Origin of the sequence: Amycolatopsis acidiphila, from assembly GCF_021391495.1 — a bacterium.
In the GTDB taxonomy this organism is placed as follows: Bacteria; Actinomycetota; Actinomycetes; order Mycobacteriales; family Pseudonocardiaceae; genus Amycolatopsis_E; species Amycolatopsis_E acidiphila.
On the sequence record NZ_CP090063.1, the window covers coordinates 2203182 to 2257737 of the forward strand.

Genomic DNA, 54556 nt, shown 5'->3' on the forward strand with positions numbered 1-54556 from the left:
TCTGGGGCCGGGGCTTTCCCCGGTGCCTCCCGGGACGGTGGGGGAGCTATATGTGGCGGGTGAGATCGCGCAGGGGTATTTGCACCAGCCCGGTCTCACGGCAACACGGTTTACCGCCGATCCGTTTGGTCCTGCGGGTTCGCGGATGTATCGCACCGGCGACCTCGCCCGCTGGAACGAAGCGGGAGAGTTGGAGTATGCGGGCCGCGTCGATGCGCAGGTGAAGATCCGCGGGTTCCGGATCGAACCGGCCGAAGTCGAAGCCGCACTACTCGCGCACCCGGCCGTCGCTCAGGCCGTGGTACTGGCCAAGGACACCGACGGTGTGCCGAGGCTGATCGCTCACGTCGTCGCCGACGACGAGACCGGCCCGCGTGACCTGCGTGAGTTCGTCGCGGGCCTGCTGCCGGAGTTCATGGTCCCCTCCGCGATCGCCGTCCTCGACCGCTTCCCGCTGACCCCCAACAGAAAGCTCGACCGCCACGCCCTGCCGGATCCGGCGGCCGCCACCACCCGCCGCGCACCGCGCACGGCGGTGGAGCAGGCGCTGGCCGCGCTCTTCGCCGAGGTGCTCGGCGTCGACCAGGCCGGGATCGACGACGACTTCTTCGAGATCGGCGGCCATTCACTGCTCGCCGCCCGGCTGACCAGCCGCATCCGCGCCAGGCTGGGCGTGGACGTGCCACTGCACCTGGTCTTCCAGCACCCCACCGTGGCCGCGTTGGCCGGCCGGCTCGGCGAGCCCGGACGCCGGTACGACCGGGCCGACCCGTTCGCCGTCGTGCTCCCGCTGAGCGAGGACGGCCCGGGCGAGTGCGTCTGGTGGATCCACCCCGGGCTCGGCCTGGGCTGGCCGTACATGAACTTCACCCGCCACCTGCGTGATCGCCCCATGTTCGCCATCCAGGCCAAGGCGCACAGCGAACCGGGATACCGGTGCCCGTCGGTCGGGCAGATGGTCGCCGAGTACGTGGCGGAGATCCTGCGCGTGCAGCCGGAAGGTCCCTACCACCTGGCCGGTTACTCCTTCGGTGGCACGGTCGCCCACGCCGTCGCAGCCGGGTTGCAGGCGCGGGGCAAACGGGTCGGGGTGCTCGCGCTGCTCGACTGTGCCCCCGGGTCCTACTTCACCGAGGCCATGGAGAAACCGCTCGGCGAGGTGGAAACCGCGCTGGCCGGGTTCGTCGGCGCGATGTCGGGCGAGGAGGACGCGGAGGAGCTGGTCACCCGGTGCGCTCAGATCCTGATCGACTGCACCGACCTGCTGCCGGAGTTCGAGTCGCCCACGTTCGACGGGAACGCGCTGTTCTTCCACGCCATCCGCGACGAAGGCACGAGCAGCCGGCTGTGGGAACCGTTCGTCACCGGGCACGTGCGCAGCTGCCCCGTCGACGTGACCCACGCCGACATGGTCCTGGAATGGGCGGTCGCGGCCATCGCACCGGAGATTGCGCGCGAACTCGAAGGAAACGACCATGACTGACGACACCTGCCTGAGCCGGTTCACCCGCCAGGCGGAACAGCGGGGTGCCGCGCCCGCCGTGTGCGAGGGTGAGAGGACGGTCAGCTTCGCCGAGCTGGACGAACGGGCCGCCCGCGTCGCCGGGACGCTGATCGCCGGAGGCGTGCGGCCGGGGGAGCTCGTCGGGCTGCTGCTGCCCAGCTCGGCCGGATTCCTGGCGGGGCTGCTGGGAACCTGGCGGGCGGGTGCCGCCTTCGTGCCGCTCGACCCCGGCCAGCCGGACGCCCGGCTCGGCCGCATCCTGGCCGACACCGGCGCACGCGTGGTGGTCACCGACCACGAGCTCGCGGCCGGGCGAGCCGAACTGCTCGCCGGACGCCGGACCGTCGATGTCGCCGGAACCGGCGAGTACCGCGAACACCGTAAGCCTTCCCCCGGCGACCTCGCCTACGTGCTCTGCACGTCGGGTTCTACGGGGCGTCCCAAGGGAGTCATGGTTCCGCACGCGGCGGTGACCCGTTACGTCGACTGGCTCCGGGCGGTGCTGCCGGTCGCCGCGCCGGTTTCCAGCCTCTGCCACACCTCGACCGGCTTCGACTTCACCTACTCCGGCCTGCTGCTCTCGCTCAGCACGGGCGGGTGCGTGGTGGTGGCGCCGCCGCGGTCGCGGCTCGAAGACCTCGGTGAGCTCATCGCGACCGCCGGGGTCGACCTGGTCCGGCTCACTCCGTCGCATGTGGACGTACTGGCCGCGGCCCCACCCGGCACGCCACCCCGTGGTCCCCGCGTCTTCCTCGTCGGCGGTGAACAGCTGCTGGCCCGGCACGTGCGAACGCTGCGGGCGCTGTTCCCGGGCACTGTGGTCAACAACCACTACGGGCCGACCGAAGCGGTGATCGGCCGGAGCACATTTCCGGCGCGGGAACCGGATTCCCCCGATGAGGCCCCGGTCCCGATCGGGATCCTGCCCGCCTGACCGACCCGAACACCAGCGACGAGAAGGAGGTAGCCCCGTGTCGGATAGAACCCGGCGCCGGTATCTCATGTGTGAGCCGGCCTATTTCGACGTCGTCTACGCCATCAACCCGTGGATGGACACGGCGGTGCGGCCCGACCCCAGGGCCGCCCTCGCCGAGTGGAAGTACCTGCACGACGTGTTCGTCGACCTCGGCCACCAGGTGGAGCTGATCGAACCCCGGCCAGGGCTGCTGGACATGGTGTTCGCCGCCAACGCGGCGGTGGTCCGCGACGGCGCGGTCCTGGTTGCCAACTTCCGCGTGGGACAGCGGCGCGCCGAGGCAGCCGCCTACCACGACTGGTTCGCCGCCCGCGGCTGGACGAAGCTGAGCCAGGCGAAGTGCGTCAACGAGGGCCAGGGCGACTTCCTCTCCGTCGGCGGCCGGGTCGTGGCCGGCAGCGGGTTCCGTTCCGAGCCCGCCGGCGGCGACGAGGTGGCGGACTACTTCGGCTGCCCGGTCGTCAAGGTTTCGCTGACCGACCCGCGTTTCTACCACCTCGACACCGCGTTCGCCGTGCTCGACGAGACCACCGTCATGTACTACCCCGGGGCCTTCACCCCCCAGAGCCGGGAACTGCTGCGCGAGCAGTTTCCGGACGCCATCATCGCGACCGAGCCGGACGCCGTCGACTTCGGGCTCAACGCCGTGTCCGACGGCCGGCACGTCGTGCTCAGCGCCCGCGCCGGGCGGTTGCGGGCGGTGCTGCGCGAGGCCGGGTACGAGCCGATCGGCGTGGACGTCACCGAGCTGCTCAAGGGTGGCGGCGGAGTCCGCTGCTGCACCCTCGACCTCGGCGACCCGGTCGCGGGCTGACGCACCACTTTTCACCAGCGGAAGGAAATGACCTCGATGACCGGAACGATGATCTGGGAACACAACGAAAAGCACTTCTGGCTGCGCGGGGAACGGCCGGAGCGGATGGTGAGCTTCGACGAGTCGCTGGGGTACTGGAACGTCTACGGCTATCCCGAAGCCCTGCGCACGATGACCGAACCCGCGACGTTCTCGAACAACACCGCGCGCATGACGCCCACACCGCCCGAACTGCTCGCGGGCAACCTCGTCCAGATGGACGCGCCGGAGCACCTGAAGCTGCGAAACCTGGTGACGCATGCGTTCACGCAGAAGACGGTGATGGACCTGGCGCCGCGGATCCGGGGACTGGCAACGGAACTGATCGACGCGATCGAGGACCCCACCAGGATCGAGCTGGTCGACGACCTCGCCTACCCGCTGCCGGTGATCGTGATCTGCGAGCTGCTCGGCATCCCCGCCGCCGACCGCGACCTGTTCCGCGGCTGGGTCGAGGCCATGCTGGAGAAGACGAAGGCCTTCACCCTCACCAAACCCGAGGAGGAGCTTGCCCAGGACATCCAGGAGTACATGGAGCGGTTCCAGCCGTTCCGCGACTACCTGCACGCCTGCGCGGAGGAGCGACGCCGCAGGCCGCGCGAGGACCTGCTGAGCGGGCTCGTCGCGGCGGAACTCGACGGAAACCGCCTCAGCGACAACGAGATCGTGAACTTCGTCCGGTTCCTGCTGCTGGCCGGGCACATCACCACCAGCCTGCTGCTCGGGAACACCGTCCTCGCGCTGGACGCATTCCCCGAACAGGCCCGGCTGGTACGGGAAAACCCGGACGCCATCTCCGGTGCGATCGAGGAGTCACTGCGGTTCCTCAGCCCATTCGCGTCGATGGGCCGGGTCACCACCAGTGAGGTGGAGCTGGGCGGGGAGAAGATCGGGAAGGACCAGCTCCTGATCGTGTGGATCGCGGCGGCCAACCGGGACGCGCGGCAGTTCACCGACCCGGACACCTTCGACCTCACGCGCTCGCCGAACCCGCACATCGCCTTCGGCAGGGGCGCGCACTTCTGCCTCGGCGCGCCACTGGCGAAACTGGAGAGCAGGATCGCGCTGAGCGTGCTGTACAAACGGTTCCCGAAACTGCGCACCGATCCCGGCCGGCCACCGGTCGTGATGGAGAGCCCCAACATGACCGGGGTGGGAAAGCTGCCCTTGATCGCGTGAGCCGAAAACAGGGGAGTCCCATTCAGTGCTGACCGCGTTTCCACCGGCCGACGGCCACGAACGCGACCAGCACCACCAGGGCGACCGTGACCGCGGCTGCTCCCGGCTTGTGCTGCTGCCCCGCGCTGTTTCCCAGCAGCAGCACCAGGACGAGCATCGACATGCTGGTGGTCACGATGGTTCTCCGCCGTGCCATTACGGGATCTCCCTTAGGCCGCAAGCCGTTTCCGGGCTGAATTCGTTCCGTGCCCGTCCACGGTAGGAGTTTCACCCCGGGTCAGGGTCAAGCGTCGTTTTCCCTGGTTTCGCCGAAGGGGGTGTGGTGTGATGAGCGAGCGCGACACGGGAGGGGTTTTCCCGCCGAAACGTTCCTTTTCCCACAACCGGTTCCGCCGGACAGGCGGAAGCACCGGGGCACCAGTTCGCGCCGGTTCGGCACCTGTCGTGCAGGAGGTTCGATGACCACATCCGCAACGCGTTCGATGTACCCGCAGGACGTCGCGTTCGCCGCGCTCGAGGAGATCCGGGACTCGGCGGCCCGCACGCTGCCCCGGGACGTGCTGGACTTCCTCGAGGGCGGCGCCGGCCGGGAGACCACGTTGCGCGCGAACCTCGCGGCGTTCGAGCGCCGGGTCATCCGGCCGCGGCCGATGAGCGGGGTGAGCACCCCGGACACCACGACCACGTTCCTCGGTGTTCCGCTGGCGGTGCCGCTGCTGACCGCCCCGTTCGGCGGCGACGCGCTGTTCCACCCGGACGGCCACCTCGCCGTGGCGCGCGCGAACGAACTGTGCGGAACCGCCTCGATAGTGCCGGAGGCGGGCACCTATTCCTACGAACAGCTGGCGAAGACGGCACCGGCCGCGGCGCGGTTCGCGCAGCTGCACCCGTTCGACCACTTCGAACAGGGCGCCGAGCGGGTGCGGGCGGCGGGGTACACCGCGTTGTGCGTCACCGTCGACTGCCCGACCGCCGGATTCCGCGTCCGCAACCGGGTCAACCGGTTCAACCCGGACCTCACCTTCTTCGGCGGCAACCTGCTCGACGTCGGCACCCCAGACGTGGCCGAGATGTTCGAACGGCTGTTCCGGCACGACGCACCGACGTGGGACTGGGCCCGGCTGGCCGAGGCGACCCGGCGCTGCGGAATGCCGTGGATCGCCAAGGGCGTGCTGACCGCGGAGGCCGCCGGGCGCGCGGTCGAGGCGGGCGCGTCCGCGGTCGTCGTGTCGAACCACGGCGGGCGCCAGCTCGACCCGGCGCCGGCCAGTCTCGACGCGCTGCCCGAGGTCGTCCGTGCGGTCGCCGGGCGCGTGCCCGTCGCACTCGACAGCGGAGTGCGCTCCGGCAGCGACGTGTTCCTGGCCCTGGCCCTCGGCGCCGACGTCGTGGTGATCGGCAGGCTCGCCGCTTACGGTCTCGCCGCGGGCGGTGAGGAGGGCGTGCGCCGCACGATCGAACTGCTCACCGAAGAACTGCGCACGCTGATGGTCCTCGCGGGCGTGGCCGACCTCCGCGGGTTCGACCCGTCACTGGTTGCCGTGCGCTGAAACCCGTTGGCTCGCAACGATTCTCCGGCCACGCGTCCGGCGTGGCCGGCCAACCACCCCACAACGGAAGGAAATCACCCGTCATGACGAGCACCGTTCCACGCCAGCCCGTCAAACTCGGCGACCTGATCGAAGGGCAGACCGCGGCGCACCTGGCCGTCGCGGCGGATGACCTCGGCTGGTGGCAGCAGCAGCTCTACCGCGGCGAGGACATCGTGCCCACCACCGGCCTGCAGCGCGCACTGAGCAAGGCGCTGGAGCGGCTCGGCTGGCTGGAGCCCGGCACGGAGGGCTACCGGCTGACCGGCGAGGGCTACGAGATCGCCTACAACCGCGGGTTCGTCCGGGTCGCCACCCGGGGCTGGACGCCGACCTTCCAGCAGGTCGGCGTCGCCGCCACCACCGGCGACATGATTCCGGCACGGACCGACCCCCACGCCGTGGCCCGGGGCTGCACCGACATCGCCCGGCGCCACCCGGAGACGCTGCAGGCGATCGCCGTCCGCATCGCCGGGGACGTCCACCCGGGCAGCACTGTCGACCTGGGCTGCGCCGACGGCGGCAGGCTGCAGATCATCGGCGAGTTCGGGCTCAGCGAAAAGCTCGTGGGCATCGACATCGAGGCGGGCGTGATCGAGGCCGCTCAGCAGCGGCTGGCAGGCCTCGGTTTCGCCGACCGGGTGCGGCTGCGCGTCGGCTCCGTCCAGCCGGGCGAGGGCCTGCCCGCCTGGCTGGACGACGGGATCCGCCGTGACGTCACCACCGCGACGTCGTTCAACCTCATGCACCAGCTGGCGACCGAAAGCGGTGGTATCGACAAGGTCCTCGGCGCGTGGCAGGAGTGGTTTCCCAGCCTGCGCCGGTTGGTCATCGGCGACGTGGTGCTTTCCGACGGCGCGCGCTGGCATGACCAGCCGTGGTTCGCCCCGACCTTCGAGATCTACCACGAGCTGACGGGCGTGCGGGTGTGGCGGCACGAGGAGTACCTCGACGCCTTCGCCTCGCTGGGGTACAAGGTCGTCCAGTGCTTCGACAAGGACCACGAGATCATGGTGACCTGGATCGCGGAAAGGGCAGCCTGATGGCTGTCGAAGCGAAGTCCGGGCTCGATCTCGGTGCGGCGCGCCGGGAGATCGACGCACTCGACAGCGAGATCGTGCGCCTGATCCTGCGCCGCACCGAGGTGTCCCGCCGCGTCGGCCGCGCCCGGCGCGAAGCGGGCGGGCCGCGGGTCGTCCACAAGCGAGAGCTGGAGATTTTCGCGCGCTACAGCCAGTCCCTCGGGAAGGAGGGCAACGAGCTCGCGGACATACTGCTGCGGCTCGGTCGCGGGCACCTCGGCCGTCCCTGACCGTTCCCCGGGTCAGTCCGCCAGCAGGACGGGCAGCTTCCGCACGGCGTTGGTGGACCACGGGTTGTGGAACTCGATCGCCGAACCCCGGTCGATGGTGATCGAGCGGTAGCGTTCGAACAGCATGCGCAGCACCAGGTGGGCTTCCAGGCGCGCCAGCCGCGAGCCGACGCAGAAGTGGATGCCGTAGCCGAAGGAGACGTGCCCGTTGGCGTCGCGGTGGATGTCGAACCGGCCGGGGTCGTCGAACCGGTCCGGATCGTGGTTGGCGGCCGCCAGCCACGGGATCAGCAGCCTGTCCGCCGGGATCGTGGTGCCCGCGACCTCGGTGTCGGTGGTGGTCATCCTGATCACCCGGATGAACGGGGGCCGGAACCGCAGCACCTCCTCGATCGCGTTCGGCAGCAGGCCGATGTCCTCGCGGATCTGCTGCGCCGCCTCGGGAACCCGGTCGAAGCAGCACAACGCGTTGCCCAGCGCGGCGGTGGTGGTGATGTGCCCGGCGATGAGCAGGCTGCCGGCGAAACCGGTGATCTCGTCGTCGCTGAGGCGCCTGCCCCGCACGTCGGCGCCCACCAGCTTGCCGATCAGGTCGTCGGTCTCGCGCCCGCGCCTGCGGCGCACGTGCTCGCGCAGGTACTCGCCCATCTCGTGCAACGGGTTCGCCAGCGACTCGATCGCCTCCTCCTCCGGCACGACGGTGGCGTCGGTGTTCCGGTTGCCCAGCAGGGCGTCCGCCCACCGCCGGAACAACCCCCGGTCCGAGACCGGGATGCCGAGCAGCTCCGCGATCACCATCACCGGCAGCGGGTACGTCAGCGCGTCGACCAGGTCCGTGGGTTCGCCGCGCGGAATCCGGTCGAGCAGCTCCCCAGTGATCTCGGTGATCCGCGGTGCGAGCCCCTCGATCAGGCGCGGGGTGAACGCCTCCACGATCAGCCCGCGCAGCTCGCTGTGCTTCGGGTTGTCCATGTTCAGGATGTTGCCGGTGGAGAAGCGCTCGAACTCCGGATTGCTCGGCACGAACCGGTTGGTGTCGGAGGCGAAGGTCTTCCGGTCGAACAGGGCCGCGCGCACGTCGTCGTAGCGGAACAGGTGCCACACGTCCTGGTCGTCGACGTGGACGGGCTCGTTCACCCGCATCTTCGCCAGCCAGTCGAGGACATCCTCGGCAGTGGCATTCTCGTCACCCGGCTGGAATCCGCTCATGGGTCCGCTCCTCATCTCGTCGTCCGCCGCTGGTTGTGTGCCCACGTTCCACGGGTTTCGAAACCTGTGAGTTCCTTGTGCCACAACGGTTTGTGGGCAGATTGGGGCGACTCGGGGTTCCCGTCGCGTCAGGGAGTCTTCCCGCCAAGACGATGGTCAAGGGTTGACGCGGGTAAAGGTCAAATCGCGGATCCGCCGGCTTGACCCCGACGCGCGTCAACCTTTGACCATGGAGTGGGGCGAAGGTGACTGGAGTGGGATGGTGAACGATTTCGGGTCGTCCGGTCTCCGGGTCGGGGACGCTGACCGGGAGGCCGCGATGACGGCGCTCGGGGAGCACCTGAGCGCGGGTCGCGTGGACATCGACGAGTACGGCGACCGCACCGCGCGGGTGTCGTCGGCGAAGACCCGGCGGGAGCTGCTCGCCGTGTTCGACGACCTGCCGGAACCGAGGCCGAAGCTGGCCGGCGAGGAAGAGCCTCCGGCGCAGGCCGCGCCACCCCGGCGGGCGGGCGGCGGCCTCCGGCGTTCCCTGGCCGCGCTGGTGCCACTGAGCTGGCTCGCGGCGACCGTAGTCGGTGTCTTCGGCCAGTACTGGATGTGGCTGGTTTTCGTTGTTCCGGTTGCTCTCACCGCGCTGTGGGGCGGCGGTGCGGGCTGGGTGAGGAGGTCGGCGAGTATGGAGAACTGGATGGACTTCCCGGGGCAGGACCCGCGGGACTGGGGCGACCCCGCCCAGTGGGGCATGGGGTACTTCTACAGCGGCTCGGACCGCGGCCGCCATGACCGCGATGCGCAACGCCATGACCGCGATGCCGCCCGGCGGGATCGAGCGGCCGCGCGGCGAGACCGCGACGCCGCCCGGAGGAACCGTCGCGTGGGCTGGTGATCGACATCGGGCCCGCAACCGACGGCTGGCCGACGTGGTCACCGTGTCTGCGCCGCCGAGAAAGCAGCCGTCCGGCTGCCGAACCGTCGAGCCCGGCGCAGCAGCATGCTCGCGGCAAGAAGGAGAGCGCCATCCCGAAATGAACCTCTCGCTTTCTGGTTCAGCCGGCCGTGGTCTTGCGGATTACGTTGCAGGCCTGAAGGTAGTTGTTCCCCTGCGCGTCGAGCGTGGATTTGGCCGGGAAAGATGTCGGCCAGCAGGGCCGGCCAGCCGTCCCCTGCGCACCCGGTTGACTTGGCGATCCGCTCGCCCTGGATCGCGGCGATGCCGGCCGCGATGTCGGCGACACAATCCGGGGTGACCTTGAAGATGTGCCTGAGCGTCGCGAAGTACACGTTGCCCTGTCGTCGCCTGGTCTTGGCTGCGGTATCGCTTGCTGGGGCAGCACGTTGGGCAACCAGCCGGGCATCACGTGCTCCCTCCTCAGACCAAAGGGCCCGCAGAACAGGCATTGTCGGGCCGTAGGGAACAGTGAACCGTCATGGGTAAGGGACCGGCTTCGGTGTCAGACCAGCGCCGGCCGGCGTGGCTGGTGTTGAGCGTAGTAGGCGCTTTCGTACTCGACTGGCGTCAGGTAGTCCAGCCGGGAATGCAGACGGGCGTTGTTGTACCAGTCGACCCATTCCATCAGGGCATATTCGACGTCGGCGAGAGTCTTGAACGGTCCGTGCCGGTTGACGACCTCGGTTTTGAACAGTCCGATGATGGACTCGGCCAGGGCGTTGTCGTAGGCGTCGCCCACCGACCCGATGGATGCCGAGAGTCCTTGCAGTGCCAGGGATTCGGTGAAAGCCACCGATGTGTATTGCCTGGGTTCAACTGGTCGTTGCAACACTGGGTTGTTGGAGTGAGCGTAGTTGTTCGTCGAACACTTCGGCTGGGGTCTTCCAGTCGAGGTTCTTGCGGGGCCGGTTGTTGAGCGCGAGAGCGACTGCTTCGAGGTCCTCGGCGGACCATCGCGAGAGGTCTGTGCCTTTGGGGAAGTACTGGCGCAGCAGCCCATTGGTGTTCTCGTTCGTCGGGCGTTGCCAGGGCGAGTGGGGATCCGCGAAGAACACCTTCGTGCCCGTCTCGAGCGTGAACTGGGCGTGGCCGGAGAGCTCTTTGCCGCGGTCCCAGGTGAGCGTCTTGCGGAGCTGCTCGGGAAGCTTGGTCATTGAGGACGTCAGTGCGGCGTTCATCGCGGCCGCGCCGTATCCGCCGAGTGCCGGGCCGTTCTTGACCGGTGGTATTTCGCCGTAGCCTTTCAGGCGCGGCAGATGCACCAGCAGGGTCGAGCGACTCTTGCGTTCGACCACCACCTACACCTACGATCTGGCCGGGCAACTAACCAGCTCCACCGACGCCCGTGGTCAGACGCTGGCCTACACCTACGACAACCTCGGCCGCAAAACCGCCGAATACTCCGGCTCCACCACCGGCACCAAGCTCGCCTCCTGGGTCTATGACACGGTCCAAAAAGGCAAACTCACCTCGTCCACCCGCTACACCCCCCAAGGCAACTACCTCGTCGGCTACGGCGGCTACGACGGGCAGGGCAACCCCACCAACTACACCGTCCAACTCCCCGGCCTCGGAAACCGGGCTGTCCGGCAACCACGCGACCAACTACGAATGGAGCGACACCGGACGGCTGGTCGACACCCTGCCCGCTCCCGGCGGCGGTCTGCCCGGGGAATGGGTCTCCACCCTCTACGACGACCTCGGCAACCCCGACCAGCTTGAGGGCTACAACCAGATCGTCGGCAATGCCACCTACACCCCCTTCAACGAACCGGCCCAGTACAACCTCGGCGACGTGGGTCTGGGCTCGTCGCTGACCTACGACCACGACCCGCAAACCCGCCGGCTGACCAACGTCAACTACTCCGCCGCCGTCGGCACCCCTCAAGTCGACAACACCAGCTACACCTACGACGCCTTCGGCAACACCACCCGCAGCACCGACATCCAAGGCGCTACCGGTGGCCCCACCCAAACCCAGTGCTACAACTACGACGCCCTCGACCGGCTCGCCCAGGCCTGGAGCGCCACCGACAACTGCGCCGCGGCCCCCACGACCGACACCATCGGCGGCACGACACCGTTCTGGGAATCCTGGACCTACGACGCCAGGGGACTGCGCCAAACTCAAACTGAGCTTGTCCCCGTTCGCCGGACACGTTGGGTGTGGCGTCAGCGATCGTGGTGTGGTGACGGTTACTCGGGGTTAGTGGCCTCAAACTCGGCCGGGCTGAGCATTCCGATGCGGGAGTGTCGCCGTTCCGGGTTGTACCAGCATTCTATCCATTCGAAGATCGCGTTGGCAAGCTCGTCACGAGTTTCCCACGTTTTCGTGTCGAGCACTTCGAGTTGGAGTGTGCCCCAGAAGGATTCCATCATGGAGTTGTCGTAGCAATCGCCCGCGCTGCCCATGGAGGGCAGGATTCCGGCGGCACGGAGTCGTTGCCCGAATGCCCAGGCCGTGAATTGCGATCCATGGTCGGAATGCAGGATAGTGTTGCCGGATTCGGGTTTACGGCGGAGGGTGGCCATGCCGAGTGCGTCGATCACCAGTTCAGTGCGCATGTGATTGTGGATGGACCAGCCGATGATGCGCCGTGAATAGGCGTCCATGACGGCGGCGCAGTACAGTTTCCCTTCCTTCGTGGGATGTTCGGTAATGTCGGTGAGCCATAGGCGGTTCGGGCCCTCGGCGGTGAACTTGCGGTTGACCAGGTCTTCGGCGGGCTCCTCCGCGGGGTTGCGGATGGTGCAGCCCCGGTTCCGGCGCCGGTAGAGGCCCTGGATGCCGGCCTCGCGCATGAGTCGCGCCACCCGCTTGTGGTTGACGTTCACGCCCATGCCGAGCACGAGTTCCGCGTGCACGCGGGGCCACCCGTAGGTGCCACGGGATTCGACGTGAATGGCTTGGATGTGTTTGAGTAGCAATTCGTTATCCTGCTCCCTGGGTGAGGGCGGCCGGTCGTGCCAGTCGTAATAGCCCGACCGTGACACCTTCAGTACCCGGCAGGCCACCGCGACGTCGACACCGTCAGCGGCGAGCTCACGGACCAGCGGGTAGATTACTTTGGGAGAACGTTCTCCCGCGAGAAATAGGCGGCCGCGCGCTTGAGGATCTCATTTTCCATCTCAAGCTGACGGGTTTTCTTCCGCAGCTCGGCCAGTTCTTTCTTCTCCGCGCTCGTCAAACGACTCGCTGAGCCGTTCGCATCAGTATCGGCCTGGGCCATCCAATTCCTCAGGCACGATTCGCTGATCCCCAGCTCTGTGGCCAGCTCAGCGACCGGTTTGGAGCCCTGACGGGCCAACTCGACGGCACGACGACGAAACTCAGGCGGGTGTGGTGCAGGCACCGGGACATCCTTCCTGGTGACCCAAGGTCACCTCAAGGCCGGTGTCCGAGCTGCGGGGACAAGCTCAGTCATGAGCTTTTCGGCGCGCTTCCTCGCGGCGCGGTCGGTGCCCTTGACGGTCTCTGCAAGATAGCTCGGCTTGCCGGTCACAGGGTCGACCCCGGCATACGCGCGCACCTGCAACGAGTTGCCGCGCTGGCGGATGTTCCCGCGCTTGCGGCCCTCGGTGTCGCTCGTCGACTGGCTCATGATCCGAGCTTGAGCTGCGCGTTTGGAAGCTGTCAATGGACAGAGCCATGGACAACAGGCGCAGAGCTGATCTTGAAAGTCACCGAAAAGCCTGGTCACAGCAGGTGGGCCGGGCGGGGCTCGAACCCGCGGCCAAGGGATTATGAGTCCCCTGCTCTAACCAACTGAGCTACCGGCCCCAGGGCACAGGGCGGTGCCACCCCGGCCGTTTCAAGTTGTCCGACAACATACCCCACCGACGACGGCAGCATGAACGACGGGCACGCCAACCAACCGACAAGCGTCCGGCGGGCCCGGTGGGAACCAGGCCCGAACGCGGGCAGGCACCGCCCGGCCGGGACGTGGGCAGCGACGGCCAGGCCGCGACGTGGGGCAGCCACCGCCGGCCGGGGGTGGCGCCGCCGTCAGGGCTGCCCGACCGACAACGAACCGGCGGGAGGACTACCCGTACTCGAACCGCGCACCATCAGCGCCGGCGGCAGGTGCTCGGACGGGACCTCCTCGCCCGCGATGCGGCGCACCAGCAGCGACAGGCCCCGATAGCCCATCTCGCGCATGGGGGAGCGGATTGTGGTCACCGGGATCGGCCGCCAGCGGTGTGTCGTTGAAGCCGACCACCGCGAGGTCGTGCCCGATTCGCAGGCCGTGGTCGCGCGGCGCCGATCGCGGCGAAGATCGCCGACGGGAGCGGGGTCTCGGCGAGCAGCTTCTCCGCCCCGAGCCGGCCGCCGGGGGCCTCGAAGGGGGTGGCTGACCAGCACGAACGGCACCGCGCGGCGATGCCGGACAGGAACCCCGCGTCGCCGAAGATCAGGTCGTCCACGCGCCTGCCGAGCATCATCTCGGTCCGCGCCCGCTGCACCTCCGGCACGTCACGGGTGTTCGTGACGAACGTGGACAGGCCGTGCTCGGGCGCCGCCTCCTCGATCCCTTCGTAGATCGTCGCCAGGAAGCCGAGCTCGTCGGCCAGCTTGCGGATCCGTTCGACCGTCGCCCCCGACGCGGCACCCGGTGTGCAGGGACCTTCCCGGTCGTAACAGCGCGTTACGCTACCCAAAACGTTTTACCCAAACGTTTGGCCAGCCGACAGTGACCGCACCGGTCACTCAGAGGAGGTAGTTTGGTGGGCAGGGTCGTGGTGTTGTCGACGGGCGGAACGATCGCTTCGCGTCAGAACGGGCGGGGCGCGAGCGTCGCCAATGACGGGGTGAACACGCTGGTCGGGCGACTGCCGTTCGACGTCGCGGTGCCGGTCGAGGGGCGCGACGTCTTGCGCGTCGGCAGTTATCTGCTCACCCCTGCGGACATGGCCGACATCGCCGGCGCGATCCGCGAAACGCTTGCCGACGACGAGGTGCTCGGCGTGGTCGTCACGCACGGCACCGACACGATGGAAGAAACCGCCTTCCTGGCCGACCTCGTGCACCAGGACCCGCGCCCGGTGGTCTTCACCGGCGCGCAACGACCCGCCGACGCGGCGGACACCGATGGCCCGCGCAACCTCGCGGACGCCATCACCGTCGCCGCCGACGAACGCGCGCGCAACCGTGGCGTGCTCATCACCTTCGACGGCGCGGTGTTCCCCGCCCGTGGCACGCGCAAGACGCAAACCCTTGCCACGGCGGCGTTCTCCAGCCCGGACGGCGGCCCCATCGGGCAGGTCCGGGAGGGGGCGCTCATCTTCACCGCCGCGCCTGCCCCGCTCCCGCATGTGGAGCTGACCGATCTCGACGTGCGCGTCGACATCGTGGCGCTGTACCCGGGCGTGGACACCGTCGCGCTCGACGCCGTCGTCGCGGCCGGTGCCGCCGGTGTCGTGCTCGAAGCCACCGGCGCCGGCAACGGCAACCCCGAGATCCGTGACGCGGTCGCCCGGCTCACCGCGGCCGGCGTCGTCGTCGCCCTGTCCACCCGTGTGCACGCCGGGCCCGTCGCGGGTCTCTACGGCAACGGCGGCGGCGTGGACCTCATCGAGGCGGGTGCGATCCCCACCGGGCTGCTCCGCCCGTCCCAAGCCCGGATCCTGCTGACCGCCCTGCTGGCCCGCCACCACGACCCGGTGCGCGCCGCCCAGGAGCTGGCCCGGCACGCCGAAAACCCGTTCGGCGCCCGGATGCCCGTGTCTCTCGCAAGGGAGAACTGACGGGCCCGAACCGTCGAGTCGTCAAGGCGTCACGTCGCGCGGGAGTGCGCCTCCAGGTAGCGCGAGAAGCGGTCGTCGACCTGGTCGGCGGTCAACCCGAAGTCCTCCAGAACGTACCGGTGCCCGGGCCTGGAAGCGCTCCCACGGTGGAGCGCCGACATCGCCGAACGGGCCTCGTCGGACAGCGGCAGCCCGAAGTGCTGGTAAATCGCTTCAACCGTGGCGAGCGGGTCGCCGACGAAGTCCTCGTAGTAGACGTCGTAGAACTGGCTCGCGTCATGGCGGGGCCGTGCGTCGAGGAACGTCTCCGCGCCGCGGGCCCACAACTCCAGCTGATCCTGTCCGACGGTCGCGCCGCGGAACGCCGTCGACCACTCGCCCGCCGCCTGCTCGTTGAGGCTGCACACCGAAGCGATGATGGTCCGCGGCGCCCGGTGCGTCTGGATCACCAGCGCGTCCGGGTAGACCGCCAGCAACGCGTCCAGCGCGAACAGGTGGCTCGGGTTCTTGAGCACCCACCGACGGTCCTTGTCCGGCAAGCCGATCAGCTGCAGGTTGCGCCGGTGCCGCGTGTAGGCGTCCGTCCAGTCCTGGCGGCTCAACCACACCGAGTACATCGGCAGGTGGGCGAGGCACTCGTAGGACACCGACTTCGCCGACTGCCGCAGCAGCTGCCAGCACTCCTCGACCTGGTCGGCCGACGACTCGTGCGCCCCAAGGAACTCCGGATGCTCGACATGGTGCTGCTCGTAGCCCGCCTGGATCCGCTGGAAAACCGGGTTCTCCGGCCAGGTCGAGCGCGGCGGCCGCGGCTGCGGCACCTCGGTGAGCCACACCTCGAGACCCTGGTGCGCGGGATCCGCGGTCAGCAACCGGTGCAATGCCGTGGTGCCCGTGCGGGGGAGTCCCGTCACGAAGACCGGGCGCTCGATCGGTACGTCCGCGTGCTCCGGATGCTGCTTCCACGACGCCTCGCTCAGCAGCCGGGCGATCAGCGCGCCGCGCAGGAAGGCGCGCTTGACCCGGTGGCCGAACGGCGTCAGTCGCGCGTCGCGTTCGTAGGACTCCAGCAGCACCGCGAGCCCTTCGCGGTAGTCGTCCGTGCCGAAGTCGTCCAGGCCGGTGAACCGCGTCGCCGACTCGTGCAGATCCTCGACGGTGCCGACGTTCTCCCGCGTCATGAGTGGTACTCCCCGCCGTTGACGTCCAGGCAGTGTCCGGTGATCGCGCGCGCCAGGTCCGAGACCAGGAACACCACGGCGTCGGCGATCTCGGCCGGCTCGGGCAGCTTGCGCAGGTCGACGGTCGCTGCGGTTTCTTCGTACACCTGCTCCGCCGCGATGCCGCGCTGCTGGGCGAGGTAGGCGAAGTAGAACTTCAGGTTGTCGCCCCAGATGTAGCCGGGGGCGACCGAGTTGACCCGGATCCCGCGCGGTCCCAGCTCGGTGGCCAGCGACTGCGCGACCGCCAGCAGGCTCGCCTTGGTCATCTTGTACGGCCCGAAACCACGCCGCGAATGCCGCAGCACCGCAGAGTTGATCATCACCGCCGAACCGCGGGTCTGCTCCAGCCCCGGCGCGAACAACCTGGTCAACCGGAGCGCCGCGTACACGTTGGTCTCGAACGACGCGCGGACCGCGTCGAGGTCCACTTCGGCCAGGTCGGTGATCGGCGGCATCGCGAACGCGTTGTTCACCAAGGCGTCCACCCGGCCGAAAGAGTCCATTGTGGAGGAAACCAGCGCGGCGGCGGCCTCCTCGTCGGTCACGTCGGTGGGGACGGCGACGGCCCGGCGGCCCAGCTCCGCGATCTCCTTGGCGACCTCGGTGAGCCGGGTCTCGGTACGCGCGGCCAGCACGACGTCCGCACCCGCGCGGGCACACTGCACGGCGATGGCCCGGCCGAGGCCGGAGCCGATCCCGGACACCACGACGACCTTGTCCCGCAACAGCATCAGCCGGGCATCCTCGTCGCGACGGCGGCCTGGCGGGCCGCGATCCGGGCGGCGAATTCGTCGGGTGAGATCTTCGCGTTGTCGTAGCAGGGAAGCCGGCTGGGGAGATCGTCCACTTTGATCACCTCGACCTCGGGACCGTCGGCCGGGGTGAGGTCGCGGGAGAGCCGTTGCCAGCGGATCTGGACGTACCCGCGGCGGTGCCCGGTGCGTTCGAGCCAGTTCGCGACGCCGGGGTCGCGTTCGCTGATCACGAACCGGATCCTGCCGTCGGGGTCCACGCGTGCCTGGTCCGCGGTGAGGCTCGTCTGATGGTTGAGGTAGTCGAGGGAGATGTACCACATGCTGCCCAGCTGGATGCCCTGGTAGGGCGCGTCCGACTTCGGCACGGTGACGACCATGGCCTCGTCGTCCTCGAGCTCGTAGTGCCCGGCGGAGGAGAACTGGGTGCTCAGCCCACCCGGGGTGGTGCGCGGCTCGGTCATCGTGTTCACCGGCAGCTCGAGGTAGAACCACTTGGGGAAGGCCAGGAAGGTCCGCAGCCGGGACAGCAGGATCTTGCCCGCGACCCCGTACCGCTTCGCCAGCACGTCCCGGGTGAGCGGCGGCGGCGCCTGTCCGGCCCGGTCCGCGCGGCGGATCCGGATCGTCCCGCGCCGCTCGCGTGCCCAGTCGCTGTAGACCTCGCGCACCACGAGCATCGCCGACCCGGGGCCGAGCGTGAAGTAGCCGGGCCCGGCCTTGCCCGGCCCGAAGCGGATCTCGTAGCTGCCGTCGCCGGCGATCTCGATCTTCCGGTCGTCGAAGGCGGTGAGGCTGTCGGGCACGTCGACGGGGGAGTAGTCGCCGCTCAGGACCTGGAAGCTCAGGTCGCGCGTGGTGCCCCGGGTGCCGGTGACGACGTACTCGGCGTCGTCCCGCAGGTATGAGTGGAAGTACAGCGTGTCGGGGTTGTCGAGCCCCATCTTCGTGTGCGGGCCGGTGGACTCGACGAAGAACGGGAAGTCGCGCTCGTAGGCCCAGGCCATCTGCAGCGACGCCCGGATGCTGCCGGCCAGGTAGTCGTAGCCCTCGACGAGGTCCTGCTCGCTCTGCACGTGCGGGGCGTCGGTGATGATCTTCTCGGCCTCGGCGAGCGCCGCCGCGAACTGCTCGGTCAGCATTAGAACGCGTTCTCGTGATCGGCCCAGCGGTTCGCGGTGAACCGCAGGTTCGGCAGGTCCTTGAGCGGAAGCACGAACTCGTACGTGCGGGTGTACCCGGTGTGCGTGATGCGCCAGCGGCCGTCCTCGCAGCGGCGGTAGCGGTCCTCGTACACCGCCGCGCCCTTGATCACGACCTGGTGCTCGGTGGCGATCACCGTGTCCTCGAACGGCCAGGTCCCGCTCGCGGTGTCGCCGTCGATCTCGATCTCCGGTTGCACCGCGAAGTGCGTGGTGATGATGTTTCCGCCCAGTTTCTCGCGCAGGAACGCAGTGATGGCGGCGCGTCCGGTGAGCGCGATCGGCTCGCCGTAGGTCGGTGTGCCGTAGCTCGCGGTGGCCTCCGGCGCGAAGGTGTCCGCGACGTCGTCCCACAGCTTCAGGTCCACGCAGCGCAGATACCGGTGCTTCACGCGTTTGATCTCTTCCAACGCGACGAGGTCCATGCCGCCAAGCATGCTACGGGGATTGACCAAAAGCAAGAACGTGTTCTAATTTTTCGGGATGACCAGCACGTACGAGCTGTCCCACCTCGACGCGCTCGAGGCGGAGTCGGTGCACGTGTTCCGCGAGGTGGCCGCGACGTTCGAACACCCGGTGCTGCTGTTCTCCGGCGGCAAGGACTCGGTGGTGATGCTGCACCTTGCCCGCAAGGCGTTCTGGCCCGCACCGCCGCCGTTCCCGGTGTCGCATGTGGACACCGGACACAACTTCGACGAGGTGCTCGAGTTCCGCGACCGCACGGTGCGGCAGCTCGGACTCCGGCTGGTGGTCGGCCGGGTGCAGGACGACATCGACGCAGGCCGGGTCGCCGAGGAGTCCGGCCCGCGTGCCTCCCGCAACAGGTTGCAGACCGTCACGCTGCTGCGGGTGATCCGGGAAAGCGCTTTCGACGCCGTTTTCGGCGGCGCGCGGCGTGACGAGGAAAAGGCGCGGGCGAAGGAACGGGTGTTCAGTTTCCGGGACGAGTTCGGGCAGTGGGATCCGCGCAACCAGCGACCCGAAGTGTGGAACCTCTACAACGGGCGGCACCGGAAAGGGGAGCACATCCGGGTGTTCCCGTTGTCGAACTGGACAGAGCTGGACATCTGGTCCTACATCGCGGCCGAGGAGATAGCACTGCCGCCGCTCTACTACGCGCACCGCCGTCAGGTCGTCCAGCGGGACGGGATGCTGCTCGCCCACACCCGGCACCTGGCCCTGCTCGACGGCGAACACCCTTACGAGGCAACGGTTCGTTTCCGCACCGTCGGCGACGCGACCTGCACCGGCTGCGTCGAGTCCACGGCCGCGACCCCGGCCGAGGTGGTCGCTGAGACCGCCGCCACCCGTGTCACCGAACGCGGCGGGACCCGTGCCGACGACCGGGTCTCCGAGGCGGGAATGGAAGACCGCAAGAAGGAAGGCTATTTCTGAAATGGCCCAGGAGCTGCTCCGGCTCGCCACGGCGGGCAGTGTCGACGACGGGAAGTCCACGCTCATCGGCCGTCTGCTCTTCGATTCCAAAACGCTTTTCACCGACCAATTGGCGGCGGTGGAACGGGCCAGCCGCGACCGCGGCGAGGAGTATCCGAACCTCGCCCTGCTCACCGACGGGCTGCGCGCGGAACGGGAACAGGGCATCACCATCGATGTCGCACACCGCTATTTCGCCACCCCGCGGCGGAAGTTCATCATCGCCGACACCCCGGGCCACATCCAGTACACGCGGAACATGGTCACCGGCGCGTCCACCGCCGACCTCGCCCTGGTGCTCGTCGACGCCCGCAAGGGCGTGCTCGAACAGTCACGGCGGCACGCCTTCCTGGCCGGCCTGCTGGGCATCCCGCACCTGGTGCTGTGCGTCAACAAGATGGACCTCGTCGGCTGGTCGCAGGAGCGGTTCGCGGAGATCCGCGAGGACTTCCGGCGGTTCGCGATGAAGCTCGACGTGCCGGACCTGGCGTTCGTGCCGGTCTCGGCGCTGCATGGGGACAACGTCGTGCACCGCAGCGCGAGCATGCCGTGGTACGAGGGCGCACCGCTGCTGCACCACCTGGAGGAGGTGCACGTCGCCTCCGACCGCAACCTCATCGACGCGCGCTTTCCGGTGCAGTACGTGATCCGCGACCACGGGCGCGACTTCCGCGGCTACGCCGGCACGGTGTCGGGAGGGGTGTTCAAGCCCGGCGACGAGGTCCTGGTGCTGCCGTCCGGGTTGCGCTCGGCGGTCCGGGCGATCTGGGGGCCCGGCGGCAAGGAGGTGACGGAGGCGTTCGCCCCGCAGGCGGTGACCGTCGAGCTGGCCGACGAGCTCGACGTCGCCCGCGGCGACCTGATCTGCCGGCCGGGCAACCGCCCGCACAGCGGCCAGGACCTCGACGCCATGGTGTGCTGGTTCGCCCACCGCTCGGCGCTGGCCCCCGGCGCCACCTACACCCTGCGCCACACCACCCGCGCCATCACCGCCGAGGTCCGCTCGCTGGAGTACCGGCTCGACGTCAACACCCTGCACCGGGATGAGAGCGCTTCCGGGCTGGCGCTCAACGAGATCGGCCGCGTCCAGCTGCGCACCCGGCAGCCGGTGCTGTTCGACCCGTACCGGCGCAACCGCGCGACCGGCAGCTTCATCCTCGTCGACGACGCCACCAACGACACCGTCGCCGCCGGGATGATCACCGGCCCGGCGACCCGGGTGGTCTGGCACGCCGCGACCGTCACCCGGGACGAGCGCCCGACGCGGGGTCTCACGGTGTGGTTCACCGGGCTGTCGGCGTCGGGGAAGTCGACCGTCGCGGCCGAGCTGGAGCGCCTGCTCGTGGCCGCCGGGCGGCCCGCGTACCTGCTGGACGGGGACAACCTGCGGCACGGGCTCAACGCCGACCTCGGGTTCGGCGCGGCCGACCGCGCGGAGAACGTGCGCCGCGTCACGGCGGTCGCGCAACTGTTTGCCGACGCCGGGATCGTGGCGATAGTGTCGTTGATCAGTCCCTATCGCGCGGACCGGGCCCGTGCCCGTGCCGCGCACTCCGACGCCGGACTGTCCTTTGTGGAGGTCTTCGTGGACACACCACTGGCGGTGTGCGAGGCACGCGACCCCAAGGGGATGTACGCGCGGGCGCGCGCCGGGGAGATCCGCGGGTTCACCGGGATCGACGACCCGTACGAGGCGCCGGTCGCGCCCGAGCTCGTCCTGCGCCCCGGCGACGGCGACCCCGCGACGATGGCGTCGGCCATCCTGACCTTCCTGGACCGGTGACGTGATGGGCGTGAACCAGCGGGCGCAGATCCGCATGAGCGACGACGAGATCGAAGGTTTCGTGGCGCGCAGCCGCACCGCGACGATGGCCACGATCGGCCCGGAGGGCATCCCGCACCTGGTCGCGATGTGGTACGCGGTGCTGGACGGCGAGATCTGGTTCGAGACGAAGGTCAAGTCGCAGAAGGTCGTCAACCTCCGCCGCGACGACCGGATCACGGTGCTCGTCGAGGACGGGCGGACCTACGACCAGCTGCGCGGGGTGTCCATCGAGGGCCGGGCGGTGATCAGCGACGACCCGGACGAGGTGTTCCGCGTCGGGGTCAGCGTGTGGGAGCGCTACCACGGGCCGTACAACGACGAGCTGAAGCCGCTGGTGGACGCGATGATGAACAAGCGCGTGGCGGTCCGCGTCGAACCGAGGCGGACCCGCTCGTGGGACCACCGGAAGCTCGGCCTGGACCCGGTACCGCTCGCCGGTTCGACGGCGGCGTTCCTGTCCTAGGCAGCAGCTGGCCCATCCGCCCGTCGTCGAAGTCGTTCACTCGCGTGCTCGACGCGAGAAGAGCTGTGAGCCCCTTCGCGGAGGCGGGATCAGGCCGGCGCCACCAGCTTCGCGCGGAGCCGGGCTGTGTCGGCGGCACCGAAGCCGTGGTTGTCGAGCCACGCCAGGACGCCGCCGTAGCGCTTGTCGACCTGGGTGAGGAACGTGTCCATCGTCTCCTCGCGGGAGCGGTGCGTGTCGTTGCCGCCGCCGCGCTTCTCCAGGTCGGGCGCGTAGGTGGGCGAGGCCCGCAACCGCGCCATGATGCCCTCGATGCGGGTGCCGCTGGCCGCGTAGTCCGCCACCACGGCCTCGCGCCGCACGCCCACGGCCGTCAGCGACAACGCCGCCACCACGCCCGTGCGGTCCTTGCCCGCCGCGCAGTGCACCAGCACCGCGCTCGGCGAGTCGGCGATCGTGCGCAGCGCGCCGACCACGTTCTCCGGCCGGTCCTCCAGGTAGCCCAGGTACAGCGCGCACATCGGGTCGGCCGGGTAGCGCGCGAGCGCCTTCTCCCGCCGCGTGAACAAGGCGTCCGCGGCGGCGTCGGTCATCTCGCCGCGCTCGGGCAGCACCGACAGGTGCACGTGGCGCACCGTGTCCACCGCGCGCAGCGGCCCGGGGCCTTCGGCCTCGACCTCGCGAGTGCTGCGCAGGTCGACGACCGTGCGCAGGCCGAGGTCATCGACGAGGAGCTTGACGTCGGTGGGGGTCAGCCCCTGCAGGTTGTCCGCACGCAGCAGCGCGCGCTCGGCGATCGTCCGTCCGTCCGACGTGGGCAGCCCGCCCACGTCACGGGCGTTCGCCGCCCCTTCGAGTTCAAGCCATCCCATGCCCCCATCGTCTATGGCGCCGCCGTACGGGCCAAGGGAGCGTCCGGGCGAACCTGATCTTCCGGCGCCGGCTTCCGGTGCCGCGTGAAGCGCAGCGTGCCGACCAGTCCGCGCCGCCGCAACCACGGCCACCAGCCCAGCATCCCGATATGGGCGGCGATCGCGTGCCCCGCGACAGTCACCACCGACAGCAGCGAACCGGGGTCGTCGGTGAGGTAGATCACCACGATGACGAGCTCGATGACGCCTGCCGCGGCGAGCCGGAGGCGCTTGGCGAGCACCGGCACCATCGCCCCGGCGGTCGCGAAGAAGCCGTAGCTCACGCCGATGTCGAGCCAGTGCCCGTCGGCCGCGGGCAACCAGCCGTGCCGCAGCGCGATCATCACCGGCAGCTCGGTCGCCAGCGTCGCGAGCATGTGCCCGCTGGCGAACACCGCGAACGCCCAGCCCGCGCCGACCCGGCGCTCCAGCGGAGCCACCGCGAGCGCGAAGATCAGCACGTAGACCAGCCAGCCGGAGTTCTCGATCCAGAGCGCGCTGCTGATCAGGCTCATCACCGGCCGGTGCCACAGGTTGTGGGCGTCCGTGCTGGCCCTGGCGAGCAGCTTCGCCGACACCGACTCGCCGACCACCCGCTGCAGGATCGTGGTCGCCAGCAGCACGGCGAGGTACCAGAACGTGAACGGCGTCGCCAACGGGCTGGGCAGCAGCACTGCCGCACGGGTGCTCCACGGGGGGCGGCTCGCCGTGGTCATGATGTCCTCGGGCACCCCGCCAGTGTGCGGGGCGACCCTGAAAGCCGGCCGTCGGCCGGCTGTGAGTCGGCTGAGAAGAAGCACCTTTTCACTGTGCGGCAAATTCGCGTGAACCGCTCGCCGGGGCTCGGGCAAGGTGGGGAGATGCGCACTGCTTTCGGGACCGAGTTCGACATCCGGGACGGATACCTCAACACCCCGGCCATCGGCGTGCCGCCGGTCCAGGCCGCCGACGAGGTCGCCGCGACGGTCGGCCGGTGGGGCCGGGCCGAGGTCCTGCCGTCGGACTTCGAGGAGGCCGTCACGGTCTCGCGGCAGGGCTTCGCGGACCTGATCGGGGTGCCCGCGGACCGGGTCGCCATAGGTGCGGCGGTCTCGCAGCTGCTGGGCGCGGTCGCGGCAGGGCTGCCCGAGGGCGCCAAGGTGCTCGTGGCCGCGGGCGAGTTCACCAGCGTCACCTTCCCGTTCGCCGCCCGGCCGGGCGTGACCGTGACCGAGGTACCGCCGGCGGAGCTGCCCGACGCGGTGGCGGGGCACGACCTCGTGGCGGTGAGCGTGGTGCAGTCCGCCGACGGCGCCGTGCTCGACCTGGACGCCCTTCGCGCGGCGAGCGAGGCCGCGAACGTGCCGGTCGTGCTCGACGCGACCCAGGCGGCGGGCTGGCTGCCGCTGCGGCTCGACTGGGCGGACTGGGTCGTCGCCGCGGGGTACAAGTGGCTGCTGGCCCCGCGCGGCACCGCGTGGCTGGCGGTGCATCCGCGGGCACTCGAGCGCGGGGTTCCGGTCGGCGCGGGCTGGTACGCGGGGGAGGACCCGTGGCAGTCGCTGTACGGGCTGCCGCTGCGGCTGGCCGCGGGCACCCGCCGGTACGACCTGTCACCCGTGTGGTTCGCGCAGGTGGGGGCCGCCGCTGTGCTGCCGTACCTGGCTTCGCTGGACCTCTCGGCCGTGCAGGCGCACTGCGTGAAGCTCGCCGGCGCCTTGCGAGCCGGGCTCGGGCTGCCGGAAGGCAACAGCGCGATCGTCTCGTTCGACGCGGACGCCGACCGGCTGCGGCAGGCCGGCGTGGTCGCGAGCGCCCGCGCCGGCAAGGCCCGGGTCGGCTTCCACCTGTACAACACCGAGGCCGACGTCGAGCGGGTGCTGCACGCCGTGGGGCGATAACGCGAACACTGCCAGTGACATTGGCCCGCTTCGTGCCCCGGCAGGGTGAACGGTCCAGTACGGTGTCCCCTCGTGGTTGCACCGCAATACCCGCCTGCGCGAGGCGACACCGCGCCCCTGCCCCGGATCCCGGCAGCCCCCGGCCGGAGCGGCGGACCGCTGCTCAAGGCCCTGGGCCTGGTGGCGGTCGCCGTGGTGGCCGGGCTCGTCTGGTGGCTCGTCCGGCACGACGCGGGTGACACGGCGGTCGCGCAGCCGCCGGCGAAGGAGTTCGCCTTCACCGCGGCCGAGGGCCCGGTCGCGTCCACCGACTGCGCGAGCAAGTCCACCGACGAGGTGAAGAAGTGGTTCGGCACGCACCAGTGCCAGGCGCTGTCCCGCGCGCTGTACACCACGACCGCGGGCGGCTCGACGGCGCTCGTGTCGGTCGCGCTCGTGACGATGCCGACCGCGGACGAGGCGCAGCAGCTCAAGGCGCTGGCCGACCGTGACGGCACCGGCAACGTCAGCGACCTCGTCCGCGACGGGACCGCGAAGATCTCCGGGGCGCCGAAGCTCGCGGACGGCGCCTACTCCTCCCGCGCGAACGCCAACCGGGTGACGATCGTGCTGTCGGCGTTCTTCGACGGCCATGCCGACAAGGCGACCCTGAGCCGCGTCAACGCCGAGGCTCTCGACCTGTCGGCTCAGTTCGGCTGAGTGCCCGTCATCCCGATCAGCGCGATCACCGCGGGGGACTCGCCCGCGGCCTGGCGCCACCGGGTGCCGCGGCGGGCCGAGCCCAGCAGCGCGGTCAGCGCCACCGCCCGCAGCGCCTTGTCGTCGGTGCCGTCGAGCACGCCCGCCCACGCCGCCGCGGCGTCGGACTCCGCGGTCGCGACGACGCTCTTCGCCGACACCCCGTCCGTGACCGGCTTCGGCGTGATGTAGGCGGGTTCGGGGCCGTCCGGCGTCGCTCCCGCGGCGTCGAGCATGCGCACGCACGCGTCCCGGCGGTCCTGGTGCTCGCGGGACCCGTCCGTCACGCCCGCCACGTAGTTCGACGGCAGGAAAGCGCTCACGAGGCCGTACACCCACACCGCGGCGTGCTCGGCGTCCAGTGCCTTCTGCAAGGGGGCGACCGATTCCTCGGGCACGACGGACGCGCTCGGCACGACCGGGCCGGGATCGGTGCCCGGGCCGAGCTTGTCGTCCAGCTGCTGCAGCCCGGCGCACCCGGCGGCGACCGCGGCCACCAGGCCGGCCCGGTACCGCTCGAGGCCGGGCACCAGCTTCTCCGCCTGCTCGCGCGCGGTCGCCAGTCGCTGCTTGAGCCCGGCGAGCCCGTTGCCCGCCGGGTTCACCACCTGGACGGCCGCCTTCGGCCGGTTGAGCCGGTCCACCTCCGCCTGCAGCGCCCGCGCGTGCTCCGTGCGGGCCGCCGCGACCTGACGCGCCAGACCGGCCTCTGTGGACGATCCCGAGGCCAGTGCGTTCGCCGCGGCCGCGTCGGCCGTCGCCTGCTCCGCGAGCAGGGTGAGTGGATCGGGGTCTGCGGAGTAGCCGGTTCTGCAGGCGGCGAGGGGGACGGCGACCGCCGCCAGCGCGCTCAGCCGCAGGATGTCGCGGCGGGTACGGGGGCTCACGTGGCGCCATCCTGCCAGGGCCGTCCCGACCACGGGCGGTGCCGGGGGCCGACAAGTTAAGCTGAACCCCCATCGACATCGGACCTAACAGGAGAGAGAGCGCCAAGGTGCCAGGAGAACTCGCCGGCAAGCTCGAGCCGATCGTGGCCGAAGCGGTGGCCGGCGCTGGTTTCGACCTCGACGCGCTCGAAGTCCAGCAGGCGGGCCGCCGCAAGCTGGTGAAGGCCGTCGTCGACGCCGACGACGGCATCGGACTCGACGAGGTGGCCGAGGTGAGCCGCATCGTCTCGGCCGTCCTCGACAAGCACGACCACCTCATCGCCGGCGCCTACACCCTCGAGGTGACCTCGCCGGGCGTGGACCGCCCGCTGAGCGGGCAACGGCACTGGCGGCGCGCGAAGTACCGGCTGGTGCGCATCAACCCGCACGAGGGCCCCGGCTTCCTCGGCCGGGTCGGCCACGCCGGGCCGGACGCGGCGCGCGTGCTCGTCGACGGCGGGATCCGCGACGTGCGCTACCGCGACGTGGCGAAGGCCGTCATCGAGATCGAGTTCAAGCAACCGCCGACGGAGGACCTGAAACTGCTGGAGCAAGACGCCTCGGGGATGATCACCACCACCGGGACGGAGGAGGAGCCGAAGTGAACGTGGACATCGCCGCTCTGCGCGCGATCGAGCGGGACAAGGACATCCCCTTCGAAACCGTGCTCGAGGCCATCGAGACCGCGCTGCTGACCGCCTACAAGCACACCGAGGGCCATCAGCCGCACGCCAGGATCGACATCGACCGCAAGACCGGCTACGTGCGGGTGCTCGCCCACACGCTGACCGAGGACGGCGAGGTCGAAGAGGAGTGGGACGACACGCCGGAGGGCTTCGGCCGGATCGCCGCCACGACCGCCCGGCAGGTCATCCTGCAGCGGCTGCGCGACGCCGAGCACGAGCGGACCTACGGCGAGTTCTCCGCCAAGGAGGGCGAGATCGTCGCCGGGGTGATCCAGCGCGACGCGCGCGCCAACGCGCGCGGCATGGTGATCGTCCAGGTCGGCGACACCGAGGGCGTGCTGCCCTCCGCCGAGCAGGTGCCCGGGGAGTCCTACCAGCACGGCAGCCGGCTCAAGGCCTACGTGGTGGGCGTGTCGCGGGGCAGCCGCGGCCCGCAGATCACGCTCTCGCGCACCCACCCCAACCTGGTGCGCAAGCTGTTCGCGCTCGAGGTCCCGGAGATCGCCGACGGCACGGTGGAGATCGCCGCGGTCGCCCGCGAGGCCGGCCACCGGTCCAAGATCGCGGTCCGCTCGACGGTGCCGGGTGTCAACGCCAAGGGCGCCTGCATCGGCCCGGTCGGCGCGCGGGTGCGCAACGTGATGAGCGAGCTGGCCGGGGAGAAGATCGACATCATCGACTACTCCGAGGATCCGGCCCGCTTCGTCGGGAATGCGCTCTCGCCCGCGAAGGTTGTATCGGTGACCGTGGTGGACGAGCGCGCGAAGACCGCACGCGTGGTGGTGCCGGACTTCCAGCTCTCCCTGGCGATCGGCAAGGAGGGCCAGAACGCCCGCCTCGCCGCCCGGCTGACGGGCTGGCGGATCGACATCCGCAGCGACGCCGCCGGAAGTGAGCCGGAGGACACACCACGCCCCGCGACAACCGGTTCGGCTGAGTGACAGGCCACGAGCTAAACTCGAACATGGTTGGAAGCCCGCGTTCGGGAAACGCGCGCGCCGGACACCGGGAGGCACCGGTCCGGACGTGCGTGGGATGCCGGAGGCGGGCTTCGGTCAGTGAGTTGTTGCGAGTGGTCCGGCAGGACGGGCAGGTGGTCGTCGACGAACGTCGGCGGCTTCCGGGCCGGGGTGCGTGGTTGCATCCCGAGCCGGACTGTCTGGCCAAGGCCGAGCGACGGCGGGCGTTTCCCAGAGCGTTACGAAGTTCTGGGACACTCGACGTCACGGCCGTGCGGCGTCATCTCGAGCCGCGCACCGGATGAACGGGCAGGGGACGTGCCCCCGCCCGAACGGAAACGAAGGAAGCAGGTCGACCCGTCATGAGTCAGCCGTGAAGCTGAAGCCATGAACGCGCGACGATAGGACGAGGTCAGCGGGTACCTACCGCCAGCTGGCCTCATCAGTTGAGGAGAGCAGTGGCAGGCAAGGCCCGCGTGCACGAGCTCGCGAAAGAGCTCGGTGTCACAAGCAAGGAAGTTCTCGCCAAGCTCAAGGAGCAGGGCGAGTTCGTGAAATCCGCGTCCTCCACCGTCGAGGCACCCGTTGCCCGGCGGCTGCGGGACGCCTTCGCCGCAGGTGGCGGCAAGCCCAAGTCCGGTGGCCGCAAGCCGGCGCCGGCCCCTTCGAACGGCAACGGTGGCGCCCCGGCGTCGCCGCGGACCGCCGAGAGCACCCAGGACCGCCCGCGCCCCGGCGCGACCCCCGGTCCCCGTCCCGGCCCGCGGCCGGCCCCCGCCCCGGCACCACAGCCGCAGGCGCAGCCGGAGCAGCCCCGCCCGCAGCAGCAGCCGGAGGTTCCCGCCGCCAAGGCGGAACCCCAGCAGCCGCAGCAGCAGGCGCCGCGTCCCGGTCCGGCGGCCCCTGGGAGCACTGCCGGCAACACCGGTGGGTCGGTCGTACCCCCCAAGCCGCAGGGCCCCAAGGCCAGCGGTCCCAAGCCCGGTCCGCGCACGCCGCGGGTCGGCAACAACCCCTTCGGCGTCGGTTCGGGTGCGCCCGCGCCGCGTCCGCAGGGGCCGCGCCCCGGCGGCGGTCCCGGTAACGACCGTGGCCCGCGTCCCGGTGGCGAGCGTCCCGGTGGCGAGCGCTCGGGCGGCGACCGGCCGGCTTCCGCGCCGCGTCCCGGCGGCGGCAACCGGCCGACCCCCGGCAACATGCCGCCGCGGCCGAACCCGGGCATGATGCCCGGTCGTACTCAGCGTCCTGCCGGTCCCGGCGCCGGCCGTGGTGGCCCTGGTGGCGGCCGCGGTGGTGCCGGTGCGGGCCGTGGCGGTCCCGGTGGCGCCGGTCGTGGCGGTCCCGGTGGCGGCGGCGGTGGCTTCCGCGGCGGTCCCGGTGGCGGCGGTGGCGGTGGCGGCTTCCGGGGTGGTCCCGGTGGCGGCGCGCCCGCCGGTGGTGGCGGCTTCCGCGGTGGCGGCGGCCCGCGTGGCGGCGGTGGCCGCGGCGGCACGGCCGGTGCCTTCGGGCGTCCCGGTGGTCCCTCGCGCAAGGGCCGCAAGTCGAAGCGGCAGAAGCGCCAGGAGTACATGGACAACATGCAGGCGCCCAGCGTCGGCGGTGTGCGGCTGCCCAAGGGCAGCGGCGAGACCATCCGCCTGCCGCGTGGCGCCTCGCTGACCGACTTCGCGGAGAAGATCGACGCGAACCCGGCTTCGCTGGTGCAGGTGCTGTTCCACCTCGGCGAGATGGTGACGGCCACGCAGTCGGTGTCCGACGAGATCCTCGAGCTGCTCGGCTCGGAGATGAACTACACCGTGCAGGTGGTCAGCCCCGAGGAGGAGGACCGCGAGCTGCTCGAAGCCTTCGACATCACCTACGGCGAGGACGCCGGTGACGAGGAGGACCTGCAGATCCGGCCGCCGGTCGTGACCGTGATGGGTCACGTCGACCACGGTAAGACCCGCCTGCTGGACACCATCCGGAAGACGAAGGTGCGCGAGAGTGAAGCCGGTGGCATCACCCAGCACATCGGCGCTTACCAGGTGGAGACCGAGCTCGATGGCAACAAGCGCCTGATCACCTTCATCGACACCCCGGGTCACGAGGCGTTCACCGCCATGCGTGCCCGTGGCGCGAACTCCACCGACATCGCGGTGATCGTCGTCGCCGCGGACGACGGCGTCATGCCGCAGACGGTGGAGGCGATCAACCACGCCCAGGCGGCCAAGGCGCCGATCGTGGTCGCGGTCAACAAGATCGACAAGGAAGGCGCGAACCCGCAGAAGATCCGCCAGCAGCTCACCGAGTACGGGCTGGTGGCCGAGGAGTACGGCGGCGACACGATGTTCGTCGACATCTCCGCGCGGGAGAACATCAACATCGAAGGTCTGCTCGAGGCGATCCTGCTGACCGCCGACGCGGCACTGGACCTGCGGGCGAACCCCGACATGGAGGCCCAGGGCGTCGCGATCGAGGCGCACCTGGACCGCGGTCGCGGCCCGGTCGCCACGGTGCTGGTGCAGCGCGGCACGCTGCGGGTCGGCGACTCGGTCGTCGCCGGCGACGCGTACGGCCGCGTGCGGCGGATGGTCGACGAGTACAACGAGGACGTCACGGAGGCGCTGCCTTCGCGTCCGGTGCAGGTCATCGGGTTCACCTCGGTGCCAGGCGCCGGCGACACGTTCCTCGTCGTCGACGAAGACCGGGTGGCACGGCAGATCGCCGAGCGCCGGTCCGCCCGTACCCGCAACGCGCTGAACGCTTCCCGGCGCAAGCGGGTCAGCCTGGAGGACCTGGACTCCGCGCTGAAGGAGACCAACAGCCTCAACCTGATCATCAAGGGCGACAACTCGGGTACCGTCGAGGCACTCGAAGCGTCCTTGCTGCAGCTGGATGTGGGCGACGAGGTCGAGCTCAACGTGGTGCACCGCGGCGTCGGTGGCGTGACCGAGTCCGACATCGACCTGGCGACCGCGTCCGACGCGATCGTGCTCGGGTTCAACGTGCGGGCCCAGGGCAAGGCGACCGAGCGGGCCACCCGCGAGGGCGTCGACGTCCGGTACTACACGGTGATCTACCAGGCGATCGAGGAGATCGAGCAGGCGCTCAAGGGCATGCTCAAGCCGGAGTTCGAGGAGGTCGAGCTCGGCAAGGCAGAGGTCCGCGACGTGTTCAAGTCCTCGAAGTTCGGCACGATCGCCGGTTGCCTGGTCACCTCGGGCGAGATCCGGCGTAACGCCCGGGCCCGCCTGATGCGGGACGACGTGGTGATCGCCGAGAACCTGCCGGTCAGCTCGCTGCGGCGGTTCAAGGACGACGTGGTCGAGGTGCGCGAGGGCTACGAGTGCGGTCTGACCCTGGGGTCGTACAGCGACATCAAGGTCGGCGACGTGGTCGAGACCTACGAGCAGCGCGAGAAGCCGCGCGCGTAAAGGCCGTGGTTGAGGAGGGGCGTGCTCGCGGACAGCGCTCGCCCCTCCGGCCTTTACGGTGTCCGTTGGGGGTCGGACCCCCAAACCCCCGCCAGGGGGCGAGCCCCCTGGACCCCGCAGTGGTCGCGTTTGGCATCGAGGGAGCCTGAGGTCGTTGTTCGTCGGCGCACTCGAGTTCGACTTGCTGCTGGGCGACGTCCGGTCGCTGAAGCAGAAGCGCTCGGTGGTGCGGCCACTGGTGGCGGAGCTGCGGAAGCGGTTCGAGGTGTCGGTCGCCGAGGCCGGGCACCTGGACCTGCACCGGCGGGCCCTGCTCGGCGTCGCGGTGGTCGCCGCGGACGGGGAGCACGTCCGTGACGTGCTCGACGAGTGCGAGCGGTTCGTCGCGGGCAGGCCCGAAGTGGAGTTGCTGTCCGTGCACCGCCGTCTGCTCGGGCCGGAAGACTAGGGAAGACGAGAAAGTAGGAGATGCGCGATGGCCGACCCGGCCCGTGCGCGGAAGCTGTCCAAGCGGATCTCGCAGATCGTGGCCTCGGCCATCGAGCACGAGATCAAGGACCCGCGGCTGAACTACGTCACGATCACCGACACCAAGGTGACGGCCGACCTGCACGACGCGACCGTGTACTACACGGTGCTGGGGGAGAGCCTGGAGTCCACTCCGGACTTCGCCGGCGCGGCCGCGGCGCTCGACTCGGCGCGCGGGGTGCTGCGCAGCAAGGTCGGCCAGGGCACCGGGGTGCGCTTCACCCCGACGCTGACGTTCGTCGCGGACAAGATTCCCGAGACGGCGCAACAGATCGAGGAGCTGCTGGCGAAGGCCCGCGAGGCCGACGCCGAAGTGGCGCGCCGCTCGGCCGGCGCGCAGCACGCGGGTGACCCGGACCCCTACCGAGTCCCGCGCGAAGACGAGGACGACGAAGAGGACTGAGTGCGCGTGAAGCGGGCCGCCCCACCGGGCGGCCCGCTTTTTCGTGCCCTGGCCGGTCAGCTCACGGTCGGCGGGAGCCCGAACACCCCGAACAACTCCGGTTCCTGGAACGCCGTGATCGCCGCGATGCCGGTCTTCGTGATCGTCAGTACCTGCAGCGAATGCGCGCGGAACAGGCCGTCGTCGCGGCGCAGGTAGCCGGCCATGCCCGGCTCGCCGTTCACCCTCACCGGCAGGGACCGCCACCGGCCGGGGCGCACGCGCGGCCCGAGGAAGGCGCACACCGGGCCGAGGCCGGAGAACCACATCGGGTAAGGCGGCATCTCGATCCGGATGTCCTCGCGCAGCAGTTCCGTCAGCGCGCCCATGTCGCCGTTGACGAACGCGGTGACGTACCGGTCGAGTACCGCGCGCCGTTCCGCCTCGGGCGGTTCGGCCACCTCCGCGGGGGTGAGGTCGGCGAGCTGCGTGCGGGCCCGCTGCAACGCGCTGTTCACCCCCGCCGGAGTGGTGTCCAGCAGGGCCGCCACCTCCGCCGCCCGCCACGCCAGCACGTCACGCAGGATCAGCACCGCGCGCTGCCGGGCCGGCAGGTGCTGCAGCGCCGCGACGAACGCGATCCGGATGCTCTCCCGTGACTCGGCCGCCGTCGCCGGATCGCCCGGAAACGGTTGCAGCCACGGGATTTTCGAGTCCCAGTCGAGATGCTCGCCGACCGGCTCGCCGGGACCCGCGAGCCCGGAGGGCAGCGGACGGCGTCCCCTGCCCTCCAGCGCGGTCAGGCACGCGTTGGTCGCGATCCGGTACAGCCAGGTGCGCAGCGAGGCCCGCCGCTCGTCGAAGTCGTCGTGCGCGCGCCACGCCCGCAGGTAGGTCTCCTGCACCAGGTCCTCGGCGTCGTGGATCGAGCCGAGCATCCGGTAGCAGTAGGCGAGCAGCTCCCGGCGGTACGGGTCGGCGCGCTCGGCGAAATCCGTCGTCATCGGGAGACCTCCAGGACCGGCTCGGCCACTTCACTCTCCACCCGGCGCCCCGGCAGCCACAACCCCGCCAGCGCGCCCGCGAGCGAGAGCGCCGCGGCGGTCCCGGCCGCCGGCCCGAACCCGGCGCTGAAGGCCTCCGGTGACCCGTACCCGCCGGTCGCCGAGAACACCCCGGCGAGGATCACCACGCCGAAGGTCCCGCCGAGCTGCCGCAGGGTGTTGAACGTCCCGGACGCCGTGCCGATCTCGCGCGGCGCGACCGAGTTGATCACGGCGTGCTGCGCGGCCGGCATCGCCATCGACACCCCCGCCCCTGCCACCACCAGCGGCGGCACGAGCAGCGGGTACGACAGGCCAGGACCGGCGATCAGCGCGATCCAGGCGAACCCCACCGCCTGCAGGAGCAGACCGCCGGCGAGCAGCGGCCGCTCACCGGCCCGTGCGATCCGCGCGCCCGCGAAGGGGGCGATCAGCGTCAGCGTCACCGTCCAGGGCACCAGCGCCAACCCGGCCTTCAGCGGCCCGTAGTGCAGCGCGACCTGCAGGAACTGGGCGAGGAAGAACGCCGAGCCGAAGATCGAGGCGTAGAGCAGAAAACCACCGGCGTTGCCCGCCGAGAACGCGCGCGAGCGGAACAGCCGCATCGTCAGCATCGGCGCGGGCGAGCGCAGTTCCCACCAGACGAACGCGGCGCCGAACACGAGCCCGGCCAGGAGCGGCCCCAGCACGTCGGCCCGGTCCCAGCCGTGGTCGTTCCCGTGGATCAGCGCCCACACGACGCCCAGTGCCGCGCCGGTGACGAGGGTGAGGCCGGGGACGTCGAGGCGCCGTGCCTCCCCGGTGCTCTCCGGCACGCGGGCGAGCACCAGCGGGATCACCGCCAGCCCCAGCGGCACGTTCAGCCAGAAGATCCACTGCCAGCTCAGCCCCTGCACGATCGCGCCGCCGAGCAGCGGGCCACCGAGCGTGCCGAGTCCGGTCACCCCGCTGAACAGCCCGAGCGCCTTGGCCCGCTGCGCCGGCGGGAAGGCGGCCGACAGCAACGAGAACGCCAGCGGCATGATCATCGCCGAGCCGAGGCCCTGCACCGCGCGTGCCGCGATCACGGCGCCGATGCCCGGCGCGAGAGCGCAGCCGGCCGACGCGACCGTGAACAACGCCAGCCCGGCGACGAACACCCGGCGCCGGCCGAACCGGTCGCCGAGCGCCGACGCGGTCATCAGGAACACCGCCAGGCTGAGCGTGTAGGCGTTCACCGTCCATTCGAGCTCGGCGATCCCCGCGCCGAGCGTGCGCCGGATCGCGTCCAGCGCGGTGGTCACCACCAGCATGTCGAGCACGACCATGAGTGACGCCCCCGAGGTCAGGGCGAGCACCCACCGTTGTCTGTTGTCCATCGAGGCCTCCCGGGTCCGGTCTTTCGCCGGTACCTACCGGGGAGCCAGGGAGAACTCATCGGTGCCCAGGTCAGGGCTTGCGGGCCACCAGCAGATCGCGAAGGATCGCCTGGTCGACGCGGTGGGCGAAGTCCGGCAGCTCCCGCACCCCCAGCCCCGCGCCGGTGAGGATGTCCGCGAGCTCCTCGCGCTTGGCGACGTGGGTGTTCCACGAGATGCCGAGCGCGCCGCCGGGGCGCAGCGTGCGAACCCACGCCGGGACGGCCGTGGCCAGCAGTTCGCGCGGGCTGCGCGAGAGATCCTCGGATCGGTGGCTGCCGTGCTGGACGCCGTACGGCGCGTCGGTGACGATCGCGTCCACCGAACCGGCCTTGAGCAGCTCCGCGGCCGTCACCGTGTCGCAGTTGTAGTAGGTGATCCGCCGGACCTCACCCGCCTTGTACTGCTCCTTGGTGAGGCCGAAGCCGAGCTCGAGCCGCTGGCCCAGCTTCACCTTGTTGTGCCGCAGCTGCCCGGACTCGGCGGTGTGCTTGATCCGCTTGGTGCGCAGCCACGTCTTGACGAAGTGCTCGTAGGCCTCGAAGTCGCGCTTGTCGAGCTCGAAGCCCGTCGCGTCGAGGCCGTAGTTCATCGCCTGGTTGAGCGTGGTGCCGCGGCCACACAACGGGTCCAGCACGTGCACCGGCCCGCGCAGGAACGCCACAGGGTCCGAAGTGGACAGCAGTGTGACGTTCAGCAGCAGCTTCGTGAACAGCTCGTTCGTCTTGCCGGGGTACTTCTGGATGGTGAGCAGGTCCGAGCCGAACCGGTCCAGCGGGGCGATCCCGACCGGGCGCAGCAGCTCGTCGGTCAGCTCGAACAACGCGTACAACGCCGAGAGGTTCGACAGCAGCGCGACGTCCTCTTCGGACAGCCGCCGGGCCGTCGAGAACGTCACGTACGTGACGCCGCCGAGCTGCCGTTCGCCGATCTCTTCGGGCGGGGTGCTCAGCGCCTCGCCGAACACCGCCAGCTCGGCGCGCAGGAGCGCGGCCGAGGAGTCGGCGTAGACGCGGTTGGCCGAGGGGTAGAGGAGGATCCCGTAGTCGAACATCGCGTAGAGACAATAACGGGCGCGTCGCGCCTCCGTTGAGGGCGGCGGTGGGAGACGGGTGGGAGTACTTTGCGGCCATGGGCACTTCTTCGCCGCTCGACCTGCTGCGTGCCGCCACCGACGTCACCCTGCTCGCGCACGTCCGCCCGGACGCCGACGCGCTCGGCAGCGCGCTGGCCCTCGGCCGCGCGCTGCACCAGCGCGGCGCGGCCGTGCGGGTGGCGTTCGCGCTTCCCGACGAGGTCCCGGAGAGCCTGCGCGGGCTGGACGTCGGCGGGCTCGTGGTGCCCGCCGCGGAGGTCCCGGCGAGCAGCCCGCTGCTGATCTGCTGCGACACCCCGGTCCCGGCGCGGCTGGGCTCCCTCGCCGACCGGGTCGAGGCCACGAAGGCCGCCGGCGGCGCGGTCCTCGTGGTGGACCACCACGCCTCGAACACCCGCTACGGCACGCACCACTTCGTCGACGACACCGCCGAGGCCACCGCCGTGCTCGTGCTGGACCTGCTCGACCAGCTCGGAGCCGCGCTGGACGAACCCATCGCGCGCTGCCTCTACGCCGGTCTCGTCACCGACACCAGCGGCTTCCGGCGGGCCAAGCCTTCGACGCACCGGGCCGCGGCGCGCCTGCTCGAAGCGGGTGTGGACCCGGACAGGCTGTCGCGTGAGGTCGTCGACGACCACCCGTTCGCCTGGCTGCCGATGCTGTCGCAGGCGCTCGGGACCGCCCGGCTGGAGCCGGCGGCCGCGCAGGGGTACGGGCTGGTGCACGCCTTCGTCACCCTCGAAGCGGCGGCGGACGTGCGGCTGGAGGAGGTCGAGGGGGTGGTGGACGTGGTCCGCTCGATCCGGGACGCGGAGGTCGCGGCGGTGTTCAAGCAGCAGGGGCCGGCCGAGTGGACGGTGTCGTTGCGGGCGATCGGGAAGATCGACGTGTCGGTCGCGGCCCGCAGCCTCGGCGGCGGCGGGCACCGGCTCGCGGCGGGCTGCACCGTGCACGGGACCGGCGACCAGGTGCTCGCCGCCGTGCGGGACGCGCTGGCCGCCGCCCCGCTGCTGTAGCGCCGGTTAACCTGCTTGCTGTGCAGATGATCGCCGAGCGGGTGCCCGCGAAGAAGGTGTTCGGCCTCGCGATCCCGGCGCTGGGCGTGCTGTGCGCCGAACCCCTGTACGTCCTCGTGGACACCGCCGTCGTCGGTCACCTCGGCGCGCTCCCGCTCGCGGGCCTCGCGCTCGGCGGGGTGGTGCTGTCGCAGATCTCGACGCAGCTGACGTTCCTGTCCTACGGCACGACCTCGCGCACCGCCCGCCTGCACGGCGCGGGCCGTCGCGCGGAGGCCGTGAGCGAGGGCGTGCAGGCGACCTGGCTCGCGATCGTCGTCGGGCTCGTGCTGGTGCTCGCGGGGCAGCTGCTGGCCATCCCGCTCGCGCAGGCGCTCTCGGGCAGCGACGAGATCGCCGCCGCGGCGGTGTCCTGGCTGCGCATCGCGCTGTGCGGGGCGCCGCTGATCCTCGTCACGATGGCGGGCAACGGCTGGATGCGCGGGGTGCAGGAGGCGGTCCGCCCGCTGCGCTATGTGTTGCTGGGCAACGGGATCTCCGCCGTGCTGTGCCCGGTGCTGGTGTACGCGGCGGGCTGGGGGCTCGAAGGCTCGGCGGTGGCGAACGTCGTCGCGCAGGTGATTTCGGCGAGCCTGTTCCTGCGCGCGCTGGTGGCCGAGCGGGTGCCGCTGCGGCCGCAGCCGTCGGTGATGCGCGCGCAGCTGAGCCTCGGCCGGGACCTGGTGCTGCGCAGCCTCGCGTTCCAGGCCTGCTTCGTCTCGGCCGCAGCCGTGGCCGCGCGCACCTCGACGGCGGCGGTCGGCGCGCACCAGATCGTGCTGCAGCTGTGGACGTTCCTCTCGCTCGTGCTCGACTCGGTCGCCATCGCCGCGCAGTCGCTCGTGGGCGCCGCGCTCGGCGGCGGGGCGCAGCGGCAGGCCCACGGCGTCGCCACCCAGATCACCCGCTACGGCCTGCTCCTCGGTTGCGTGCTGTGCGCGGTGTTCGCCGCCGTGTCGGGCGTGCTGCCGCACGCCTTCACCGCCGACCCCGGAGTACTGGGTGAGATCCCGCACGCGTGGTGGTTCTTCGTGGCCCTGCAGCCGATCGCGGGCGTGGTGTTCGCACTCGACGGCGTGCTGCTGGGCGCGGGCGACGCGGCGTTCCTGCGGACGGCGACGCTGGCCAGCGCGGCGATCGGGTTCCTGCCGCTGATCTGGGTGTCGCTCGCGCTCGGCTGGGGGCTGAGCGGGATCTGGACCGGCCTGTCGCTGTTCATGCTGCTTCGGCTCGCGGCCGTGCTCGTGCGGTGGCGTTCGGGCCGCTGGGCGGTGGTCGGCGCGGTGCGCTGACGCGGTGTGGCCGAAAACACCGCCGTGAAAGGTAAGTTTCACCGTTGCGCGATCGATACACCTCACGGCTCCCCGTCCCGACTTCGCTAGGAGGCTTCGTTCGTGCCGCCCGCGCAGGCACCCGTGATCGGCAAGGCAGGCCGCCGGTCCTGGCTCATCTGGTTCACCGCAGCTCTCGTCTACCTCCTCTCCGTCTTCCACCGCACCTCGTTCGGGGTGGCCGGCCTGGAAGCCGCCGACCGGTTCGGGGTCGGCGCCGCCGCTCTCGGCACCTTCACCGTCCTGCAGGTCGGCGTCTACGCGGCCATGCAGATCCCCACCGGGGTGCTCGTGGACCGCTACGGCCCGCGCAAGGTCCTCATCGCCGCACTGCTGTTCCTCGGCCTCGGCCAGGTCCTGCTCGCGCTGGCCACCTCCTACGGCCTCGGGCTGCTGGCCCGCGGCGTACTCGGCTTCGGCGACGCGATGACCTTCGTCAGCGTCCTGCGCCTGATCGCCGCGCACTTCCCGGGCAGGCAGTACGCGGTCGTCACGTCCTTCACCACCGCGATCGGCTACGTGGGCAACCTCGCCGCGACCGTGCCGCTCACCCTGCTGCTCGCCGGCCCGGGCTGGCTGCCGACGTTCCTGACCGCCGGGCTGCTGACCGCCGTGTACTCGGCGTTCGTCGCGGCCCGTGTCAAGGACACCCCGAACGGCCGCGTGGCCAAGGCCGCTCCCGTCGACCGCCGCGAGCTGCTGCGGCAGATCCGCACCGCGTGGCGGGTGCCCGGCACCCGGCTGGGCTTCTGGGTGCACTTCTCGACGATGTTCGCGCCGAACGTGCTGACCCTGCTGTGGGGCGTGCCGTTCCTGGTGCAGGGCCAGGGCATGCCCACCGCGAGCGCGAGCGCGCTGCTGACGGTGTTCGTGTTCGGCTCGATGATCGGCGGGCCCCTCGTCGGCGGCGTCATCGGCGCGCGGCCCGGCCTGCGGATGCCGCTCGTGGGCGGCTACCTCGGCGGTGCGGCGCTGGTGTGGGCGCTGCTGCTGGGCTGGCCCGGCTCGATCCCGGTCGCGGTCCTGGTGCCCTGCTTCGCGTTCCTGTCCCTCGGCGGGCCGGCGTCGATGATCGGCTTCGCGCTCGCGCGGGACTACAACCCGCTGCACCGCGTCGGCACCGCGACGGGTGTGGTCAACGTCGGCGGCTTCGTCGCGACGACGATCACCGCGCTGGCCATCGGGGTGCTGCTGCAGCTGGGTGGCGGCAACTTCCGGATCGCGCTGCTGGCCGTGGTCGTCGTGCTGGCGCTGGGCACGGTCCGGGTGCTCGTGTGGTGGCGCCGGGCCCGTGCGGAGCTGTTCGCCGCGCAGGCGCGCGGGGAGCAGGTGCCGGTGCAGGTGCGGCGCAGGCTGTGGGACGCCTCGGCGGACGGCAGGGTCCCGGCGGCGGCTTAGCCGGTGACCGGCCGCCAGCCGGTGCCGGTGCGCTCGAGCAGGTATGGTCCGAGCACTTTGCTCATGCGGGGCAAGGAGTTCCGGACGAGCCGGGTGACCTGCCCGACCTGAGCCCGGGTCGCGCCGAGGGCCACGGTCAGATGCGCCGGGGGAGTTTCCCCGTAGCGGCCGCCATACGGTGTCGCGGCGGGGAAGCTCGCCCGCAGCCGGGCGACGGCCGCGTCCAGCGCGGGCACGGCCACCCCGACGAACCCGTCTTCCCCGGTGATCACCTGCCGCAGCTCGACCTCCGAAGGCGGGCTGAGCCGGGTGACCTCGTGCAGGACGCCCGGCCCCGGTGCCGGCCCGGGGTAGAGCAGCGAGACGTGCGCGGGCAGCGGTCGCACCAGCCGTGGCCCGATCTGCCGGACCGCTTCGAGCAGCGGCTCGGCATCGGGCAGCAGGACCACCACGGCCGTGGACCCGCTCATGTCAGCCCGAAGGCGTCGAGCGCGCGGTCGATGAGCGCGTGCTGGGTGGCGGGGGAGTAGGTCCGGCTGTCCGCGGCGGCCAGCGTGTTGACGCCCTCGACCAGGGCCACGAGCGCGGTCGCGACCTCGGTGCGCGGCCGCTCGTCCCAGCCCGGCCGGGCGGCCGCGACGAGCTGGCCGATCCGGGCGAGGAACGCGCGGTTCGCGGTGACGTGCCGGGCCGCGAGGTCCGGGTCCGCGAGCGAGGCGGTCAGGTAGCCGAGCCACACCCGCGCCTCCTGGCGCTTCGCCGGGTCGACCGACGCGGCGTATCCGAGGATGGCGCGCAGGACCTCGGAAGGTGGCCCGCCCTCGGCCTCCCGCTCGTCCATCTGCCGTCCCGTCCGCTCGTGCAGCAGGTCGCGTGCGTGCAGCAGCAGCGCCCGCTTGTCGGGGAACCGGTGCAGCACCAGCCCTGTCGTGCAGCCCGCGGCCGCGGCGACGGCCCGCAGCGTCAGTCCCTGCGGGCCGCCCTCGGCCATGATCCGCCAGACGGCCTGCGAGATCCGCTCGGCCTGCTCCGTCCGGTCCGCGGTGCGCGCCATGGTCCTCCATTCCGTAACGTCTGTTACGGTAACACTTGTGATGACCATTGCGCAGGAGGACTGGGACGCGCCGGACGGCGCCGCCCTGCGTGCGGCCCAGCGCGTGGAGCTCGACGCGCGCTACGGCCGCGACGACCACGAACCGGGCCGCAAGCCGTCCGCCGAGGACATCGCCGTGTTCGTGGTGGCGCGGGAGGACGGCCGGGCCGTCGGCTGCGGCGCGCTCCGGCTCCTGCAGGACGGGGCGGCCGAGATCAAGCGGATGTACGTGCTGCCCGAGGCCCGCGGCAGCGGGGTGGCCGTCGCGATCCTGCGTGAACTGGAGGCGCGGGCGGACCGGCTCGGCGTGGCCACGCTGAAGCTGGAGACCGGCACGGCGCAGCCCGACGCGATCCGGTTCTACGAACGCGAGGGCTACCGGCAGATCGAGAATTTCGGTCCGTACCAGGGAGAACCGCTGTCCCGGTGCTACGCGAGGCAGCTGGGCGTCTCGCGTTAGGGTGTGCAGTCGTGCCACCGAAAACCCCGCCCCCGCCGCCCGGTCTGCTCGTCGTCGACAAACCGCCGGGCATGACCTCCCACGACGTCGTCGCCCGGGTCCGCCGCATCATGGGCACGCGCAAGGTCGGCCATGCCGGCACGCTCGACCCGATGGCGACCGGCGTGCTGGTGCTGGGCATCGAACGCGCCACGAAGCTGCTCGGGCACCTGGCCCTGGACCGCAAGACCTACCTGGCCACCCTGTCGCTCGGGATGTCCACCACGACCGACGACGCCGAGGGCGAGCAGCTGTCCACAGCGGACGACGGGGCGCTCGCCGCGGTCACCGACGAGCGGATCGCCGCGCAGATCGCCGCGCTCACCGGGGAGATCGAGCAGGTGCCCAGCGCGGTCAGCGCCGTCAAGGTGGCGGGCAAGCGGGCCTACGCGCGGGTGCGTGCGGGCGAGGACGTCGCGCTGCCGCCGCGCAAGGTCACCGTCTACCGCTTCGACCTGCTCGCCACCCGCCGCGAGGCGGACCGGATCGAGCTGGACGCGGTCGTCGAATGCTCGTCGGGCACCTACGTCCGGGCGCTGGCGCGGGACCTGGGGGCCGCGCTCGGCGTCGGCGGGCACCTCGCCGCGCTGCGGCGCACGACGGTCGGCCCGTTCGCCCTCGCCGCCGCCAGGACGCTCGAGCAGCTCGAACAGGAGCCGCGGCTGTCGCACGACCTCAGCGCCGCCGTCGCGGCCGCCTTCCCGCGCCACGACGTCGACGCGTCCACCGCCAAGGCCGTCCAATATGGACAGCAGGTGCGCGCGTCCGGCATCGAGGGCACCTACGGGGTCTTCGGCCCGGACGGCCGGGCACTCGCGCTGGCCGTCGACGCCGGCGGCGTGGCCCGCTCCGTGGTCGTGCTGGATCCGGCCTAGCTCGGATTGGCGGCGGAGCCGCTTGCGGTGGGCAAGCAACTTGCGCCGCTGCCCGCACCGCCAAGCAGGCCGTACGAAACACTCTCTAAGGTGAGGACCGTGCAGAGGTGGCGTGGACTTGAAGACCTTCCCGGTGGCTGGGGCCGGTGCGTGGTCACGATCGGCGTGTTCGACGGGGTGCACCGCGGGCACCAGGCGCTCATCGGCAAGACGGTCGAGATCGCCAAGGCCCGCAGCCTGCCCAGCGTCATGCTCACCTTCGACCCGCACCCCTCGGAGGTCATCCGCCCCGGGAGCCATCCCGCGCAGCTGACCACCCTGCGCCGCAAGGCCGAGCTGGTCGAGGAGCTGGGCATCGACGTGTTCGCGGTGCTGCCGTTCACGCCCGAGCTGATGCGGCTGTCCGCGGACGAGTTCGTGCACGAGATCCTGGTCGACCGGTTGCACGCGGCCGCGGTCGTGGTCGGCGAGAACTTCACCTTCGGCGCCCAGGCCGCCGGCACCGTGCCGCTGCTGCGCGAGCTGGGCAGGCGGTTCGGCTTCGTCACCTACGGCGCCGAGCTGCAGGGCGAGAACAACGACAACGCCGAGATCACCTTCTCCTCCACCTACGTGCGCTCCTGCATCGACGCCGGTGACGTGGCCGCGGCCGCCGAGGCGCTGGGGCGGCCCCACCGCCTGGAGGGCATCGTCGTCCGCGGCGACGGCCGGGGGCACGACCTGGGCTATCCGACCGCGAACCTGTCGACGCCGCGGTTCGCCGCCGTCCCCGCCGACGGCGTGTACGCGTGCTGGTTCGTCAAGGCGTCGAACCCGGACCGGCGGCTGGCCGCTGCCGTGTCCGTGGGCACGAACCCGACGTTCTCCGGTCGCGAGCGCACGGTCGAGGCGTTCGTGCTCGACGTCGACGAGGACTTCTACGGCCAGCACGTCGCGCTGGACTTCGTCAGCCGCCTCCGGGACCAGATCAAGTTCTCCTCGCCCGCGGAGCTGATCGAGCAGATCGACGACGACGTCGCCCGGACGAGGGAAGCCCTCCGCTTGGCCCACGGTTGAGTGCGTTTGCGAATCGCTGGGCGAAAGCACCCCGCCGATCTCGGCACTCCTGGCAAAATGCGGGAGCACCGGCGTGCGCCGGGTGGTTGACCGGGGAGCAAAGGGGAGAGCAGCCAGCGTGGAGGACCACAAGATCGTCCAGCGCAACATCGCGCTGCAGCGGGAGTGGTACGGGGAGCCCCTGGGGGACAGGGTGCGCCGGCTCGTGGTGGCCTTCGACGTGTCGCAGGCCTACCTGGCCGAGGTGCTGGGCATCAGCGCGCCGATGCTCAGCCAGGTGATGAGCGGCAGGCGCGCGAAGATCGGCAACCCGGTCGTCCTGGCCAGGATGATCATGCTCGAGCGCAAGTGCCTGATCCCGGAGGTCGCGGCGGGCCGCAGGGAGGCTCTGCTGGCCGCGCTCGAGGACGTGAAGGACGCACGGCCCACCGTGGGCCGCGACAACATCCCGGTCGCGGCGGTCGCGGACGACCGGCTGGCGCTGGCCGCCCTGCGCGAGGTCGCCGAGGACGAGGACCTGGGCGAGGCCGCGAAGGTGCTGCACGAGGACTTCCCGGCGATCGCCGACCTCCTGCGCCGGGCCGGCCTGTCCGAGGCCCGGGACGTCGCAGGCCTGACCGGGGAACGCCGCCCGTGAAAAGAGGATGAGCGATGCTGCTGTTCTCGGCGCTGCTGCCGCCGGCCCAGGTGGCCGAGTCGCTGCGGGTCCACCTCGAGCCCCTGCAGGCGGAGGTGACCGAGCCGCGGTGGACCCCGCCGGCGCAGTGGCACATCACCCTCGGCTTCTACGGTGACCAGGACGACGAGGAAGCGCGGGTAGACTGGTTGACGGCGGCGCTGGCCGGGCACCACGCGCCGATGCTTCGCCTCGAAGGGGCGGGCACCTTCTCCCGGGTCCTGTACCTGGGCGTCTACAGCGAAGGGCTCACCGAGCTCGCCGCCGCGGCCGGCGCGGGCGAGGACCGCCCGTACCTGCCGCACCTGACCGTGGCCCGCACCGCCGGGGACGTCCCGGCGGAGCTGCCCGGGCGGCTCTCGGGGTTCGTGAGCGAACCGTGGACGGCCACCGAGGTCGTGCTGATGCGCAGCGAGCGCACCGAGCACGGTGCGCGTTACTCGATCGTGGCACGGTTCCCCCTCGAGTCCCACCGGTCCGGGTGAAGGGCTGCCTGATACCCTGGACCACTGGGTCCGGCTGCAGTCCGTGGCGGCCGAGACCGACTCACCCGGCGCGGCCGCGCGTCCGGGCCGCACGGCACAGGAAGATCCAAGGAGAACAAGGCGTGGCGCTGTCCACCGACGAGAAGAAGTCGATCCTCACCGAGTACGGCCTGCACGACTCGGACACCGGATCCCCCGAGGCCCAGGTGGCCCTGCTGACGAAGCGGATCATCGGCCTCACCGAGCACCTCAAGGTGCACAAGCACGACCACCACTCGCGTCGCGGGCTGCTGCTGCTGGTCGGCCGTCGCCGCCGGCTGCTCAACTACGTGATGAAGGTGGACATCGAGCGGTACCGGTCGCTGATCCAGCGACTCGGCCTCCGCCGATAGCGAAGCTCCGAGGGGGAGTGGCCACCCGGTCGCTCCCCCTCGGCACATAACAGCAAGAAAGAGGCATGGCGAACCGCGCGAGGACAAGTCCGCCGGTCCTCGGTAGTGGCTCCCGGGAGTGGTCCCGGGGGCTTCGATCGAAGACCGGCCTCGTTCCTCGGGCGCAGCCCCAGACGGATGGGGCGCCTGTTCGCCGGACGAACGAGGAGAACTACAGACAATGACCGAAGCAGGCGGATACTCGGTGCACGAAACCGAAGCCGTCATCGACAACGGCAAGTTCGGCACCCGCACGATCCGCTTCGAGACCGGGAGGCTCGCCCGCCAGGCTGCTGGCGCTGTCGTGGCCTACCTGGACGAAGAGACCATGCTGCTCTCGGCGACCACCGCGTCGAAGCACCCGAAGGAGCACTTCGACTTCTTCCCGCTGACGGTGGACGTCGAGGAGCGCATGTACGCCGCGGGCCGCATCCCGGGCGCGTTCTTCCGTCGCGAGGGCCGGCCCTCCACCGACGCGATCCTGACCGCCCGGCTGATCGACCGGCCGCTGCGCCCGTCGTTCACCGACGGCCTGCGCAACGAGATCCAGGTCGTCGTCACGGTGCAGAGCCTGCACCCGGACGACCCGTACGACGTGCTGGCGATCAACGCCGCGTCCGCGTCGACCCAGATCAGCGGCCTGCCGTTCTCGGGCCCGATCGGCGGCGTGCGCGTCGCCCTGATCGACGGCCAGTGGGTCGCGTTCCCGACCTGGCCGCAGCTGGAGAAGGCCACCTTCAACATGGTCGTGGCCGGCCGTGTCGTCGGTGACGATGTCGCGATCATGATGGTCGAGGCCGAGGGCACCGAGCACACGCTGGACCTGATCGCCGACGGCGCCGCCGCGCCCGACGAGCAGGCCGTGGCCGAGGGCCTCAGCGCCGCGAAGCCGTTCATCCGGGTGCTGTGCGAGGCGCAGCAGAAGCTCGCCGACGTGGCCGCCAAGCCCACCGGTGACTTCCCGGTGTTCCCGGCCTACCAGCAGGACGCCTACGACGCCGTCGCCGCGATCGCGACCGACGACCTCGCGAAGGCGCTGACCATCGCGGGCAAGCAGGAGCGCGACAGCGCCACCGACGACGTCAAGGCCGCGGTGCTGGCCAAGGTCGGCGTCGGCGAGGGCGAGGCCTTCGCCGGGCGCGACAAGGAGATCGGCGCGGCGTTCCGCGCGCTGACCAAGAAGCTGATCCGCCAGCGGATCCTGCGCGACAAGGTCCGCATCGACGGCCGCGGCCTGACCGACATCCGGAGCCTCTCGGCCGAGGTCGGGATCATCCCGCGGGCACACGGCTCGGCGCTGTTCGAGCGCGGCGAGACCCAGATCCTGGGCGTCACCACGCTGAACATGCTCCGCATGGAGCAGCAGATCGACTCGCTGTCCCCGGAGACGCACAAGCGCTACCTGCACCACTACAACTTCCCGCCGTTCTCGACCGGCGAGACCGGTCGCGTCGGCTCGCCGAAGCGGCGGGAGATCGGGCACGGCATGCTCGCCGAGCGCGCGCTGGTGCCGGTGCTGCCCAAGCGGGACGAGTTCCCGTACGCCATCCGGCAGGTGTCGGAGGCGCTGGGCTCCAACGGCTCCACCTCGATGGGCTCGGTCTGCGCCTCGACGATGGGCCTGTACAACGCGGGCGTGCCGCTCAAGGCGCCGGTCGCGGGCATCGCGATGGGCCTGGTGTCCGACGAGGTCGACGGCGAGACGCGCTACGTCGCGCTGACCGACATCCTCGGCGCCGAGGACGCCTTCGGCGACATGGACTTCAAGGTCGCCGGCACCAAGGACATCATCACCGCGCTGCAGCTGGACACCAAGCTCGACGGCATCCCCTCCGACGTGCTGGGCGCCGCGCTGAAGCAGGCCAAGGACGCGCGCCTGACGATCCTGGAGGTCATCGCCGAGGCCATCGACGGCCCCGACGAGATGAGCCCGTACGCCCCGCGCGTGACGAGCGTGAAGATCCCGGTCGACAAGATCGGCGAGGTCATCGGGCCGAAGGGCAAGATGATCAACTCGATCACCGAGGAGACCGGCGCCGACATCTCCATCGAGGACGACGGCACGATCTACGTGGGCGCGGCCGACGGCCCGTCGGCGGAGGCGGCGATCGACAAGATCAACGCCATCGCCAACCCGCAGCTGCCCAAGGTGGGCGAGCGCTTCCTCGGCACCGTGGTGAAGACGGCCGCGTTCGGCGCGTTCGTCTCGCTGCTGCCGGGCAAGGACGGCCTGATCCACATCTCCAAGCTGGGCAACGGCAAGCGCATCGGCAAGGTCGAGGACGTGGTCAACGTGGGCGACAAGCTCCGCGTCGAGATCGCCGACATCGACAACCGCGGCAAGATCAGCCTGATCCTGGTCACGGAGGAAGAGGGCGAGAAGCCGGCCGAAGAGAAGGCCGACGCCGCCCAGTAAGGCACCCGCGAATGGCCCGTTCGAGCGTGTCTCGGACGGGCCTTCGTGCTCTCTAGGAAAAGGAACCCATGGCGCGTCAGATCCCTGGATACGAACAGGCCGCCGGCACCACCCGGACGCTTGACGTCGCGGTGAAGCGGACCGTGCTGCCCGGCGGGCTGCGCGTGATCAGCGAGCACGTGCCGGGCGTCCGCTCGGCCACCGTCGGCCTGTGGGTGGGCATCGGCTCGCGGGACGAGCCGCCGGCCGTGGCCGGTGCGGCGCACTACCTCGAGCACCTGCTGTTCAAGGGCACCCGCAACCGGGGCGCCACCGAGATCGCCGAGGAGATCGACGCGGTCGGCGGCGAGTTCAACGCGTTCACCGCGAAGGAGCACACCTGCTACTACGCGCAGGTGCTCGACGAGGACCTGCCGCTGGCCATGGACCTCGTCACCGACGTGGTGTTCGAGGCGCTGTGCACCGACGCGGACGTGGACACCGAGCGCAGCGTGGTCCTCGAGGAGATCGCGATGCGCGACGACGATCCCGAGGACCTGCTGCACGAGACGTTCGTCAGCTCGGTGCTCGCCGGGCACCCGCTCGCGAAGCCGGTGCTGGGCAGCGAGGAGTCGATCCGCGGCATGTCCGCGAAGGCGCTGCGCGGGTTCTACCGGCGCCGCTACACGCTGCCGCGGATGGTGCTCGCGGTCGCCGGGAACGTCGAGCACCGCCAGGTGCTTCGCTTGGCGCGCAAGGCTTTGCGCGACCGTCTGTCCGGTTCGGACACTCCGGTGCCGCCGCGTCGCGGCAAGGCGCGCATCACCGCGGGCCCGCAGTTGGCGCTGCACACGGACGACACCGAGCAGGCGCACGTCATGCTCGGCATGCGCGCGCCCTCGCGGCACGACGAGCGCCGCTACACCCTCAACGTGCTCAACGCGGCCCTCGGCGGCGGCATGAGCTCGCGGCTGTTCCAGGAGATCCGGGAACAACGCGGCCTGGCTTACCAGGTGTACTCGTCGGTCGCCGGATACGCCGACACCGGGCACCTCTCGGTGTACGCGGGCTGCCAGCCGGAGCGCCTCGGCGAGGTCGCGAACGTGCTGCGCGACGTGCTCGGGCAGGTCGGCAAGGACGGCTTCACCGACGCGGAGGTGGCTCGCGCCAAGGGACAGCTGCGCGGCGGCCTCGTGCTCGGCCTGGAGGACACCGCGTCCCGGATGTCGCGGATCGGCAAGCAGGAGCTCAACTTCGGGCTGTACCAAAGCGTGGACGACACCGTGGCGCGGATCGACGCGGTCAGCACCGACGAGGTGTATGAGCTGGCTCGCACCCTGTTCGGCGCGCCGGGAGGGGTTTCGGTGGCGGCGGTGGTCGGACCGTACGCTCAGTCCGAAGACCTGCCGGACGACCTGCACGAGGTGATTGCACGATGACGCGCGGCGAAGACAACCCGATCCGGGTCGGTGTGCTCGGCGCCCGTGGCCGGATGGGCGCCCAGGCCGTGCAGGCCGTCGAGGCCGCCCCCGGGATGGCGGTCGTCGCGATGGTCGACGCCGGGGACTCGCTGGCCGAGGTCGCCGACGCCGGCGCGGAGGTCGTCGTCGACTTCACCCATCCCGACGTCGTGCTGGACAACCTGCGCTTCGTCGTGGACCAGAACATCTGCGCGGTGGTCGGGACGACCGGCTTCACCGAGGAGCGGCTGGCGACCGTGCGCGAGTGGCTGCGGGCCAAGCCCGAGGTGGGCGTGCTGATCGCGCCGAACTTCGCCCTCGGCGCGGTGCTCGCGATGCGGTTCGCGCAGCAGGCGGCCCGGTTCTACTCCTCGGCCGAGATCATCGAGCTGCACCACAACCGCAAGGCTGACGCCCCCTCCGGCACGGCGGCGCACACCGCACGGCTCATCGCGCAGGCACGCGGGGAAGCCGGGCTCAAGCCGGGCGCGGACGCCACCACCAGCGAGGTCGACGGCGCCCGCGGCGCGTCGATCGAGGACGTGCGGGTGCACTCGGTCCGGCTGCCGGGCCTGGTCGCGCACGAGGAGATCCTGTTCGGCCAGGACGGCGAGACCCTGACGATCCGGCACGACTCGATGGACCGCACGTCGTTCATGCCCGGGGTGCTGCTCGGCGTGCGCGAGGTGCTCGGGCGGCCCGGCCTGACCGTCGGCCTCGAGAACGTGCTCGACCTGTGAAAGCCCGGAACGTCGCCCTGCTCCTGACCGTCGCGCTGGTGGTCTACCTGGTGCTGCTCGCCGACCGGGCGGTCCAGCTGCTGCAGACGGGCACCCCGGCCGGCATCGCGCTGGGCGTGGCGGTGTTCGTGCTGCCGCTGCTGGGCGCGTGGATGGTCGTCGCGACGTGGCGGTCCGGGCTGCAGATCCAGCGGCTCGGGCAGCGGCTCGACGAGGAGGGGGCGCTGCCCGACACCTCGGACCTGCCGCGCCGCCCGTCGGGCCGGGTCGACCGCACCGCGGCGGACGCCTGGTTCGACGAGCGGAAGGCCGAGCTCGAGGCGCATCCGGACGACTGGCGCTACTGGTACCGCCTGGCCTACGCCTACGACGTCGCCGGTGACCGCCGCCGCGCCCGCGCCACGATGCGCCGTGCGGTGGAGCTGGAAGCCGTCGAGCGGTCCTGACCGTGCCGTAGCAGGCAACGTTCGGGTTGTAGCGTCGCCCCCCGCTGAGTTGACGCGCCACTCAGCAAGACCACCTAGCCCCGCAGGAACGCCAGGACGGCACCGGTCTGACCGGCGATCGAGTGCGCGACCTCGGGCAGGAGCGTCACCTCCGCGTGCGGGATCGCGTCGCGCACCCGGTCCACCGTCTCCCGCGAGTCGAACATCGCGTCACGCCCGCCGACGATCACCCGCACCGGCATCGTCAGCCCGCGCAACGCCTCGTCGCCGAACACCGGCAGGCGGTCGCGGCGGGGCCGGAACTGCATGAAGATCAACGCGAGGTAATCGGCGATCTCCGGGCTCCGCCGGTGGTCCACGCCCGCGACCACCTTCAACGACCGCAGCAGCCCCCACCGCCCGAACGGCCTCAGCAGCAGCGCCGGGAGCACCCAGCCCCACTTCTGCCTGTCGATCCCGCCCGGGCACAGCAGGGCGAGCCGCGACACCCGGGCGGGGCGGCGGGTGGCGTAGTCGAGCGCGAGCCAGCCACCCAGCGAGGCCCCGACGACCGAGACCCGCGCGAGGCCCAGGTGGTCGAGGACGTCGTCCAGCCACGACGCGTACGCGTCGGAACCCAGCGGCGGCCGCGAGGGCGCGCTGAGCCCTGGCTCGCCGATGAGGTCGACCGCGTACACGCGGAAGTGCCGCGCCCACTCGGCGATGTCGGCGCGCCACATCGCGGCATTCGTGCCCGAGCCGTGCAACAGCAGCACCGGCGGGGCGTCCCGGGGCCCGCACGCGAGGACGAACGTCTCGCCCTCGCGCGCGGGCACCCGCAGGTGCTCGGCCTCGACGGGCCAGCCGTCGAGGACCTCCCGATAGCGCCGCCGGATCTCCCGGCCGCCCGCGTCCGTCTTGTAGATCACGGCTCCAGCACCCCCTGCACGTATTCGAGCAGCCGGGCGGTGTCCGCCAGGCCGCCGATGATGATCAGCTTCAGCCGGCCCCGCCGTTCGTCGTAGACCGTCTCGATCCGCAGCGGCTCCTCGCCGTGGCGTGCGCTGGCCCCCATGAGCAGCGTGCTCACCCGGCCTGCCGTCCCGGGGTCGGCGGCGTCGATCTCGACGATGCTCGACACCTCGACATGCCGCTGCCGCCGCGCTTCCGGCTCCTCCGTCACCGGCGAGCCGAGCAGCGCCTCCAGGTCCTCGTGCGCGATCCGGTACTGCTTCCCGATCCGCACGGCCTTGAGCCGCCCGTCGCGGACGTAGCCGCGCACGGTGCGGACGTGCAGCCCCAGTCGTTCGGCGACCTCTTCTGCCGAGTAGAGCTTTTTGGACATAAAAGGACTCTAACAGCCCTATGAAAGGGAAGGATAGGTAATTTTCAGGAAGGATCTACAGGTGCATCCACGACGCGAACAGGGCGGGGCAGGCGGCGAGCACGCTGTAGCGGACGAACCGGCCGGCCAGCCCCGCGGTCACGAACGTGGACATCCGCATGTCGGCAAGGCCCGCGAGCACCGTCGTCGCCATGAACGGCGGGAGGCCGAGCACCGAGCTGACCCCGTAGGTGCCCGTCATCCACTTCGGATGCCGGTGACACCGCTCGCGGATCGCCTCGACCTTCGCCCGCAGCCACTTCGTGCGCGCGTGCCGGCGTTCGCGCCGGCGGCTCGGCGGCCGCTGCCGGTGCAGCCGGTCGTGCAGCACCGGGGGGAGCTTGATCGACCCGCGTGCGGCCAGGTAGTACAGCAGCTTCCCGGCGATCTGCCCGATCGCGACGGCCGCGCCCACGAGGAACCACTTCGCCCCCGGTTCGCTCGACATCAGGCCGAGCACGAAGACCTCGATGCTGAGCACCGGGATGAGGGCGGAGCCGAACGCGACGCCGAGGGTCAGGCAGAACCAGCCGAGCATCGCGCCTCCTGAAGGTCTTCTGGCAAGGACGCTAACGGGACACGGAGGTGTGCACAGGGGGGTTCACCGTACTCTTGGCCTCCTGCTGACCACCGTATGGTCATCTTTCGGCCATCCGGCCCTGGAAACCTGGCGCGGTGTCAGCCTCCGACAGGTCCGCGGCAGCCCGGTTCGCCGCATTCTGCGTCGCTGTGACGCGCCCGCTGCCGGTGGCGGTTCCGCCGAGTTTCGCCGGTTACGCGGTCATCAACGGCTTCACCTTCGCCGTGGACCTGGCGGTGCTCACCCTCGCCCGGACCGGGTTCGGGCTCCCGCTGCCCGTGGGCGTCACGCTCGGCTACCTGAGCGCCTTCGGGCTGGGTTTCGCGCTGAACCGGACGCTGAACTTCCGCTCGCACGCACCGCTGGGCGGGCAGACGCTGCGCTACGCCGCCGCGGTGGGCGTGAACTACCTGGTCTTCATCCTCGGCGTGGGCGCAGGCCTGGCCGCCCTCGGCGTCGAGTACCACCTGTCGCGGCTGCTCGCGGGCATCGGCGAGGCCGTGTTCATGTACTGCGTGCTGCGGTGGATCGTGTTCGCCGACGTGCGAGAGGGGACCCGCTCGACGGCCGCGACACGCGGGCAACCAAGATAGGGGGCGCCGCGTCTGTTCGATGATACTTCTCGTGGCTTTGGGACCTGGGAGAAGAGTGTTGAATTCTGTCGTCTCGACCTGGAGACACGGGAGTACCGGCGCGCGGGTGCGCCTGGCGCTCCAGCTGCTGCTGGCGCTGGGCCTGTTCTGTGCCCTGGCGTACTACGCGCACGGCATCCGGAAGTGGCCGACCGACGTCGACGTGTACCGCCTCGGCGCCGACACGTTCCTCAAGGGCCACTCGATCTACACCCAGCTCCCGGTGTCCTCGATCGGCGGCGCGCTGCCCTACACGTACCCGCCGTTCTCCGCGGTGGTGTTCGTCCCGCTGGCGATCGTCCCGCCGTACATCGGCTTCCCGCTGCTGACCGGCCTCACCTGCCTCGCGCTGTTCCCGATCCTGCTGGCCTACCGCAAGAGCTCGCCCGAGCTGCGCGGTCTGCTGGGCAAGCCGTGGATGGTCGTCGCGGGCGCCTGCGTCATGGTGGTCGCGCACCCGGTCGCCAACACGATCTTCTGGGGCCAGATCAACGTCCTGCTGATGATGCTGGTCGCGGTCGACGTGCTGTGGCCGAACCCGAAGTGGCCGCGGGGCGCGCTGATCGGCATCGCGGCCGCGATCAAGCTGACCCCGGCCGGGTTCGTGTTGATCTTCCTGCTGCGCCGGGACTTCCGCGCGGCCGTGACCAGCTTCGTGAGCTTCTGCGTGTGCAGCGCGATCGCGTTCGTGCTGATGCCGCACGACTCGTGGCTGTACTGGACCGACCGGGTGTTCCACGCGTCGAGCATGAACATCGGCCCGATCCACGCCAACGAGTCCGTGACCGCGAGCTTCGAGAAGCTGGGGCTGTCGGGCACCACGCTGACCCTGGTCGGCGGTCTGGGCGTGCTCCTGGTCGTGGTGATGACCTGGCTGGGGACCAGGCGCGGGCTGGACGACGGCGACCTGGCGATGGCGTTCGGCGTCAACGCGACCGGCGTGCTGCTCGTGTCGCCGATCTCGTGGTCGCACCACTGGATCCTCGCGCTGCCCACGGCGGCGCTGATCATGGTGAAGGGCTACCAACAGCACAAGTTCTGGCTGCTGTTCTCCGGCTGGGTCGGGGTGGTCATCCTGTGGCTCGCCCCGCACTACCAGGTGCCGCTGGAGTACCAGATCTGGAGCTTCGCGCAGAAGGTCGCCGGCTCGAGCTACCAGATCATCGCGGTGATCTTCCTGATCGTGATGACCGTGCGGTGGTTCCTGGGCCGGGGCCGGCCCGCCTCAGCCGACGAGCTCGAGTTCGAGCTGACCGGTCAGGCGGATCTCGCGCAGCCGGCGCTCGCCGGTGTCGAGGGTGCGCACGGTGCCGTCCGGGAGCCAGCCGGCGCGGCGGAAGAAGGAAAGTGACGCCGAGTCCGACTCGGCGACCCAGCTGATGCCGCGTTCGGCGCCGCGCTGACGCAGCCCGGTCGCGGCCTCGGCGAGCAGGCGGCCGCCGTGCCCGCGGCGGCCCCAGCGCGGCTCCACCAGCAGCGTCGCGATCAGGCCGGTGCGCGCCGCGTCCTCGGGGAGCTCGCCCGAGGCGCCGGCGACCTCCTCGTCCGGCGCGGGCCCGGCGACGCAGAACCCGACCGTGAAGGCGCCCTCCGTCGCGACGTGCACTGTGGTCCCCGGGTGTTCGATCGCCACCGCCCACTGCTCTTCCGCGGCCGCGTCCAGCTGGGCGAGCGCCTTTTCGCCGAGGAAGTCGGCGTACGCGGTGCGCCAGGTGACGCGCTGGATGCGGGCGATCTCCGGGGCGTCCGCGGCGACGGCGGCCCGGACTTCGACGGTGGTCATGGCTGGAAACTTAGCCGTCGCGATTTTGTCGGTGGCTGCTGGCACGATGACCTCGATGGACACGATGAGCATCGCGGTCGC

At 70.8% G+C, this 54556-nt stretch carries 61 protein-coding genes, 1 tRNA gene and 2 pseudogenes (2 of these 64 only partly in view); 37 read left to right on the forward strand and 27 right to left on the reverse strand.

What is annotated here, in order from left to right; all coding sequences use genetic code 11:
* The 4 genes in view from LWP59_RS10710 to LWP59_RS10725 are tightly spaced (at most 37 nt apart) and all read left to right on the forward strand, a layout consistent with a single transcriptional unit that may run on beyond the window.
* On the forward strand, positions 1–1483 hold the final stretch of the coding sequence (locus tag LWP59_RS10710) for a non-ribosomal peptide synthetase (RefSeq protein ID WP_233921986.1). It extends 6821 nt beyond the left edge of the window; only the last 1483 of its 8304 coding nucleotides appear in the window; the start codon falls outside the window, past its left edge; its stop codon occupies positions 1481–1483.
* A complete protein-coding gene (locus LWP59_RS10715; protein ID WP_144645785.1) occupies positions 1476–2438 on the forward strand; it encodes an AMP-binding protein in 963 nt (320 codons plus the stop codon). The genes LWP59_RS10710 and LWP59_RS10715 overlap by 8 nt, the downstream gene beginning before the upstream one ends.
* A gap of 37 nt (positions 2439–2475) precedes the next feature.
* Complete coding sequence (gene ddaH / locus LWP59_RS10720) at positions 2476–3294, forward strand: dimethylargininase (RefSeq protein WP_229858636.1); 819 nt, start codon at positions 2476–2478, stop codon at positions 3292–3294.
* Between the two features lie 36 nt (positions 3295–3330).
* Complete coding sequence (locus tag LWP59_RS10725; protein WP_308431805.1) at positions 3331–4512, forward strand: cytochrome P450; 1182 nt, start codon at positions 3331–3333, stop codon at positions 4510–4512.
* A gap of 22 nt (positions 4513–4534) precedes the next feature.
* Here the strand turns inward: LWP59_RS10725 and LWP59_RS10730 are convergent, their stop codons facing one another.
* Entirely contained in the window at positions 4535–4708 is a 174-nt protein-coding gene (locus tag LWP59_RS10730) for a hypothetical protein (protein WP_186383631.1), read from the reverse strand.
* 262 nt (positions 4709–4970) lie between these two features.
* On the opposite strand from LWP59_RS10730, the gene LWP59_RS10735 reads away from it, so the two are divergent.
* The 3 genes from LWP59_RS10735 (at position 4971) to LWP59_RS10745 (ending at position 7413) form a co-directional block, all read left to right on the forward strand.
* Entirely contained in the window at positions 4971–6062 is a 1092-nt protein-coding gene (locus LWP59_RS10735; RefSeq protein WP_144645781.1) for an alpha-hydroxy acid oxidase, read from the forward strand.
* A gap of 83 nt (positions 6063–6145) precedes the next feature.
* Entirely contained in the window at positions 6146–7144 is a 999-nt protein-coding gene (locus tag LWP59_RS10740; protein WP_144645779.1) for a hypothetical protein, read from the forward strand.
* Complete coding sequence (locus LWP59_RS10745; RefSeq protein ID WP_144645777.1) at positions 7144–7413, forward strand: chorismate mutase; 270 nt, start codon at positions 7144–7146, stop codon at positions 7411–7413. The genes LWP59_RS10740 and LWP59_RS10745 overlap by 1 nt, the downstream gene beginning before the upstream one ends.
* Positions 7414–7425: 12 nt before the next feature.
* Here the strand turns inward: LWP59_RS10745 and LWP59_RS10750 are convergent, their stop codons facing one another.
* The gene (locus LWP59_RS10750) at positions 7426–8622 is read right to left on the reverse strand and encodes a cytochrome P450 (RefSeq protein ID WP_186383630.1); all 1197 of its coding nucleotides are present in this window, start codon (positions 8620–8622) and stop codon (positions 7426–7428) included.
* A gap of 259 nt (positions 8623–8881) precedes the next feature.
* On the opposite strand from LWP59_RS10750, the gene LWP59_RS10755 reads away from it, so the two are divergent.
* Positions 8882–9511, forward strand: coding sequence for a DUF1707 SHOCT-like domain-containing protein (locus LWP59_RS10755; protein WP_186383629.1), 630 nt, complete (start codon positions 8882–8884; stop codon positions 9509–9511).
* 38 nt (positions 9512–9549) lie between these two features.
* Here the strand turns inward: LWP59_RS10755 and LWP59_RS10760 are convergent, their stop codons facing one another.
* The 3 genes and pseudogenes from LWP59_RS10760 to LWP59_RS10770 form a co-directional block, all read right to left on the reverse strand.
* Positions 9550–9906 (reverse strand): hypothetical protein, encoded by a 357-nt coding sequence (locus LWP59_RS10760; protein ID WP_144645772.1) that lies wholly within the window; start codon positions 9904–9906, stop codon positions 9550–9552.
* 170 nt (positions 9907–10076) lie between these two features.
* Complete coding sequence (locus tag LWP59_RS10765; protein WP_186383628.1) at positions 10077–10367, reverse strand: integrase core domain-containing protein; 291 nt, start codon at positions 10365–10367, stop codon at positions 10077–10079.
* 19 nt (positions 10368–10386) lie between these two features.
* A pseudogene (locus LWP59_RS10770) lies at positions 10387–10869 on the reverse strand (IS30 family transposase); the annotation flags it as partial.
* On the opposite strand from LWP59_RS10770, the gene LWP59_RS10775 reads away from it, so the two are divergent.
* On the forward strand, positions 10856–11296 hold the full coding sequence (locus LWP59_RS10775) for an RHS repeat domain-containing protein (RefSeq protein WP_144645768.1): 441 nt from the start codon (positions 10856–10858) through the stop codon (positions 11294–11296). The pseudogene LWP59_RS10770 and the gene LWP59_RS10775 sit on opposite strands and share 14 nt — an antisense overlap.
* A gap of 474 nt (positions 11297–11770) precedes the next feature.
* Here LWP59_RS10775 and LWP59_RS10780 read toward each other — a convergent pair whose 3' ends face one another.
* From LWP59_RS10780 to LWP59_RS10805, 6 genes are all read right to left on the reverse strand, one after another.
* The gene (locus LWP59_RS10780) at positions 11771–12637 is read right to left on the reverse strand and encodes an IS3 family transposase (protein WP_326489616.1); all 867 of its coding nucleotides are present in this window, start codon (positions 12635–12637) and stop codon (positions 11771–11773) included.
* Entirely contained in the window at positions 12637–12927 is a 291-nt protein-coding gene (locus LWP59_RS10785) for a transposase (protein ID WP_233921988.1), read from the reverse strand. The genes LWP59_RS10780 and LWP59_RS10785 overlap by 1 nt, the downstream gene beginning before the upstream one ends.
* A gap of 27 nt (positions 12928–12954) precedes the next feature.
* Positions 12955–13176, reverse strand: coding sequence for a hypothetical protein (locus tag LWP59_RS10790; protein WP_186383615.1), 222 nt, complete (start codon positions 13174–13176; stop codon positions 12955–12957).
* A gap of 105 nt (positions 13177–13281) precedes the next feature.
* Positions 13282–13355, reverse strand: a tRNA-Ile gene (locus tag LWP59_RS10795).
* Positions 13356–13580: 225 nt separating this feature from the next.
* Positions 13581–13733 carry a hypothetical protein gene (locus LWP59_RS10800; protein WP_233921989.1) on the reverse strand — a complete coding sequence of 51 codons (153 nt, stop codon included), beginning with the start codon at positions 13731–13733 and terminating at the stop codon, positions 13581–13583.
* 17 nt (positions 13734–13750) lie between these two features.
* A complete protein-coding gene (locus tag LWP59_RS10805) occupies positions 13751–14233 on the reverse strand; it encodes a type 1 periplasmic-binding domain-containing protein (protein ID WP_222425744.1) in 483 nt (160 codons plus the stop codon).
* A gap of 66 nt (positions 14234–14299) precedes the next feature.
* On the opposite strand from LWP59_RS10805, the gene LWP59_RS10810 reads away from it, so the two are divergent.
* Positions 14300–15319, forward strand: coding sequence for an asparaginase (locus LWP59_RS10810; RefSeq protein ID WP_144645534.1), 1020 nt, complete (start codon positions 14300–14302; stop codon positions 15317–15319).
* A 29-nt stretch (positions 15320–15348) separates the two neighbouring features.
* Here the strand turns inward: LWP59_RS10810 and LWP59_RS10815 are convergent, their stop codons facing one another.
* Genes LWP59_RS10815 through LWP59_RS10830 form a run of 4 tightly spaced genes read right to left on the reverse strand, consistent with a single transcriptional unit; the run spans position 15349 to position 18921 of the window.
* Positions 15349–16500: a sulfotransferase family protein gene (locus LWP59_RS10815; protein WP_144645532.1), complete on the reverse strand. Its 1152-nt coding sequence runs from the start codon at positions 16498–16500 to the stop codon at positions 15349–15351.
* Complete coding sequence (locus LWP59_RS10820; protein WP_144645530.1) at positions 16497–17273, reverse strand: SDR family oxidoreductase; 777 nt, start codon at positions 17271–17273, stop codon at positions 16497–16499. Before LWP59_RS10820 ends, LWP59_RS10815 begins: the two co-directional genes overlap by 4 nt.
* Positions 17273–18436, reverse strand: coding sequence for a hypothetical protein (locus tag LWP59_RS10825; RefSeq protein ID WP_144645528.1), 1164 nt, complete (start codon positions 18434–18436; stop codon positions 17273–17275). The genes LWP59_RS10820 and LWP59_RS10825 overlap by 1 nt, the downstream gene beginning before the upstream one ends.
* Positions 18436–18921 (reverse strand): nuclear transport factor 2 family protein, encoded by a 486-nt coding sequence (locus LWP59_RS10830; RefSeq protein WP_144645526.1) that lies wholly within the window; start codon positions 18919–18921, stop codon positions 18436–18438. The genes LWP59_RS10825 and LWP59_RS10830 overlap by 1 nt, the downstream gene beginning before the upstream one ends.
* Positions 18922–18979: 58 nt before the next feature.
* On the opposite strand from LWP59_RS10830, the gene cysD reads away from it, so the two are divergent.
* From cysD to LWP59_RS10845, 3 genes are read left to right on the forward strand one after another with little or no spacing between them, the layout of a single operon-like run.
* Positions 18980–19891 (forward strand): sulfate adenylyltransferase subunit CysD, encoded by a 912-nt coding sequence (gene cysD, locus LWP59_RS10835; RefSeq protein WP_144645524.1) that lies wholly within the window; start codon positions 18980–18982, stop codon positions 19889–19891.
* A 1-nt stretch (position 19892) separates the two neighbouring features.
* Positions 19893–21713 (forward strand): adenylyl-sulfate kinase, encoded by a 1821-nt coding sequence (gene cysC, locus LWP59_RS10840; RefSeq protein WP_144645522.1) that lies wholly within the window; start codon positions 19893–19895, stop codon positions 21711–21713.
* A 4-nt stretch (positions 21714–21717) separates the two neighbouring features.
* On the forward strand, positions 21718–22218 hold the full coding sequence (locus LWP59_RS10845) for a pyridoxamine 5'-phosphate oxidase family protein (RefSeq protein WP_144645520.1): 501 nt from the start codon (positions 21718–21720) through the stop codon (positions 22216–22218).
* 89 nt (positions 22219–22307) lie between these two features.
* On the opposite strand, the gene LWP59_RS10850 is transcribed toward LWP59_RS10845, so the two are convergent.
* Both LWP59_RS10850 and LWP59_RS10855 read right to left on the reverse strand, forming a co-directional pair.
* Positions 22308–23090 (reverse strand): tyrosine-protein phosphatase, encoded by a 783-nt coding sequence (locus LWP59_RS10850; protein WP_144645518.1) that lies wholly within the window; start codon positions 23088–23090, stop codon positions 22308–22310.
* Between the two features lie 11 nt (positions 23091–23101).
* Positions 23102–23860, reverse strand: a complete 759-nt coding sequence (locus tag LWP59_RS10855; protein ID WP_186383614.1) for a rhomboid-like protein — start codon at positions 23858–23860, stop codon at positions 23102–23104.
* A gap of 129 nt (positions 23861–23989) precedes the next feature.
* Between LWP59_RS10855 and LWP59_RS10860 the strand changes: the two genes are divergently transcribed.
* Together LWP59_RS10860 and LWP59_RS10865 are read left to right on the forward strand one after the other, a co-directional pair.
* Entirely contained in the window at positions 23990–25009 is a 1020-nt protein-coding gene (locus LWP59_RS10860) for an aminotransferase class V-fold PLP-dependent enzyme (protein ID WP_144645516.1), read from the forward strand.
* 72 nt (positions 25010–25081) lie between these two features.
* Positions 25082–25708 (forward strand): hypothetical protein, encoded by a 627-nt coding sequence (locus tag LWP59_RS10865; protein ID WP_144645514.1) that lies wholly within the window; start codon positions 25082–25084, stop codon positions 25706–25708.
* Here the strand turns inward: LWP59_RS10865 and LWP59_RS10870 are convergent.
* Entirely contained in the window at positions 25696–26634 is a 939-nt protein-coding gene (locus tag LWP59_RS10870; RefSeq protein WP_144645512.1) for a ferritin-like domain-containing protein, read from the reverse strand. The two genes, LWP59_RS10865 and LWP59_RS10870, sit on opposite strands and share 13 nt — an antisense overlap.
* 107 nt (positions 26635–26741) lie before the next feature.
* Here LWP59_RS10870 and rimP point away from each other — a divergent pair, with 107 nt between their 5' ends.
* The 6 genes from rimP (at position 26742) to rbfA (ending at position 32662) form a co-directional block, all read left to right on the forward strand.
* Positions 26742–27278 carry a ribosome maturation factor RimP gene (gene rimP, locus LWP59_RS10875; RefSeq protein WP_144645510.1) on the forward strand — a complete coding sequence of 179 codons (537 nt, stop codon included), beginning with the start codon at positions 26742–26744 and terminating at the stop codon, positions 27276–27278.
* Entirely contained in the window at positions 27275–28300 is a 1026-nt protein-coding gene (gene nusA, locus LWP59_RS10880; protein WP_144645508.1) for a transcription termination factor NusA, read from the forward strand. The genes rimP and nusA overlap by 4 nt, the downstream gene beginning before the upstream one ends.
* A gap of 23 nt (positions 28301–28323) precedes the next feature.
* A complete protein-coding gene (locus LWP59_RS10885; RefSeq protein WP_144645506.1) occupies positions 28324–28623 on the forward strand; it encodes a YlxR family protein in 300 nt (99 codons plus the stop codon).
* A gap of 153 nt (positions 28624–28776) precedes the next feature.
* A complete protein-coding gene (infB, locus tag LWP59_RS10890; RefSeq protein ID WP_191334869.1) occupies positions 28777–31731 on the forward strand; it encodes a translation initiation factor IF-2 in 2955 nt (984 codons plus the stop codon).
* Between the two features lie 154 nt (positions 31732–31885).
* Positions 31886–32179 (forward strand): DUF503 domain-containing protein, encoded by a 294-nt coding sequence (locus LWP59_RS10895; protein WP_144643968.1) that lies wholly within the window; start codon positions 31886–31888, stop codon positions 32177–32179.
* 27 nt (positions 32180–32206) lie between these two features.
* Positions 32207–32662, forward strand: a complete 456-nt coding sequence (rbfA, locus tag LWP59_RS10900; protein ID WP_144643970.1) for a 30S ribosome-binding factor RbfA — start codon at positions 32207–32209, stop codon at positions 32660–32662.
* Positions 32663–32718: 56 nt separating this feature from the next.
* On the opposite strand, the gene LWP59_RS10905 is transcribed toward rbfA, so the two are convergent.
* From LWP59_RS10905 to LWP59_RS10915, 3 genes are all read right to left on the reverse strand, one after another.
* Positions 32719–33645, reverse strand: coding sequence for a sigma-70 family RNA polymerase sigma factor (locus LWP59_RS10905; protein ID WP_144643972.1), 927 nt, complete (start codon positions 33643–33645; stop codon positions 32719–32721).
* Positions 33642–35042 carry a DHA2 family efflux MFS transporter permease subunit gene (locus LWP59_RS10910; protein WP_144643974.1) on the reverse strand — a complete coding sequence of 467 codons (1401 nt, stop codon included), beginning with the start codon at positions 35040–35042 and terminating at the stop codon, positions 33642–33644. The genes LWP59_RS10905 and LWP59_RS10910 overlap by 4 nt, the downstream gene beginning before the upstream one ends.
* A gap of 70 nt (positions 35043–35112) precedes the next feature.
* Positions 35113–36135: a TRM11 family SAM-dependent methyltransferase gene (locus LWP59_RS10915; protein ID WP_144643976.1), complete on the reverse strand. Its 1023-nt coding sequence runs from the start codon at positions 36133–36135 to the stop codon at positions 35113–35115.
* A 77-nt stretch (positions 36136–36212) separates the two neighbouring features.
* Between LWP59_RS10915 and LWP59_RS10920 the strand changes: the two genes are divergently transcribed.
* From LWP59_RS10920 to LWP59_RS10930, 3 genes are all read left to right on the forward strand, one after another.
* Complete coding sequence (locus LWP59_RS10920) at positions 36213–37193, forward strand: DHH family phosphoesterase (RefSeq protein ID WP_144643978.1); 981 nt, start codon at positions 36213–36215, stop codon at positions 37191–37193.
* A 26-nt stretch (positions 37194–37219) separates the two neighbouring features.
* Positions 37220–38524 (forward strand): MATE family efflux transporter, encoded by a 1305-nt coding sequence (locus tag LWP59_RS10925; protein WP_144644018.1) that lies wholly within the window; start codon positions 37220–37222, stop codon positions 38522–38524.
* A gap of 123 nt (positions 38525–38647) precedes the next feature.
* Positions 38648–39961 (forward strand): MFS transporter, encoded by a 1314-nt coding sequence (locus LWP59_RS10930; protein ID WP_144644020.1) that lies wholly within the window; start codon positions 38648–38650, stop codon positions 39959–39961.
* Here the strand turns inward: LWP59_RS10930 and LWP59_RS10935 are convergent.
* Together LWP59_RS10935 and LWP59_RS10940 are read right to left on the reverse strand one after the other, a co-directional pair.
* Entirely contained in the window at positions 39958–40431 is a 474-nt protein-coding gene (locus LWP59_RS10935) for a 2'-5' RNA ligase family protein (RefSeq protein ID WP_144643980.1), read from the reverse strand. The two genes, LWP59_RS10930 and LWP59_RS10935, sit on opposite strands and share 4 nt — an antisense overlap.
* Positions 40428–41015: a TetR/AcrR family transcriptional regulator gene (locus tag LWP59_RS10940; protein ID WP_144643982.1), complete on the reverse strand. Its 588-nt coding sequence runs from the start codon at positions 41013–41015 to the stop codon at positions 40428–40430. Before LWP59_RS10940 ends, LWP59_RS10935 begins: the two co-directional genes overlap by 4 nt.
* A 40-nt stretch (positions 41016–41055) precedes the next feature.
* Between LWP59_RS10940 and LWP59_RS10945 the strand changes: the two genes are divergently transcribed.
* From LWP59_RS10945 to LWP59_RS10990, 10 genes are all read left to right on the forward strand, one after another.
* Complete coding sequence (locus LWP59_RS10945) at positions 41056–41514, forward strand: GNAT family N-acetyltransferase (protein WP_144643984.1); 459 nt, start codon at positions 41056–41058, stop codon at positions 41512–41514.
* An 11-nt stretch (positions 41515–41525) separates the two neighbouring features.
* Positions 41526–42428 carry a tRNA pseudouridine(55) synthase TruB gene (gene truB, locus LWP59_RS10950; RefSeq protein ID WP_267903844.1) on the forward strand — a complete coding sequence of 301 codons (903 nt, stop codon included), beginning with the start codon at positions 41526–41528 and terminating at the stop codon, positions 42426–42428.
* Between the two features lie 99 nt (positions 42429–42527).
* Positions 42528–43484: a bifunctional riboflavin kinase/FAD synthetase gene (locus tag LWP59_RS10955; protein WP_144643986.1), complete on the forward strand. Its 957-nt coding sequence runs from the start codon at positions 42528–42530 to the stop codon at positions 43482–43484.
* 118 nt (positions 43485–43602) lie between these two features.
* On the forward strand, positions 43603–44121 hold the full coding sequence (locus LWP59_RS10960) for a helix-turn-helix domain-containing protein (RefSeq protein ID WP_144643988.1): 519 nt from the start codon (positions 43603–43605) through the stop codon (positions 44119–44121).
* A gap of 14 nt (positions 44122–44135) precedes the next feature.
* The gene (gene thpR, locus LWP59_RS10965) at positions 44136–44645 is read left to right on the forward strand and encodes an RNA 2',3'-cyclic phosphodiesterase (protein WP_144643990.1); all 510 of its coding nucleotides are present in this window, start codon (positions 44136–44138) and stop codon (positions 44643–44645) included.
* Between the two features lie 122 nt (positions 44646–44767).
* Positions 44768–45037, forward strand: coding sequence for a 30S ribosomal protein S15 (rpsO, locus tag LWP59_RS10970; protein WP_144643992.1), 270 nt, complete (start codon positions 44768–44770; stop codon positions 45035–45037).
* 220 nt (positions 45038–45257) lie between these two features.
* Positions 45258–47492: a polyribonucleotide nucleotidyltransferase gene (locus tag LWP59_RS10975; RefSeq protein WP_144643995.1), complete on the forward strand. Its 2235-nt coding sequence runs from the start codon at positions 45258–45260 to the stop codon at positions 47490–47492.
* 68 nt (positions 47493–47560) lie between these two features.
* On the forward strand, positions 47561–48910 hold the full coding sequence (locus tag LWP59_RS10980; RefSeq protein WP_144643997.1) for a M16 family metallopeptidase: 1350 nt from the start codon (positions 47561–47563) through the stop codon (positions 48908–48910).
* Entirely contained in the window at positions 48907–49671 is a 765-nt protein-coding gene (dapB, locus tag LWP59_RS10985; protein ID WP_144643999.1) for a 4-hydroxy-tetrahydrodipicolinate reductase, read from the forward strand. The genes LWP59_RS10980 and dapB overlap by 4 nt, the downstream gene beginning before the upstream one ends.
* Entirely contained in the window at positions 49668–50117 is a 450-nt protein-coding gene (locus LWP59_RS10990) for a hypothetical protein (RefSeq protein WP_144644001.1), read from the forward strand. The genes dapB and LWP59_RS10990 overlap by 4 nt, the downstream gene beginning before the upstream one ends.
* A gap of 74 nt (positions 50118–50191) precedes the next feature.
* Here the strand turns inward: LWP59_RS10990 and LWP59_RS10995 are convergent, their stop codons facing one another.
* From LWP59_RS10995 to LWP59_RS11005, 3 genes are read right to left on the reverse strand one after another with little or no spacing between them, the layout of a single operon-like run.
* Positions 50192–51025, reverse strand: coding sequence for an alpha/beta fold hydrolase (locus tag LWP59_RS10995; protein ID WP_222425716.1), 834 nt, complete (start codon positions 51023–51025; stop codon positions 50192–50194).
* Positions 51022–51441 carry a helix-turn-helix domain-containing protein gene (locus LWP59_RS11000; protein ID WP_144644005.1) on the reverse strand — a complete coding sequence of 140 codons (420 nt, stop codon included), beginning with the start codon at positions 51439–51441 and terminating at the stop codon, positions 51022–51024. Before LWP59_RS11000 ends, LWP59_RS10995 begins: the two co-directional genes overlap by 4 nt.
* 55 nt (positions 51442–51496) lie before the next feature.
* Positions 51497–52018, reverse strand: coding sequence for a hypothetical protein (locus tag LWP59_RS11005; RefSeq protein WP_144644007.1), 522 nt, complete (start codon positions 52016–52018; stop codon positions 51497–51499).
* Positions 52019–52209: 191 nt separating this feature from the next.
* Between LWP59_RS11005 and LWP59_RS11010 the strand changes: the two genes are divergently transcribed.
* Together LWP59_RS11010 and LWP59_RS11015 are read left to right on the forward strand one after the other, a co-directional pair.
* Entirely contained in the window at positions 52210–52653 is a 444-nt protein-coding gene (locus LWP59_RS11010) for a GtrA family protein (protein ID WP_229858313.1), read from the forward strand.
* 19 nt (positions 52654–52672) lie between these two features.
* Positions 52673–53638, forward strand: a pseudogene (locus LWP59_RS11015) (glycosyltransferase family 87 protein); the annotation flags it as partial.
* A 279-nt stretch (positions 53639–53917) separates the two neighbouring features.
* On the opposite strand, the gene LWP59_RS11020 reads toward LWP59_RS11015, so the two are convergent.
* Positions 53918–54475, reverse strand: a complete 558-nt coding sequence (locus LWP59_RS11020) for a GNAT family N-acetyltransferase (protein ID WP_144644010.1) — start codon at positions 54473–54475, stop codon at positions 53918–53920.
* 55 nt (positions 54476–54530) lie between these two features.
* Here LWP59_RS11020 and LWP59_RS11025 point away from each other — a divergent pair, with 55 nt between their 5' ends.
* Positions 54531–54556, forward strand: partial view of a winged helix-turn-helix domain-containing protein gene (locus LWP59_RS11025; RefSeq protein WP_144644012.1) — the 5' portion only. The gene runs 1177 nt beyond the window's last position; 26 of the gene's 1203 nt are visible here — the first part of the coding sequence; the start codon lies at positions 54531–54533; its stop codon lies beyond the right edge, outside the window.

Bases quoted from the DNA above. Each gene is read 5' to 3' on its own strand.
- LWP59_RS11000 (WP_144644005.1), bottom strand. From the start codon at position 51,441: ATGTCCAAAAAGCTCTACTCGGCAGAAGAGGTCGCCGAACGACTGGGG.
- LWP59_RS10830 (WP_144645526.1), bottom strand. From the start codon at position 18,921: ATGGACCTCGTCGCGTTGGAAGAGATCAAACGCGTGAAGCACCGGTAT.
- rbfA (WP_144643970.1), top strand. From the start codon at position 32,207: ATGGCCGACCCGGCCCGTGCGCGGAAGCTGTCCAAGCGGATCTCGCAG.
- cysC (WP_144645522.1), top strand. From the start codon at position 19,893: ATGGCCCAGGAGCTGCTCCGGCTCGCCACGGCGGGCAGTGTCGACGAC.
- LWP59_RS10905 (WP_144643972.1), bottom strand. From the start codon at position 33,645: ATGACGACGGATTTCGCCGAGCGCGCCGACCCGTACCGCCGGGAGCTG.
- LWP59_RS10920 (WP_144643978.1), top strand. From the start codon at position 36,213: ATGGGCACTTCTTCGCCGCTCGACCTGCTGCGTGCCGCCACCGACGTC.
- LWP59_RS10735 (WP_144645781.1), top strand. From the start codon at position 4,971: ATGACCACATCCGCAACGCGTTCGATGTACCCGCAGGACGTCGCGTTC.
- LWP59_RS10885 (WP_144645506.1), top strand. From the start codon at position 28,324: ATGGTTGGAAGCCCGCGTTCGGGAAACGCGCGCGCCGGACACCGGGAG.
- LWP59_RS11005 (WP_144644007.1), bottom strand. From the start codon at position 52,018: ATGCTCGGCTGGTTCTGCCTGACCCTCGGCGTCGCGTTCGGCTCCGCC.
- LWP59_RS10825 (WP_144645528.1), bottom strand. From the start codon at position 18,436: ATGCTGACCGAGCAGTTCGCGGCGGCGCTCGCCGAGGCCGAGAAGATC.
- LWP59_RS10925 (WP_144644018.1), top strand. From the start codon at position 37,220: ATGATCGCCGAGCGGGTGCCCGCGAAGAAGGTGTTCGGCCTCGCGATC.
- LWP59_RS10910 (WP_144643974.1), bottom strand. From the start codon at position 35,042: ATGGACAACAGACAACGGTGGGTGCTCGCCCTGACCTCGGGGGCGTCA.
- LWP59_RS10800 (WP_233921989.1), bottom strand. From the start codon at position 13,733: ATGCGCGAGATGGGCTATCGGGGCCTGTCGCTGCTGGTGCGCCGCATC.
- LWP59_RS10740 (WP_144645779.1), top strand. From the start codon at position 6,146: ATGACGAGCACCGTTCCACGCCAGCCCGTCAAACTCGGCGACCTGATC.
- LWP59_RS10790 (WP_186383615.1), bottom strand. From the start codon at position 13,176: ATGAGCCAGTCGACGAGCGACACCGAGGGCCGCAAGCGCGGGAACATC.
- LWP59_RS10860 (WP_144645516.1), top strand. From the start codon at position 23,990: ATGCGCACTGCTTTCGGGACCGAGTTCGACATCCGGGACGGATACCTC.
- LWP59_RS10945 (WP_144643984.1), top strand. From the start codon at position 41,056: ATGACCATTGCGCAGGAGGACTGGGACGCGCCGGACGGCGCCGCCCTG.
- LWP59_RS10755 (WP_186383629.1), top strand. From the start codon at position 8,882: ATGGTGAACGATTTCGGGTCGTCCGGTCTCCGGGTCGGGGACGCTGAC.
- thpR (WP_144643990.1), top strand. From the start codon at position 44,136: ATGCTGCTGTTCTCGGCGCTGCTGCCGCCGGCCCAGGTGGCCGAGTCG.
- LWP59_RS10845 (WP_144645520.1), top strand. From the start codon at position 21,718: ATGGGCGTGAACCAGCGGGCGCAGATCCGCATGAGCGACGACGAGATC.
- LWP59_RS10915 (WP_144643976.1), bottom strand. From the start codon at position 36,135: ATGTTCGACTACGGGATCCTCCTCTACCCCTCGGCCAACCGCGTCTAC.
- dapB (WP_144643999.1), top strand. From the start codon at position 48,907: ATGACGCGCGGCGAAGACAACCCGATCCGGGTCGGTGTGCTCGGCGCC.
- LWP59_RS10715 (WP_144645785.1), top strand. From the start codon at position 1,476: ATGACTGACGACACCTGCCTGAGCCGGTTCACCCGCCAGGCGGAACAG.
- LWP59_RS10980 (WP_144643997.1), top strand. From the start codon at position 47,561: ATGGCGCGTCAGATCCCTGGATACGAACAGGCCGCCGGCACCACCCGG.
- LWP59_RS10815 (WP_144645532.1), bottom strand. From the start codon at position 16,500: ATGACGCGGGAGAACGTCGGCACCGTCGAGGATCTGCACGAGTCGGCG.
- LWP59_RS11020 (WP_144644010.1), bottom strand. From the start codon at position 54,475: ATGACCACCGTCGAAGTCCGGGCCGCCGTCGCCGCGGACGCCCCGGAG.
- LWP59_RS10725 (WP_308431805.1), top strand. From the start codon at position 3,331: ATGACCGGAACGATGATCTGGGAACACAACGAAAAGCACTTCTGGCTG.
- LWP59_RS10820 (WP_144645530.1), bottom strand. From the start codon at position 17,273: ATGCTGTTGCGGGACAAGGTCGTCGTGGTGTCCGGGATCGGCTCCGGC.
- LWP59_RS10850 (WP_144645518.1), bottom strand. From the start codon at position 23,090: ATGGGATGGCTTGAACTCGAAGGGGCGGCGAACGCCCGTGACGTGGGC.
- LWP59_RS10975 (WP_144643995.1), top strand. From the start codon at position 45,258: ATGACCGAAGCAGGCGGATACTCGGTGCACGAAACCGAAGCCGTCATC.
- LWP59_RS10750 (WP_186383630.1), bottom strand. From the start codon at position 8,622: ATGAGCGGATTCCAGCCGGGTGACGAGAATGCCACTGCCGAGGATGTC.
- LWP59_RS10940 (WP_144643982.1), bottom strand. From the start codon at position 41,015: ATGGCGCGCACCGCGGACCGGACGGAGCAGGCCGAGCGGATCTCGCAG.
- cysD (WP_144645524.1), top strand. From the start codon at position 18,980: ATGACCAGCACGTACGAGCTGTCCCACCTCGACGCGCTCGAGGCGGAG.
- LWP59_RS10745 (WP_144645777.1), top strand. From the start codon at position 7,144: ATGGCTGTCGAAGCGAAGTCCGGGCTCGATCTCGGTGCGGCGCGCCGG.
- LWP59_RS10730 (WP_186383631.1), bottom strand. From the start codon at position 4,708: ATGGCACGGCGGAGAACCATCGTGACCACCAGCATGTCGATGCTCGTC.
- LWP59_RS10935 (WP_144643980.1), bottom strand. From the start codon at position 40,431: ATGAGCGGGTCCACGGCCGTGGTGGTCCTGCTGCCCGATGCCGAGCCG.